Annotated in this window: 58 protein-coding genes and 1 other RNA gene (2 of these 59 only partly in view); 22 read left to right on the plus strand and 37 right to left on the minus strand. The window is 65.2% G+C overall.

The genetic code is table 11. The features are described from left to right. From A5678_RS11250 to A5678_RS11305, 12 genes are all read right to left on the minus strand, one after another. Positions 1-233, minus strand: partial view of a YceI family protein gene (locus A5678_RS11250; RefSeq protein ID WP_068042524.1) — the 5' end (the start) only. It extends 304 nt beyond the left edge of the window; only the first 233 of its 537 coding nucleotides appear in the window; it begins with the start codon at positions 231-233; its stop codon lies beyond the left edge, outside the window. A gap of 33 nt (positions 234-266) precedes the next feature. Further along, positions 267-656 carry a nuclear transport factor 2 family protein gene (locus tag A5678_RS11255; RefSeq protein ID WP_068042148.1) on the minus strand — a complete coding sequence of 130 codons (390 nt, stop codon included), beginning with the start codon at positions 654-656 and terminating at the stop codon, positions 267-269. Positions 657-664: 8 nt separating this feature from the next. After that, the gene (locus A5678_RS27040; RefSeq protein WP_068042151.1) at positions 665-1,012 is read right to left on the minus strand and encodes a DUF6285 domain-containing protein; all 348 of its coding nucleotides are present in this window, start codon (positions 1,010-1,012) and stop codon (positions 665-667) included. Then, positions 1,012-2,010 carry a phosphotransferase family protein gene (locus A5678_RS11265; RefSeq protein WP_197502105.1) on the minus strand — a complete coding sequence of 333 codons (999 nt, stop codon included), beginning with the start codon at positions 2,008-2,010 and terminating at the stop codon, positions 1,012-1,014. The genes A5678_RS27040 and A5678_RS11265 overlap by 1 nt, the downstream gene beginning before the upstream one ends. Beyond that, positions 2,007-3,251 (minus strand): acyl-CoA dehydrogenase family protein, encoded by a 1,245-nt coding sequence (locus A5678_RS11270; protein WP_068042154.1) that lies wholly within the window; start codon positions 3,249-3,251, stop codon positions 2,007-2,009. Before A5678_RS11270 ends, A5678_RS11265 begins: the two co-directional genes overlap by 4 nt. A gap of 17 nt (positions 3,252-3,268) precedes the next feature. Next, entirely contained in the window at positions 3,269-3,883 is a 615-nt protein-coding gene (locus A5678_RS11275; protein WP_082945508.1) for a TetR/AcrR family transcriptional regulator, read from the minus strand. Beyond that, entirely contained in the window at positions 3,883-4,788 is a 906-nt protein-coding gene (locus tag A5678_RS11280; protein ID WP_068042160.1) for a hydroxymethylglutaryl-CoA lyase, read from the minus strand. The genes A5678_RS11275 and A5678_RS11280 overlap by 1 nt, the downstream gene beginning before the upstream one ends. Beyond that, the gene (locus A5678_RS11285; protein ID WP_068042164.1) at positions 4,785-5,999 is read right to left on the minus strand and encodes a CaiB/BaiF CoA-transferase family protein; all 1,215 of its coding nucleotides are present in this window, start codon (positions 5,997-5,999) and stop codon (positions 4,785-4,787) included. Before A5678_RS11285 ends, A5678_RS11280 begins: the two co-directional genes overlap by 4 nt. Then, positions 5,996-7,177, minus strand: coding sequence for an alpha/beta fold hydrolase (locus tag A5678_RS11290; protein WP_068042167.1), 1,182 nt, complete (start codon positions 7,175-7,177; stop codon positions 5,996-5,998). Before A5678_RS11290 ends, A5678_RS11285 begins: the two co-directional genes overlap by 4 nt. A 2-nt stretch (positions 7,178-7,179) precedes the next feature. Next, positions 7,180-8,283 carry a homogentisate 1,2-dioxygenase gene (locus tag A5678_RS11295; RefSeq protein ID WP_068042170.1) on the minus strand — a complete coding sequence of 368 codons (1,104 nt, stop codon included), beginning with the start codon at positions 8,281-8,283 and terminating at the stop codon, positions 7,180-7,182. Between the two features lie 255 nt (positions 8,284-8,538). Then, positions 8,539-9,510, minus strand: a complete 972-nt coding sequence (locus A5678_RS11300; RefSeq protein ID WP_068042173.1) for an NADPH:quinone oxidoreductase family protein — start codon at positions 9,508-9,510, stop codon at positions 8,539-8,541. Between the two features lie 22 nt (positions 9,511-9,532). Continuing rightward, a complete protein-coding gene (locus A5678_RS11305) occupies positions 9,533-10,531 on the minus strand; it encodes an acryloyl-CoA reductase (protein WP_068042175.1) in 999 nt (332 codons plus the stop codon). Between the two features lie 22 nt (positions 10,532-10,553). Between A5678_RS11305 and A5678_RS11310 the strand changes: the two genes are divergently transcribed. Further along, the gene (locus A5678_RS11310; RefSeq protein WP_068042178.1) at positions 10,554-11,411 is read left to right on the plus strand and encodes an oxidoreductase; all 858 of its coding nucleotides are present in this window, start codon (positions 10,554-10,556) and stop codon (positions 11,409-11,411) included. Here the strand turns inward: A5678_RS11310 and A5678_RS11315 are convergent. The 3 genes from A5678_RS11315 to hisN all read right to left on the minus strand — a co-directional run bounded on the left by A5678_RS11315 (position 11,404) and on the right by hisN (position 14,927). Next, complete coding sequence (locus A5678_RS11315; RefSeq protein WP_068042180.1) at positions 11,404-12,609, minus strand: acyl-CoA dehydrogenase family protein; 1,206 nt, start codon at positions 12,607-12,609, stop codon at positions 11,404-11,406. The two genes, A5678_RS11310 and A5678_RS11315, sit on opposite strands and share 8 nt — an antisense overlap. 35 nt (positions 12,610-12,644) lie before the next feature. Continuing rightward, positions 12,645-14,054, minus strand: a complete 1,410-nt coding sequence (locus A5678_RS11320) for an acyl-CoA dehydrogenase family protein (protein ID WP_068042183.1) — start codon at positions 14,052-14,054, stop codon at positions 12,645-12,647. Positions 14,055-14,138: 84 nt separating this feature from the next. After that, a complete protein-coding gene (hisN, locus tag A5678_RS11325; RefSeq protein ID WP_068042185.1) occupies positions 14,139-14,927 on the minus strand; it encodes a histidinol-phosphatase in 789 nt (262 codons plus the stop codon). A 33-nt stretch (positions 14,928-14,960) separates the two neighbouring features. Between hisN and A5678_RS11330 the strand changes: the two genes are divergently transcribed. Then, entirely contained in the window at positions 14,961-15,290 is a 330-nt protein-coding gene (locus A5678_RS11330; protein WP_068042188.1) for a hypothetical protein, read from the plus strand. Positions 15,291-15,340: 50 nt separating this feature from the next. Here the strand turns inward: A5678_RS11330 and A5678_RS11335 are convergent, their stop codons facing one another. From A5678_RS11335 to A5678_RS11345, 3 genes are read right to left on the minus strand one after another with little or no spacing between them, the layout of a single operon-like run. Further along, complete coding sequence (locus A5678_RS11335) at positions 15,341-16,135, minus strand: slipin family protein (protein ID WP_068042190.1); 795 nt, start codon at positions 16,133-16,135, stop codon at positions 15,341-15,343. After that, the gene (locus A5678_RS11340) at positions 16,132-16,758 is read right to left on the minus strand and encodes a hypothetical protein (protein ID WP_068042192.1); all 627 of its coding nucleotides are present in this window, start codon (positions 16,756-16,758) and stop codon (positions 16,132-16,134) included. Before A5678_RS11340 ends, A5678_RS11335 begins: the two co-directional genes overlap by 4 nt. 3 nt (positions 16,759-16,761) lie before the next feature. Beyond that, positions 16,762-19,086, minus strand: coding sequence for a nitric-oxide reductase large subunit (locus A5678_RS11345; protein WP_068042195.1), 2,325 nt, complete (start codon positions 19,084-19,086; stop codon positions 16,762-16,764). Between the two features lie 196 nt (positions 19,087-19,282). On the opposite strand from A5678_RS11345, the gene A5678_RS11350 reads away from it, so the two are divergent. Continuing rightward, positions 19,283-20,080, plus strand: a complete 798-nt coding sequence (locus A5678_RS11350) for a universal stress protein (RefSeq protein ID WP_068042528.1) — start codon at positions 19,283-19,285, stop codon at positions 20,078-20,080. 15 nt (positions 20,081-20,095) lie between these two features. Here A5678_RS11350 and A5678_RS11355 read toward each other — a convergent pair whose 3' ends face one another. Beyond that, the gene (locus A5678_RS11355; RefSeq protein ID WP_068042198.1) at positions 20,096-21,463 is read right to left on the minus strand and encodes an FAD-dependent oxidoreductase; all 1,368 of its coding nucleotides are present in this window, start codon (positions 21,461-21,463) and stop codon (positions 20,096-20,098) included. 163 nt (positions 21,464-21,626) lie between these two features. On the opposite strand from A5678_RS11355, the gene prfB reads away from it, so the two are divergent. The 9 genes from prfB to ssrA all read left to right on the plus strand — a co-directional run bounded on the left by prfB (position 21,627) and on the right by ssrA (position 28,539). Further along, the gene (gene prfB / locus A5678_RS11360) at positions 21,627-22,733 is read left to right on the plus strand and encodes a peptide chain release factor 2 (protein WP_068042201.1); all 1,107 of its coding nucleotides are present in this window, start codon (positions 21,627-21,629) and stop codon (positions 22,731-22,733) included. After that, positions 22,723-23,718: a mechanosensitive ion channel family protein gene (locus tag A5678_RS11365; protein WP_068042204.1), complete on the plus strand. Its 996-nt coding sequence runs from the start codon at positions 22,723-22,725 to the stop codon at positions 23,716-23,718. Before prfB ends, A5678_RS11365 begins: the two co-directional genes overlap by 11 nt. After that, positions 23,715-24,194 carry a hypothetical protein gene (locus A5678_RS11370; protein ID WP_068042206.1) on the plus strand — a complete coding sequence of 160 codons (480 nt, stop codon included), beginning with the start codon at positions 23,715-23,717 and terminating at the stop codon, positions 24,192-24,194. The genes A5678_RS11365 and A5678_RS11370 overlap by 4 nt, the downstream gene beginning before the upstream one ends. A gap of 43 nt (positions 24,195-24,237) precedes the next feature. Then, positions 24,238-24,927, plus strand: coding sequence for a cell division ATP-binding protein FtsE (gene ftsE / locus A5678_RS11375; protein WP_068042530.1), 690 nt, complete (start codon positions 24,238-24,240; stop codon positions 24,925-24,927). Then, positions 24,928-25,821 (plus strand): permease-like cell division protein FtsX, encoded by an 894-nt coding sequence (gene ftsX, locus A5678_RS11380; RefSeq protein WP_068042209.1) that lies wholly within the window; start codon positions 24,928-24,930, stop codon positions 25,819-25,821. It begins immediately after the preceding gene. Positions 25,822-25,823: 2 nt separating this feature from the next. After that, positions 25,824-26,333, plus strand: a complete 510-nt coding sequence (gene smpB / locus A5678_RS11385; protein WP_068042213.1) for an SsrA-binding protein SmpB — start codon at positions 25,824-25,826, stop codon at positions 26,331-26,333. Then, on the plus strand, positions 26,330-27,175 hold the full coding sequence (locus A5678_RS11390; protein ID WP_368664892.1) for an EamA family transporter: 846 nt from the start codon (positions 26,330-26,332) through the stop codon (positions 27,173-27,175). Before smpB ends, A5678_RS11390 begins: the two co-directional genes overlap by 4 nt. A 46-nt stretch (positions 27,176-27,221) precedes the next feature. Then, positions 27,222-28,067, plus strand: a complete 846-nt coding sequence (locus tag A5678_RS11395; protein ID WP_068042218.1) for a maleylpyruvate isomerase family mycothiol-dependent enzyme — start codon at positions 27,222-27,224, stop codon at positions 28,065-28,067. Between the two features lie 104 nt (positions 28,068-28,171). Further along, positions 28,172-28,539, plus strand: a transfer-messenger RNA (tmRNA) gene (gene ssrA, locus A5678_RS11400). A gap of 92 nt (positions 28,540-28,631) precedes the next feature. Here the strand turns inward: ssrA and A5678_RS11405 are convergent. The 5 genes from A5678_RS11405 to A5678_RS11425 form a co-directional block, all read right to left on the minus strand. Further along, the gene (locus A5678_RS11405) at positions 28,632-29,531 is read right to left on the minus strand and encodes a universal stress protein (protein ID WP_068042221.1); all 900 of its coding nucleotides are present in this window, start codon (positions 29,529-29,531) and stop codon (positions 28,632-28,634) included. Between the two features lie 543 nt (positions 29,532-30,074). Then, the gene (locus A5678_RS11410; protein WP_068042224.1) at positions 30,075-31,235 is read right to left on the minus strand and encodes an NDMA-dependent alcohol dehydrogenase; all 1,161 of its coding nucleotides are present in this window, start codon (positions 31,233-31,235) and stop codon (positions 30,075-30,077) included. A 22-nt stretch (positions 31,236-31,257) separates the two neighbouring features. Further along, complete coding sequence (locus tag A5678_RS11415) at positions 31,258-32,046, minus strand: SDR family oxidoreductase (RefSeq protein ID WP_068042228.1); 789 nt, start codon at positions 32,044-32,046, stop codon at positions 31,258-31,260. Positions 32,047-32,164: 118 nt separating this feature from the next. After that, positions 32,165-32,797, minus strand: coding sequence for a TetR/AcrR family transcriptional regulator (locus A5678_RS11420; RefSeq protein ID WP_068042230.1), 633 nt, complete (start codon positions 32,795-32,797; stop codon positions 32,165-32,167). Positions 32,798-32,837: 40 nt separating this feature from the next. Continuing rightward, positions 32,838-33,941 (minus strand): dihydrodipicolinate reductase, encoded by a 1,104-nt coding sequence (locus A5678_RS11425; RefSeq protein WP_068042234.1) that lies wholly within the window; start codon positions 33,939-33,941, stop codon positions 32,838-32,840. Between the two features lie 99 nt (positions 33,942-34,040). Here A5678_RS11425 and A5678_RS11430 point away from each other — a divergent pair, with 99 nt between their 5' ends. After that, a complete protein-coding gene (locus A5678_RS11430) occupies positions 34,041-35,186 on the plus strand; it encodes an ABC transporter substrate-binding protein (protein WP_068042236.1) in 1,146 nt (381 codons plus the stop codon). On the opposite strand, the gene A5678_RS11435 is transcribed toward A5678_RS11430, so the two are convergent. Next, positions 35,157-36,236 (minus strand): dihydrodipicolinate synthase, encoded by a 1,080-nt coding sequence (locus tag A5678_RS11435; protein ID WP_068042240.1) that lies wholly within the window; start codon positions 36,234-36,236, stop codon positions 35,157-35,159. The two genes, A5678_RS11430 and A5678_RS11435, sit on opposite strands and share 30 nt — an antisense overlap. 139 nt (positions 36,237-36,375) lie before the next feature. On the opposite strand from A5678_RS11435, the gene A5678_RS11440 reads away from it, so the two are divergent. Together A5678_RS11440 and A5678_RS11445 are read left to right on the plus strand one after the other, a co-directional pair. Next, positions 36,376-37,614 (plus strand): cytochrome P450, encoded by a 1,239-nt coding sequence (locus A5678_RS11440; protein ID WP_068042244.1) that lies wholly within the window; start codon positions 36,376-36,378, stop codon positions 37,612-37,614. Between the two features lie 12 nt (positions 37,615-37,626). Beyond that, positions 37,627-38,673: a dihydrodipicolinate reductase gene (locus tag A5678_RS11445; protein ID WP_068042247.1), complete on the plus strand. Its 1,047-nt coding sequence runs from the start codon at positions 37,627-37,629 to the stop codon at positions 38,671-38,673. On the opposite strand, the gene A5678_RS11450 is transcribed toward A5678_RS11445, so the two are convergent. Further along, a complete protein-coding gene (locus A5678_RS11450) occupies positions 38,670-39,704 on the minus strand; it encodes a dihydrodipicolinate reductase (protein ID WP_068042532.1) in 1,035 nt (344 codons plus the stop codon). The two genes, A5678_RS11445 and A5678_RS11450, sit on opposite strands and share 4 nt — an antisense overlap. Before the next feature lie 169 nt (positions 39,705-39,873). On the opposite strand from A5678_RS11450, the gene A5678_RS11455 reads away from it, so the two are divergent. From A5678_RS11455 to A5678_RS11465, 3 genes are all read left to right on the plus strand, one after another. Beyond that, a complete protein-coding gene (locus tag A5678_RS11455) occupies positions 39,874-41,070 on the plus strand; it encodes a cytochrome P450 (protein WP_068042250.1) in 1,197 nt (398 codons plus the stop codon). Between the two features lie 262 nt (positions 41,071-41,332). After that, on the plus strand, positions 41,333-42,148 hold the full coding sequence (locus tag A5678_RS11460) for a spirocyclase AveC family protein (protein ID WP_231983635.1): 816 nt from the start codon (positions 41,333-41,335) through the stop codon (positions 42,146-42,148). 7 nt (positions 42,149-42,155) lie between these two features. Continuing rightward, complete coding sequence (locus A5678_RS11465) at positions 42,156-43,253, plus strand: dihydrodipicolinate reductase (RefSeq protein WP_231983636.1); 1,098 nt, start codon at positions 42,156-42,158, stop codon at positions 43,251-43,253. Here the strand turns inward: A5678_RS11465 and A5678_RS11470 are convergent. Both A5678_RS11470 and A5678_RS11475 read right to left on the minus strand, forming a co-directional pair. Beyond that, positions 43,250-44,335, minus strand: coding sequence for a dihydrodipicolinate reductase (locus tag A5678_RS11470; protein ID WP_068042256.1), 1,086 nt, complete (start codon positions 44,333-44,335; stop codon positions 43,250-43,252). The two genes, A5678_RS11465 and A5678_RS11470, sit on opposite strands and share 4 nt — an antisense overlap. Before the next feature lie 19 nt (positions 44,336-44,354). Further along, positions 44,355-45,143: an SDR family NAD(P)-dependent oxidoreductase gene (locus A5678_RS11475; protein WP_068042258.1), complete on the minus strand. Its 789-nt coding sequence runs from the start codon at positions 45,141-45,143 to the stop codon at positions 44,355-44,357. Positions 45,144-45,222: 79 nt separating this feature from the next. On the opposite strand from A5678_RS11475, the gene A5678_RS11480 reads away from it, so the two are divergent. Next, positions 45,223-45,540, plus strand: a complete 318-nt coding sequence (locus tag A5678_RS11480; protein WP_231983637.1) for a nuclear cap-binding protein subunit 2 — start codon at positions 45,223-45,225, stop codon at positions 45,538-45,540. Positions 45,541-45,691: 151 nt separating this feature from the next. On the opposite strand, the gene A5678_RS11485 is transcribed toward A5678_RS11480, so the two are convergent. From A5678_RS11485 to A5678_RS11495, 3 genes are all read right to left on the minus strand, one after another. After that, entirely contained in the window at positions 45,692-46,495 is an 804-nt protein-coding gene (locus tag A5678_RS11485; protein WP_068042262.1) for an SDR family NAD(P)-dependent oxidoreductase, read from the minus strand. A gap of 17 nt (positions 46,496-46,512) precedes the next feature. Further along, positions 46,513-47,289 carry an SDR family oxidoreductase gene (locus A5678_RS11490; RefSeq protein WP_068042265.1) on the minus strand — a complete coding sequence of 259 codons (777 nt, stop codon included), beginning with the start codon at positions 47,287-47,289 and terminating at the stop codon, positions 46,513-46,515. Positions 47,290-47,374: 85 nt separating this feature from the next. Then, positions 47,375-48,985, minus strand: coding sequence for a class I adenylate-forming enzyme family protein (locus tag A5678_RS11495; RefSeq protein WP_068042535.1), 1,611 nt, complete (start codon positions 48,983-48,985; stop codon positions 47,375-47,377). 120 nt (positions 48,986-49,105) lie between these two features. Here A5678_RS11495 and A5678_RS11500 point away from each other — a divergent pair, with 120 nt between their 5' ends. The 3 genes from A5678_RS11500 to A5678_RS11510 all read left to right on the plus strand — a co-directional run bounded on the left by A5678_RS11500 (position 49,106) and on the right by A5678_RS11510 (position 52,140). Continuing rightward, positions 49,106-49,636 (plus strand): nuclear transport factor 2 family protein, encoded by a 531-nt coding sequence (locus A5678_RS11500; protein ID WP_068042537.1) that lies wholly within the window; start codon positions 49,106-49,108, stop codon positions 49,634-49,636. A 75-nt stretch (positions 49,637-49,711) separates the two neighbouring features. Continuing rightward, positions 49,712-50,932: a CaiB/BaiF CoA-transferase family protein gene (locus A5678_RS11505; protein WP_068042268.1), complete on the plus strand. Its 1,221-nt coding sequence runs from the start codon at positions 49,712-49,714 to the stop codon at positions 50,930-50,932. Further along, on the plus strand, positions 50,929-52,140 hold the full coding sequence (locus tag A5678_RS11510; RefSeq protein WP_068042272.1) for a cytochrome P450: 1,212 nt from the start codon (positions 50,929-50,931) through the stop codon (positions 52,138-52,140). Before A5678_RS11505 ends, A5678_RS11510 begins: the two co-directional genes overlap by 4 nt. A 10-nt stretch (positions 52,141-52,150) precedes the next feature. Here A5678_RS11510 and A5678_RS11515 read toward each other — a convergent pair whose 3' ends face one another. The 6 genes in view from A5678_RS11515 to A5678_RS11540 are tightly spaced (at most 45 nt apart) and all read right to left on the minus strand, a layout consistent with a single transcriptional unit that may run on beyond the window. Next, positions 52,151-52,753, minus strand: coding sequence for a TetR/AcrR family transcriptional regulator (locus A5678_RS11515; protein WP_068042275.1), 603 nt, complete (start codon positions 52,751-52,753; stop codon positions 52,151-52,153). A gap of 45 nt (positions 52,754-52,798) precedes the next feature. After that, positions 52,799-53,968 carry a lipid-transfer protein gene (locus A5678_RS11520; protein ID WP_068042277.1) on the minus strand — a complete coding sequence of 390 codons (1,170 nt, stop codon included), beginning with the start codon at positions 53,966-53,968 and terminating at the stop codon, positions 52,799-52,801. Further along, positions 53,965-54,417 carry a MaoC family dehydratase gene (locus A5678_RS11525; protein WP_068042282.1) on the minus strand — a complete coding sequence of 151 codons (453 nt, stop codon included), beginning with the start codon at positions 54,415-54,417 and terminating at the stop codon, positions 53,965-53,967. The genes A5678_RS11520 and A5678_RS11525 overlap by 4 nt, the downstream gene beginning before the upstream one ends. Further along, positions 54,414-55,526: an acyl-CoA dehydrogenase family protein gene (locus A5678_RS11530; protein ID WP_068042285.1), complete on the minus strand. Its 1,113-nt coding sequence runs from the start codon at positions 55,524-55,526 to the stop codon at positions 54,414-54,416. Before A5678_RS11530 ends, A5678_RS11525 begins: the two co-directional genes overlap by 4 nt. A gap of 21 nt (positions 55,527-55,547) precedes the next feature. Then, complete coding sequence (locus A5678_RS11535; protein WP_068042287.1) at positions 55,548-55,961, minus strand: Zn-ribbon domain-containing OB-fold protein; 414 nt, start codon at positions 55,959-55,961, stop codon at positions 55,548-55,550. Then, on the minus strand, positions 55,961-56,460 hold the 3' portion of the coding sequence (locus A5678_RS11540) for a MaoC family dehydratase N-terminal domain-containing protein (RefSeq protein WP_068042290.1). The gene runs 52 nt beyond the window's last position; 500 of the gene's 552 nt are visible here — the last part of the coding sequence; its start codon lies off the right edge, out of view — the gene reads right to left on this strand; its stop codon occupies positions 55,961-55,963. Before A5678_RS11540 ends, A5678_RS11535 begins: the two co-directional genes overlap by 1 nt.

The following is a 56,460-nucleotide window of genomic DNA, read 5'->3' on the forward strand; positions in this document are numbered from 1 at the left end:
TTGTCGCGACGGCCGATGCCGGTGTCCAGGGAGGCCGCGCGGATGTCGAGGCGGCCGAAAACCGCCCCCTTGCCCGTCAGTTGGCCGTCGCCGCTGAACTCGGTGAAGCGGCCCTTCACGTTCAGCAGGCCCCACATGTTTCGGATCTTGAAGGTGATGGCGGAGCGGTCGGGGACGAGGTTCCACACGCCGGCCAGGTCGGGATCGTTCAGAAGTGTTTCCAAAGTCGTCATCGTCACCCCCATCTGTCGTGGCGAATCTAACGCCTAGTCGATCAACGGCGCGATCTCGGCGGGGTCGAAGTATTCGTCGATCCGGTCGAGCAGCCCGTCGCTGCCCACCCTGATCACGATGCACACCCGCATCGAGATCGATTGGCCGGCATGGCCGGTCGCGTGCAGGATGTGCTGCTGGACGAAGCCGCCCTCGAAGAATCGCCGGTCCAGGATTTCGTAGCGGCGCTCGGTGGTCGCGGTGATGAACCAGTCGATGACCCGCAGCGCGCGGGCCTTGCCGTCATCGCGGCGCGCGCCGACTCGCCACACCGCGATGTCGTCGCTCCACATCCGGTCAACCGCGGCGAAGTCACCCTTTTCGATCGCCGCGAACAGGCGGTCCGCCGCGTCGGCAATGATTTCCGCGCTCGCACCGGCCATGCTGGCTCCTATCCGCTGTCGTCGCTGTCGTATCCGGGATGGGCGGCCGCCAGCCGGCGCCGCACCAATGTGCGCAGGCAGGCGGTGACTTCCATGGCCCGGCCGTCCATCTCGCCGGCCCGTATCGAGGCGGCCAGCTCCTCCTCGTCGGCGAAACCGAGGTCGGTCAGCGCTTCGCGGGATTCGCTCTCGCTCTCGTCGAGCAGTTCCCGCTCGACGATGCGCAACGCGTTGGCGGCCACCCTCGCGTGGAAGTTGACCTGCCCGCTGGTCGCCGCCCGCACGTCGCTCTCCAAAAATTCGGCCACCGCGGCCACCAGCTCGGCGGCGAGCGGGCGCCCGTACGCGCCGATCATCAGGCGACCCCTTCGAGCAGGTCGAGCAGGTCCCATTCGGTTTCGCACACGCGGCGACCGATCGTGGCCAACTCCACCGAGCGGAATTGACCGGTCAAATGCCGCTCCGCCTGGTAGCGGCAGATCACTCCCCAGCGCAGCGTGGCCAGCACCAGCCACCAGTGAAACGCCACGCGGTCAACGCTAGTCCCGCCGGCCTGCTCGTAGGCGTGCAGGAAGCTCTCGATGCTGCCCAGGCCGCCGGCGCCGAGGCCGGCCGGGGCGCCGAAACGCCAGGCGCGGATGCAGAACCAGGCCAGGTCGTCGTACGGGTCGCCGCGGTGTACCAGCTCCCAGTCGAGGACGGCGGCGAGGCGGGATCCGTCGACGATGAGGTTGCCCATCCGGTAGTCCCCGTGCACGAGAACGTCCGCCGACGCCCCAGGCCGGTTGGCCTCCAGCCAGCGAAACGCCCATTCGAAGGTGGCCGTGGTGTCACCCATGGCGTCGAGCCGCTCCCGCCACTGTGCCAGGGGATCCTCGGGGGCCAGACCGGGGATGCGCGGGTCGGCGCGGTGGATGGCCGCCAGGGCCTGCGCGCATTGCCGCAGCAGCTCCCCGCGGGCCGCTTGTCCGCCCGCGGCGTCGAGCTGACGCTGAATGCGCCGGACGATGGTCTCGCCCGCGATCTCGTCGCAGATCAGAAACGGATTCCCCAGTGCGGCAGGTGAATCGTTGGCGATGAGGATGTGGGGGACCGGTGCGCCCGCCGCAGCGGCGGCGGCCTGGGCGCGCGCCTCCAGCTCCATGCCGGCGTGCACGTCGTCGGGTGCGCCGGTGCGCAGGATCAGCGCGTGGCGTCGCTCGCCGGCCACCGCGTTGAACGCCCAGGTGGAGCGGCTGGCGCCCCCGGTCAGCGCGCGCAGGTTCTCAACCGCGACGTCGGCGCCGAGGACCGGCGCGAGCACGCTGGCCAGTTTCGCGGCGATCTGCGGGGCCAGATCCTCGGTCGACGTCACTTGCCGAACTTAAACAGCCGCTGCGCCACCCGGCGAATCTGGATCTCCTCCGCTCCCTCGGTGATCCGGTAGCGACGGTGGTGGCGATAGATGTGCTCGAACGGCTCGTGCCGGCTGTAGCCGAGGCCACCGAAGATCTGCATGGCCCGGTCGGCGGCGTCGCAGACGAGCCGGTTGGCGCGATAGTTGGCCATCGACACTTTGTCGGAGACCTCCATGTGGTGGTCCCGGTCCAGATGCCAGGCGGCATAGGCCACCAGCAGCCGTACCATTTGGGCTTCGGTCTGCAATTCGGCCAGCGGCCATTGCACGGCCTGATTGACCGACAGCGGCTTGCCGAAGACGTTCCGTTTGCCGGCGTATTCGGCGGCCCGGTCGATGCAGTACTGGGCCGCGCCCAGGCTGCTGGCCGCCTGCCGAATCCTGTTCTCGTGCAGGAACGTCTGCGCGACCTCCAGCCCGCGGTCCACCTCACCCAGCACCGCATCGGCGGGCACCCTGACGTCGGTCAACCGGACTTCGCCGTGATCGGTCGGCATGTTGAACGTCCACCAGTAGTAGGGGACGGTGAACCCGGGCGCATCCGTCGGCACCAGGAACGCCGTGATGCCCCACGCCTGGCCGGGCTCGCCGGAGGTGCGCGCGAACACCAGGTCGTGGGTGGCCCGGTGGACTCCGGTGTTGAACCGCTTGGCGCCGTTGATCACCCACCCCTGCGAGCCTGAGCCGTCGGCCTGCGCGCGCGTCTCGAGCCATGTCGCGTCCGAGCCGTGCTGAGGCTCGGTCAGTCCGAACGCCATGGAACGTTCCCCGGTGATCAGCGCCTCGGACCAGAGCCGTCGCTGCTCCTCGGTGCCGAAGCGCTCCATCATGATCACCTGCGGGAAATTCCCGACGATCGAGGACTCGTTCTGCAGGTCGTTGTGCAAGCCGAGGCCCTTGTGCGCCAGGTGCTCCCGGATGACGGCCATGTCGACGTTGGTGCCGTCCCGGCCGCCCAGCGACGCCGGTAGCCCGTACCGCAGCCAGCCGGCTTTGTCGGCGCGCCTGCGCATCTCGGCGAGCAGGTCCTCCCACTCGCGCGTCGGGATGCCGTCGTTGTCCCAGTCGGTGCGGGCATGCTCGCGGCGCTTGTCGAAGTACTGGATGTGTTCGCGTTCCAGCGGTTTGATCTCGGCCTCGATGAACTCGTCCATCTCCGCGAGCAGACGCGGAAGGTGTTCGGGGAGTGTGAAATCCACAGTTGTCTCCTAAAGGCTCAAGCGCCGTAGAGGGTTTTCTTCCAGATCGTGGACAGGGTGGTGATGGCATCCTTGTCGCTGATCTTGATGCCCAGGTTAGAGGGACCGACGAAGACGGTGGTGAAGTTCTCGAACAGCAGGGCGATGGCCGCCGCGGTGTGTTGCGGGTCGAGCTCGGTTCCGTAGCCCTGCTCCTGGGCGCGATGGACCGAGGCGGCGACGATGTCCATGCCGAAGCGGCGGAATTCGTTCTGGACGGCCGCGAAGCGTCGCTGGGTGGCGGCCAGCTGGGCCACCGCGATCATGATGCCGATGTTCTGCTTGAACATGTTCCAATACCCGGTGACCACCGAGGTGAAGAACGCGTCGTCCTCCGGCGAGTCCGGTAGCTCGACGCTCAACCCGGACGGTGTCACCACGTCATGCAGGAAGGACTCCGCCAGTGCGGCGAGCAGGTCTTCCTTGTCGGCGAAGTAACGGTAGAACACGGCGGGCGACTTGCCGGCCGCCGACGTGATGTCGGCCAGCGTGGTGCCGTGAAAACCACGCTCGGCGAACAGCTTTCGGGCGGCCATCTCGAGGGCCTGCCGGGTCTGGCGGCCCTTGGCAGTGAGCGCCTCCGGAGCGGGCATCAGGTCCGCATCCGGTCGCCGGCCCGCAGCAGGGCGCTCGGCAGGTCATGGCCGACAACGGATCTGGCGACGCCGGCCGCGGCGATGGCGGCCTGCAGGTCGACGTCGACATCGACGCCGCTGTCGCGCAGCAGGTACACCAGGTCTTCGGTAGCGATGTTGCCGGTGGCGCCGGGCGCGAACGGGCAGCCGCCCAACCCGCCGACCGAGGCGTCCAGCCGGGTCACCCCGGAGCTGACCGCGGCGTAGGCGCTGGCCAGCCCGGAGCCGCGGGTGTTGTGGAAATGGCCACCCAGCGGCAGGTCGCCGATCACCGGACGCAGTTGCGCGATCAGCGAACTGACGCGTCCCGGGGTGGTGGTGCCGATCGTGTCGGCGATGGACAGGCGGTCGGCGCCGCGGTCGCGGGCGGCCGCGGCGATCTCGAGCACCCGCTCGGGCGGGGTGGGGCCTTCGAACGGGGAGTCCCACGCGGTGGCGATCACCACCTCGACGGTGGCAGGAACGCCGGAGGGGCCGTCGTGCGCGATCGCGACGATCTCACCGATCTGGTCGGCGGCCTCGGCGCTGGTTCGCCCGACGTTCGCCTGGCTGAAGGTGTCATCGGCGGCAACCACATACTCGATCGAGCGCAGCCCCGCCGCGACGGCTCGCTTGGCTCCGTTCGGGCTGGCGACCAGGGCGGAGAACTCGATGTCGGGGTAGTCGTGCAAGTGGGCGGCGAGCTCGGCGGCATCGGCCATCGACGGCACCTTCGACGGCGAGACGAACGCCGTGGCCTCGACCTCGCGGACCCCGGTCGCGGCGATCGCGGCCAGCAGTTCGAGCTTGGCCGACAAGGGAATCGGCGTTTCGATCTGCAGACCGTCGCGCAGTGCCACCTCGCGGATGTCGACGTGCGTCACAGCACCTCCTCGGCCCGTAACTCCTCGAGTTCCTCGGCGGTCTTGCCCAGCAGCCCGATGTAGACGTCGGCGTTGTGCTGGCCGGGACGGGCGGGCCCGGCGTTGCGCACGCGGCCCGGCGATTCCGTGAGCACCGGCACGACGCCCGGTCCCAGAACATCCCGCCCGATCCTTTCGTCGAAGTGCTCGACCAGCATGCCGCGGGCCCGCAGCTGCGGGTCGTTGACCACCTCGGCGACGGTGTTGATCGGCCCGGCGATCACCCCTGCGGCGCTGAGGGTTTCGATGATGTCGGCGGGCCGGCGTTCCGCGGCCCACGCGCCGATGATCTCGTCGAGTTCGTCCTGATTGCGGCCGCGGGCGACGTGTGTGGCGAACTGGTCGTCGGTGGCCAGCTCCGGGCGGCCCATCGCCTTGCACAGCCGGGCGAAGACGGTGTCCTGATTGGCGGCGATCACCACCCACGAGCCGTCGGCGCTGCGATAGATGTTGGACGGCGCGATGCCCTCCAGCCGCGTGCCCGACGGTCCGCGCACCACGCCGCCGACGTCGTAGTCGGGGATGGTGGATTCCTGCACGGCCAAACATGATTCGGTCAGCGCGACGTCCACCACCTGGCCGCGCCCGGTGATGCTGCGGCGGTACAGCGCCGCCATGGCTCCCTGTGCGCCGAACATGCCGGCCAGCGTGTCGCCGAGCGAGAGCGCCAGCCTGGGCGGCGGGCCGCCGGGGAAGCCGTTGAGATAGCGCAGCCCGCTAACCGCCTCGGCCACCGAGGCATAGCCGGCCTTGTGCGCGTCGGGCCCGGTCTGGCCGTAGCCGGACACCCGAACCAGGATGATGCCCGGGTTGCGGGCGCTGAGCACGTCGTAACCCAGGTCCCATTTCTCCAGCGTCCCCGGGCGGAAGTTCTCGACGATGATGTCCGACTTCTGGACGAGGTCGCAGAACAACTCGCGGCCACGCGGCCGACGGAGGTCGAGGGTGATCGCTCTCTTGTTGCGCGCGTGCACCGTCCAGAAGACGTGTTGCCCGTCGAGCTCGGCCTGACCCCAGGTGCGCAACGGGTCCTGGGCGCCGGGGGGCTCCACCTTGATGACGTCGGCGCCCATGTCGCCCAGCAGCCGACCGGCGAAAGGGCCCGCGATGAGCGTGCCCAACTCGAGCACCCGGACGCCGTCCAGCGGTCCCGCTGGGGCTGGACCGGTCATTCTTTGTCCGCGAAGTCGTGGCGGACCAGCCAGCCGGTCACGATGTCGACGGCCGCGCGCAGCTTGTCGCGCTGGTCGGGGCCGGCGTAATAGTGGGTGGCGCCGGGGATTTCGTGCATCTCCTTGTCATGATGCCCGATCGCGTCGAAGAGCCGCCGGGTGTGGCTGGGCGTGCAGGCGTCGTCGGCCAGGTTGCCGATGACCAGCGCCGGGACCGCGATGTCGGCGCCGCAGGCCACCCCGTCACCGCGGGCTTCGTCGTAACTCCATTGCGAGAGCCAGCCGCGCAGCGTGGAGAAGCGGGCCAACCCGACCGGGCTCATGTTCACCACTTGAGGATCCCCCAGGTAACAGGTTCCCGGGCTGCGTTCGTTGGGATCGACGGTCGGGTCCAGCCAGCGCGGGTCGGCCATGGTGCCGTGCACGACGAAGCAGAATTCGTCTTGCGCGCGCCCGGCCGCCTTCAGTTCGGCGAGTTTGTGCTTGACCCACGCGGTGATGCGCCGGTTGCGTTCGATCTGTGCGTTGCGGTAGCGGGCCAGGAATTCTTGGCTGTAGGGCGGCTGGTTCGGGTTGTCCGGGTTGTACAGGTCCAGCTCGGGATCGCGCTTGGTGGGGTCGGACTCGTCGAGGATGGACGCGTCGAGCCATTCGGTCAGCGTGCCGTGCCGGCTGATGTGCGCCGCCAGCAGCATGATCCCGTCGGCGGCGGGCAGGTCCAGGGCGGTCAGGTCGGGGCCGTCACCGGACGGGCTCGACGTGATCGTCGGGTGCTGGGCCTGCTGCTGGTAGAAAATCGACAACGAGCCGCCACCGCTCCACCCGGCCAACACCACTTTCTGGTAGCCCAGCCGCTTCTTGGCGTCCTTGATGCACTCGCCGAGATCCTCGACCACCTTCTCCATCAGCAGCGCCGAGTCGGTGCCGCGGAACCGGCTGTTGCAGTAGATGACGTGATGGCCGGCCCGGGCCAGCGCGCCCGTCATCGGCAGGTAGGCCCCGCCGCCGATCGGGTGCATGAACACCAGCACGGTGTCCGACGGCTTGTCTTTGGGCCTGAGCAGGTAGCTCTCCAGCACGGTGATCTCGGCCAGACCGCCGTAGACGTCGCGGACGCCGGAATTGTTCTGGAAGGCAACGAGATAGGGGATTCGTTCGTATTCGTGGCGGGTCGTCATGTTCAGTGTTGTCCTAGGTCGTGTGCCAGCACCTCGGGCGAGGGGGTCAGGCGCCGGCGGGTGTCGACGGCGATCACCTGCCAGTCGACGCGGGAATACTCGTCGAACTTGCGGCGCGCCCGTTCTCGTGCCTTCTCCGGTGCGCCGTGGTGAACGCCTTGCGGCGCATGGGAAATCAGCCCGGGGGGCATCGGGATGCCATAGAGCGAGCCGCCGTGGAAGAAGGCGATCTCGTCGTAGTCGACATTGCGGTGATACCACGGTGTGCGCTCGGTGCCGGCGACGCCTTCGGCGGGCTTCGGCAGGAAGTTCATCACGTAGACGCCGGTGGCCTGCATGAACAGGTGGACCGTCGGCGGCAGGTGGACGCTGTCGGAGGTGACCACGTTGTAGTCGGCGATGTTGAACGTGAACGGGAAGTTGTCGCCGCGCCAGCCCTCGATGTCGAGGGGATTATGTTGGTAGAACAGCGTTGTGGGGCCGCCCTCGTGGACGAGCCGGACCTCGTACTCGTCCCTGCCGTCTTGGAAAGGGTCCGGATCGATGGGCGCCGGGTCGGGGATGGTCATCTGCGACGGGTCGAACGGGAAGTGGCGGCCCAGGGGACCGGGCGGCGGCACCCGGAACTCGTCGGTCGCCTCGACCATGAGCAGCGTCGTCTCGCCATCGGGGACCTGACGCCAGGTGCACGCCTTGGGAAGGTAGACCCAGTCGCCTTCGGAGTAGCGCAGCGGCCCGAACTCGGTTTCGACCAGGCCGGCGCCCTGGTGGACGAAGCACAGCAGGTCGCCGTCGACATGGCGGGTGTAGAACGGCATCGGTTCGTGGCGGCGGCTCAACAGGATTCGGCAGTCGGCGTTGCTGAACATCAGCAGGGGCGTGCCGTCGGCGTCGGTGGCGTCACTGGGCTTGAGCTCGCCGGCCAACACGTCGACCGGGCGCAGGGGGCCGACCGACCGGTAGGCGGTGGGGTCGTGGCGGCGGTAAAGGATCGCCGTGCGGCCGGTGAATCCGCCGCGGCCCAGCTCGTCGTCCTTGAGCCCGTCCAGATCGGCATGGAGCCGGCGTGGCGTTTTCCCTTTTCGCAAGTGAACGAAGGATTCCATGGCTGACTCCCGGCTCGGGTGGCGGCTAAAACTGAAAGTGACATTACTTTTTGTTCCTGGCGTGCACAAGGCCGGGCGGCAGTTCGTCAGCAGTCACACAGGCCACGCCCGTCCCTGGCCGGGAATGGCATCCGATGTGCCCGCCTCACAGCGAAAAACCCGCCGGACGCCATGCCGGGGCCTGGTTGTCGCTCGGAGGCGGGCAAAGAGCCGATACCTTTCGGACCGGGGCTGGTGGGGCGGGTGTGCATCGCTTCAGTCGCGGACGCGCACCACAACCTTGCCCTTGGCGGTGCGGTGCTCCAGGGAAGCGACCGCGGCGGCGGCCTCGTCCAAGGGGTAGACCTCCGGGGTGGGGGGAGCGAGCCGGCCCGAGGCGAGAAGCTTTTCGAGTCCGGCCCACTGCTCGGCCAGCGCGTTGGGATGGGTCGCCGTCCAGGCGCCCCAGCCCACGCCGACCACGTCAATGTTGTTGAGCAGCAACCGGTTAACCTTCACCGTCGGAATGTCGCCCCCGGTGAAGCCGACGACCAGCAGCCGTCCGCCCGGGGCGAGCGAGCGCAGCGAGTCGGTGAACCGGTCGCCGCCGACCGGGTCGAGTACGACGTCGACGCCGCGGCCCCCGGTGAGCTCCTTGACGGCGTCCTTGAACCCGGCGGCCAGCACCACGTCGGTGGCCCCGGCGGCGGTCGCGACGTCCGCCTTCTTCTCGGTGCTGACGACCGCGATGGTGCGCGACGCGCCGAGCAACGACGCCAGGCGCAGGGTCGACGTCCCGATGCCGCCGGCGGCGCCGTGCACCAGCACCGTCTCGCCCTGGGCCAGTCGGCCGCGCACCGTCAGGGCGAAATACACCGTGAGGTCGTTGAACAGCAGCCCGGCGCCGGCCTCGAAACTCACGTTGTCGGGGAGCTTGAACACCCGGTCGGGCTGCAGGATCGCCACCTCGGCCATGCCGCCGGACAGCATCGTCAACCCGACGACCCGGTCACCGGCCTTCACGTGTGCGTCGTCCGGCGCCGAACGCACCACGCCGGCGATCTCGGCCCCCAGCACGAACGGCGGCTCGGGGCGGTACTGGTAGAGGCCCCGGGTCAGTAGGGCGTCCGGGAAGGCGGCGCCGGCGGCGTACACATCGACGACCACGCCGTCACCCGACGGTTCGTCGACCTCCGCCACCTCGATCGCGTCCGGACCGTCCAGCCGAATCACCCGTGCAGCTCGCATGGTCGGTCAGCCTACTGCCGACTCAGAATCCGCCGGTGACCCGCACCACCGCCCGCCCGGTGAACTTGCCGGCGCGCACCTGATCCAGCACATCGACCACGTCTTTGACGTCGACGTCGCTGGTGAGTGCGTCGAGATGACGCGGCCGCAACGAATCGCCCAGCAGCGCCCACAGTTTGCGGCGCGGGCCGATCGGCATCTGCACCGAATCCATCCCCAGCAGCGCGATGCCGCGCAGGATGAACGGCATCACCGTGGTCTTCAATGCCGGACCACCGGTGAGGCCGCTACAGGCCACCGCACCGCCGTAGTCGACGGCGCTGAGCACGTCGGCCAGCGTCGCGCCGCCGACGCAGTCCACCGCGGCCGCCCAGCGCGCCTTGGCCAGCGGCCGCGGTTTGGCGTCGGGGTCTTCCGGCAGCCGCCCGATAACCTCCGCGGCGCCAAGCTCTTTCAGCAGCCCCGCCGCCCCCTCTTTGCCGGTCGAGGCGACCACTCGATACCCCTTGGCGGCCAACAGGTCCACGCTGACCGAGCCGACGCCGCCGGATGCGCCGGTCACTACCACCGACCCGGCGCCCGGTTCGACTCCCCAATTGATCAGCGCCTGCACGCTCATCGCGCCGGTGAAGCCGGCGGTGCCGATCGCGGCGCCCTCGTGCGGGCTCAACGAGCCGAGGGCGACGACCTGGTCCGCCGGCAGCCGCGCGTATTCGGCGTAGCCGCCGTGGTGGCCGGTGCCGATCTGATATCCGTGGGCCAGCACCTCCTCGCCGACGGTGAAGTCGGGTGACCCAGACTCGACAACCTCGCCGGTCAGGTCGATGCCCGGCACCACCGGGTAACTGCGCACCACGCCGCCGCCGGGCGTCAGCGCCAGCGCATCCTTGTAGTTGACGCTCGAATAGAGCACCCGGATCGTCACCTCACCGGGCGGCAGGTCCGACTGGCTCATAGTCTCGACCGACGCGGTTATCCGGTCACCATCTTCGCGAGCGACGAGCGCTTGAAACGTGTCCATCCCTCGACGCTAACCTCACCGTATGGATTCCTTTCCACTCGGTCGCTTTTCGGTCTCCCGGGTGGGCTTCGGCGCCATGCAGTTGCCGGGCCCGAACGCGTTCGGCCCGCCGGGGGACCGCGACGAAGCGCTGGCCGTGCTGCGGAGGGCGGTCGAACTCGGCGTCGACCACATCGACACCGCCCAGTTCTACGGTCCCGACATCGCCAACGAGCTCATCCGCGAGGCGCTGCACCCGTATCCGGAGAACCTGGCGCTGGTGAGCAAGGTGGGCGGGCGTCGCGACGACGCCGGCGGCTGGCTGCCGGTCAACGCGCCGGCCGACCTGCGCCGCGACATCGAGACGAATCTGCGGGCCCTCGGCGTCGAGCAGTTGGCCGCGGTCAACCTGCGCGTGTTCGAAAGCGACGCGCCGGATCAGCTGTTCGACGACCAGCTGTCGGTCATGATCGAAGCCCGTGACGAGGGGCTGATCGGCGGCATCGGGCTGAGCAACGTCAACCACGAACACCTACTGCATGCCTGCGAGCGCACCGAAATCGCCTGCGTGCAAAACGCGTTCAATGTGGTTCAGCGCGAGTCGGAGCCGGTGCTTGCCGAGTGCACAGCGCGCGGGATCGCGTTCGTTCCGTTCTTCCCCCTGGGGGCGGCCTTCATGCGGCCGAACCCGGTCCTCACTCATCAAGTCGTGGTCGACGCCGCCGAGCGGCTCGGGCGTACGCCGGCGCAGGTCGCGCTGGCGTGGACGCTGAGCCTGGCGCCCAACGTGCTGCTGATCCCGGGAACGTCGTCGGTGCGACACCTCGAGGAGAACCTCGACGTCGCGTCCATCGAACTCGACGACGACGTGCGCGAACGGCTGAACGCGGTCGCTACTTGAGCTCGGCCGACGACAGCCCCAGCAGGCGGCGGGCGACCACCAACTGCTGGATCTGCTGCGTGCCCTCGAAGATGTCCAGGATCTTGGAGTCGCGTGCCCACTTCTCCAGCATCGATTGCTCGGAATAGCCTGTGGTGCCAGCCAATTCGACGGTCTTGAGAGTGACGTCGCTGGCCATGCGGCCGGCCTTCGCCTTACTCATCGACGCCTCTTTGGAGTTGGGGATCTTGTTGTCGGCCTGCCAGGCCGCCCGCAGCGCCAGCAGGTAGGCGGCCTCCCAGTCGGCCTCCATCCGCAGGAACTCGGCCGCCGCGGCGCTCTGGGCATGCGACGGTTTGTCGTAGGAGATCTCCACGCCGGCCTCGGTGAGGATCTTGCGGATCTCCTCCAGGGCGGCGCGACCGACCCCGATGGCCATGGCGGCCACGATGGGCCGGGTGTTGTCGAACGTCTCCATCACACCGGAAAAGCCCTTGCCGACTTCGATTTCCGGGTTCCCCAGCAGGTTCTCCCTGGGGATACGGACGTTGTCGAACCGGATAGCCGCGGTGTCGGAGCCCTTGATGCCGAGCTTGCGTTCGAGCCGCTCGACCGTGACACCGGGGTGCTCGCGCGGCACGATGAACGACTTGATCGCCGCACGCCCCTGCGACTTGTCCAGCGTGGCCCACACCACGATGTGAGTGGCGCGCGAACCGGCGGTGACGTAGATCTTTTCGCCGTTGATCACGTACTCATCGCCGTCCAGCCTGGCGGTGGTCGACACCGCCGCCGAGTCCGAACCGAAGCCCGGCTCGGTGATGGCCATCGCCGCCCACACCTTGCCCAACCGTTCCAGCTGTTCTTCGGTGGCCACGGCGGAGATGGCCGCGTTGCCCAAGCCCTGATAGGGGACCGACAGCATCATCGCGACGTCGCCCCAGCAGGCCTCCAGGGTCTGCAGCAGCGCAGCCATGTTGGCGCCGTTGTGGTTCTGGTCCCTGTCCTGGTTTTCATCGCCCAGGTTGTCGGCCCCGGCGAATTCGATCGATTCCGATGCTCCGGCGAACAGGTTGTACAGCGTGTCGAGTTCGACCGGGTAGGCGTGTTCGGAGAGGTCGTACTTGCGCGCGATCGGCCGCATCAGCTCCGCGGCGCCCTGATGGGTCTTGACGACGACCGCTTGCAGCTTGCGGGGCAGTTCCAGATTGATTGCCATGATTGGTCTTTCGGTAGTCCGGGTCTGATAACGGCCTAGATGACCACGACGCCCTCGGCCACGCCGATGGCCCGCAGGTCGCGATACCAACGCTCGACCGGGTGTTCTTTCGTAAAGCCGTGGCCGCCGAGCAACTGCACACCGTCCAGGCCGATCTGCATGCCCTTGTCGGCCCCCAGCCGCTTGGCCAGCGCCGCCTCGCGAACGAAGGGGAGGCCCTGTTCGGCCCGGGCCGCGCCGCGCCAGGTGATCAACCGCAGCCCGTCCAGTTCGATCGCGATGTTGGCGCACATGAACGCGACGGCCTGACGGTGCGCGATCGGCTCCCCGAAGGCCTCGCGCTCCTTCACGTAGGGCACGACGTAGTCGAGCACCGCGTGCGAGGTGCCCACCGCCAGCGCCGCCCAGCCCAGCCGGGACAGCGCGATGGCCTCCGAGTAGTCGTCATCGGTCGCCTCGTCCTCGCCAAGCCGCGCACTCAGCGGAACGGTGACGCCGGACAGCTCGACGTGGCCCAGGGCCGCCGCGCGGATGCCCATGCTCGGATCGGCCTTGACGGTAAGGCCTTTCGTCGACGACTCGACGATGAACAGGGCGGGCCTGCCGTCCAGCTGCGCGCCGACGATGAACAGCTCCGCTTCGGCCGCCGCCGGGACCAGCGACTTGACGCCGTCGAGGCGGTAGCCGCTCGGTGTGCGCACCGCGGTGGTATTCAGGCGGGTGGGGTCGAACAGCGGTTGCGGCTCGGCGATGGCGACGCAGGCCTGGGGAACGTTCTCGCCGGCGAACTCGTGCAGATAGGTGGCCTGCTGGTCCGCGCTGCCCCAGTGGGTCAGTGCTGCGGCCACGCCCCCGGGGGCCAGGATCGGCAACGCGAGACCCATGTCGCCGTAGGCGAGCGCCTCGGCCACCAGCACGTTGGTCACGTTGGAGCGGTGGGCGGCGATGCCGTCGAAGTCCTCCGGGATGTTGATCGCGGTGATGCCCAACTCGGCGGCCTTGGCGATCAGGTCGGGCGGGTAGGTCGCCGCCTCGTCGGCATCGTGCGCCGCGGGCCGCAGCACCTCCTCGGCGAATTCGTTGAGCGTCTCGACGATCATCTTCTGGTCGTCGTCGGGCGTCAGGTCGAAGTAGTCCTTGCCGCTCGACTTCAGCCGCGTCGGTCCGCCGCGCAGATTCTGCAGCCGTTTGAACTGGCGGGAGGCGGCCGCGGCCGTGGAGAAGACGGTCTTGGTGCCGTACTGCAGCCCCCGATTGACCGGGTCACGCAGGCGGTACTTGTCCAGGAATTCCTGGCCCATCAGCGGGGTGAGCAGCGCGATGGCGATGTCGACGCCGGTGCGCTTGTGGGGTTGCAGCCCGACCGCGCTCTGCTGGTCTTTCCGTTTGCGGCGCGAGCGGGCGGATTTCGAACTCTGTGTTGAACCGGAACCAGTGTCGGTCATGTCGGCAGCCTGTAGTAGTCGGGGCAGTGCGGATAAGCCTATCTTACTCCGGAGTAAGATCACAGAGAACAGTTGTTAACTAATTCACAGACCGCCGGCGTCGAGGCTGCGAAGCACGGGTTCATGCAGCGGCCCGTTGGTCGCCACCGCGCTGCCGCGATGCGGCCCCGCGACGCCGTCCAGGCCGGTGAACGTCCCGCCCGCCTCGCGCACCAGGACATCGAGGGCCGCGAGGTCCCAGACGGACACCTCGGGTTCGGTGGCGATGTCGACCGCCCCCTCGGCCACCAAACAGTAGGAGAGGAAGTCGCCGAAGGCGCGCACCCGCCAAACGGCGTCGGTCAGCGAGATGAAGCGTTCCCGTAGGCCGCGTTGCGCCCAGCCGGACAGGCTGGAGAATGACAGGCTGGCCGAATCCAACTGTCCCACCGAGGAAACCGAGAGCCGCCGCGGCGGCGCACCGTCGACCGCGACGAAGGCGCCCTCACCGCGGGCCGCCCACCACCGACGCTGCAGAGCGGGTGCGCTGACGACGCCGACCGTGGGCACGCCGTCTTCGAGGAGCGCGATCAGACTGGCCCAGACCGGCACGCCGCGCACGAAGTTCTTGGTGCCGTCGATGGGGTCGATGATCCACTGGCGTCCGCTGAAAGTGGTGGTTCCGCCAAACTCCTCGCCGACGACGCTGTCGTGCGGCCGCTCGCGACCGAGCGCCTCCCGCAGGCCGGTCTCCACCGCGCGATCGGCGTCGGTGACCGGCGTCAGGTCCGGCTTGGTGTCGACGCGCAGGTCGAGCGCACCGAATCGGGCCGACGTCAGCGCGTCGGCGCGGTCGGCCAGCGTCAGCGCCAACGTCACATCGTCCCGACTCATGACGCAGTCCTATCACGGCCCTACCATGGCGGCGTGTGGGAATTCGGTGTGCTGATCCTGTTGGTGGCCGTCTTGGCGGTTGCCCTCGCCCAGCGATTCCTCCCACGCGGCCCCCGCGGCGAGGTGCTGAACGGCACGCTGCTGGTCACCGGGGTGAGCCCGCGCCCGGATGCCACCGGTGAACAGTTCGTCACCATCGCCGGTGTGATCAACGGGCCCACAATCAGCGAACACGCGGTGTATCAGCGCATGGCGGTCGATGTCGACCAATGGCCGACCATGGGCCAGTTGCTTCCGGTGGTGTACTCGCCGAAAAACCCCGACAACTGGAGATTCGCACCGCCCGAGCCACCCCCGGTCTAGCTCCCCTCAGCCGGCCGCGGGCGGGCGCGTGATGACCGTCGCGCTCGCGATCACCCGCGGTTGTTGAAGTTGTCGACCACGCTCCGTAGTACCTCCGGGTGCCGCAAAAACGGCGTGATGATGTCCACCGGCAGCGGGAAGACGACGGTCGAATTCTGGTCCGCGCCCAACTCCAACAGCGTCTGCAGATAACGCAATTGCAGCGAGGCGGGGCTCTTCGAGAGGGTCTCTGCCGCTTCCCGCAGCTCTTCGGAAGCCTGCAATTCTCCGCGCGCGTTGATGACCTTGGCGCGGCGTTCCCGTTCGGCCTCGGCTTCGCGGGCCATCGCCCGCTGCATCGACTCGGGAATCTCGACGTCTTTGATCTCCACGACGCGGACCTGCACGCCCCAGGGTTCGGTCTGCTTTTCGATGATCGTGCGCAGGTCGCTGTTGAGGTCCTCCCGGTGTGCCAGCAGGGTGTCCAGGTCGGCCCGGCCGAGTAGCGAACGCAGCGTCGTCTGGGCGATCTGGGAGGTGGCCACCGCGTAGTTCTCCACCGCCAGAATCGCTTTCAGCGGCTCCATCACCTGGAACATGACGACGGCGTTGACCCGGGCCGGCACGTTGTCGCGGGTGATCACCTCCTGCGGGGGAATGGTCAACGTCACCAGTCGCTGGTCCACCCGGATCATCGTGTCCAAAAACGGGATGAGGAAACGAAGTCCGGGACCGTACAGCGGGCGCACATGCCCCATCCGGAAGACGACTCCGCGTTCGTACTCGCGCAGCACGGCCAGCGACCACCTCGCGAGCACGGCGAGCGTGACAATCCCGGCGACGACGACGATCACGACGGCGGTCATGTTGTCTTGCCCTCCTTGCTTTCCCAGCCGCCCCAGCGAGTGGAATATTTGTCTATCGCCGCGGCCGCCTGGTCCTCGAGCGCGGTGCGGTGCGGGAGGTGGTCCGGTGCGTTGGCCGGGGTGTTCCACAAGTGGCGGACCAGCGGCAGGCCGAGCAGCGCGACGACTCCGACGGTTCCGGTCAAGACCAACACGTCGGCGCCCGAGTGGTTGGCGACCAACGTGGCCAGCGGCAGCACGATTCCGAAGCCGGCCACGCAGCAGGCGATCCCGCGGTGGAACCGCCCCGCATCCGAATGCGGCCACGGGTCCACCTCGCGGCTGACCTCCCGGCCGTGATCGGACGTCGTGCAACTGGACTTGACGGGACAGCTGTTGCACACCACCGGTTGGGCGCGATAGCGCATGACCCGGTGCCGCGGATCGAACGAAGTCGGCCACAGCCAATGATCCTGTGGACACACCCAGGCGTCATGGTCGGGCCGGTAGGTGAATTGGCCTGTGCGCCAACAGGCCGCGCGCGCCGAGGCCCGTCGGGCCATCGAGTCGAAACTCCAGCCGATGGCCAGTAGGGCAAGGGAATAGCCGGCGATCAGCCATACGGTGGCAGCCGGTTGAGTCACAGCTCAGTCCTTCGCCGACACCGCGGCACCGGCCTCCGGCTCGGTTGGGGCTTCGACGTACAGGGGGTGTTCGGGCAATTCCTGAACCGTTGAACCCGTGCGGAAATTGCGCAAGGCGGTCAACGCGATCCAGACGAACGGCAGCACGCCGCCGACGATCAGGATGATGTCGCCCGGCATCCGCAGCCATTCGATCACCGCATTGCCGGGTCTGGTGATGTAGCCCAGCGAACGAGCCTCGAAGTAGCCGTCGTTGACCGAGTGGTAGAGCTGCAGGACGCCCAGCGGCAACAGGGTGACGAACACCATCCACGCGAGACCAATGTTCATGCACCAGAACGAAGTTCGAGCCAACTTCTCCGGCCATTTGTCGGCCGGGATCACGTAGCGGAAAGCGAACATGGCCAGGCCGACGGCAAGCATGCCGTAGACCCCCATCATCGCGCCGTGGGCGTGGTTGGCGGTCAGCGCGGTGCCGATTTGGTAGTAGGACACGATCGGCAGATTGATCAGGAAGCCGAAGATGCCGGCCCCCAAGAAGTTCCAGAATCCGACCGCCACCAGGAACATCACCGCCCAGCGATGCGGGAAGGGGTTGGAGTCGCCCGACTGCTGCCGCGAACCCAGCTGCAGGAACGCCCACGCCTCGACGGTGAGGAAGGTCAACGGAATGACCTCGGCCGCCGAGAAGAACGCGCCCAGCGCCATGTGTTCCACCGGGGTGCCCGAGAAGTACAGGTGGTGCATGGTCCCGATGACGCCGCCCGCGGAGTACAGGATGACGTCAAGGAAGATCACGCCCAGCGCGATCCGTTCGCGCACCACGCCTAGCAACACGAACATGTAGGCCACCATCACGGTGGTGAACAGCTCGAGGAAGTCCTCCACCCACAGGTGCACCACCCAGAAACGCCAGAATTCGGCGACGGTGTAATGCGTGCCGCTGCTGGCCAATAGCCCGACGGTGTAGAACGCCGGGATCGCCAGTCCGGAGAAGAAGAACAACCACGGCATGTTCATCTTCGATTCGCCTTTGAGCCGGGCACGCATGCCCCGGAAGATGATCGCAATCCACACGAACATGCCGACGATCAGCAGGATCTGAAACAGCCGCGGCAGGTCGAGGTACTCCCACTGCTGGGAGAGGAACCCATGCGGGATCACTCCGTAGATCGAGAGCGCCTCGCAGATCAGCGAACCGAACACCACCACAGCGACCGCGCCCAGCAGCACGTAGGCCAGCAGGCCCTGACGGCGCGGCTCGCGGCGCGCGATGAACGGCACCAGGAAGATGCCACCGGCAAGAAATGCCGCCGCGGTCCAGAACAGCGCCAGTTGCACATGCCACGTGCGGGCCAGGTTGTACGGCAGGATCCGGGCAAGGTCCAATCCGAAGAAGTTCGACAAGTCGGCCCGGTAATGCTCGGCCGCCGCACCCAGCAGCGTCTGTGCCAGAAACAACACCGACACGATGGCGAAGAACCAGATGGTGGCCCGCTGCGCCGGCGTCAGGCTCACCTGGCCCGGTTGACGGAACGACAGCGTGGATCCCTCGGCGCCGTGCCAGCCGACTTTCTGGCTCCACCGCCCGTAGACCGCGAACATGATGCCGATGCCACCGAGCAACGCGATGAGCGACAGCGCCGACCACACGATCACCGGCGCGGTGGGCCCGTTGTCGACGCGTGATTCGGCCGGCCAGTTGTTGGTGTAGCTGTACTTGTGGCCGGGGCGTTCTGCCGCGCCCGCCCAAGCAGTCCAGGCGAAGAACGCCGTCAGGTCGTGGATCTGCGTCTTGTCGGTGATCATCTGGGGCAGCAGTCCGTATTTGGTCGAGTTCTCGCCGAAGAAACCGGCGTAGTGGCGCTGAATGCGGTCGAACGCCGCGGCCTGCCGGTCGGTGAAGACCAACGTCTTGGTGTTGGCGTTGTAGCGATTGGTGCGGAACTCCGTGACCACCCGGTCATGCGGGTCGGCCACCCCTTGCGCGCGCAGCTGATCGCCGACGTCCTGCGTCGCCATCCGCAGGTATTCCGCGGTGTAGTCAGGTCCCAGGTATGCGCCGTGCCCCAGCACCGAGCCGTATTCCATGAGGCCGCGAGTCTGGTAGAGCTCCTGCCCGCGGGTGATGTCGTCGCCGGTGAACAGCGGCTGGCCCGACTCGTTGACGACCTTGTCCGGCATTGGCATCGACGCCGAGTACGTGCGGTAGGCCAGGATGCCCATGACCAGGAAGCCGAAGATCATCACCAGGGCGACGCCCTGAATCCAGCCTTTGCCTACCAGGGGCTGCGAGGATGCCTGTTGAACGGTCGGTTGAGCGGCCATATGCGAGTTCTCCCGTCTACAAGCATGAATTCGGTTGTCGTGCCGGTGGGAACGCCAACCTCGCCGCCGCCGGTCCGTAGTGGCCAAGGGCCTCAATTTCGGGACCAATGCCCCTGGGACAGAGGCATTCCCGGTCGTACCGTCATGGCTCAGCGACGTGAAGTTGCCCGCGTACAGCTCAGCAGAGGAGACCGCGATGAGCAATAGCTATCCCGGTCCGGCAGTCGTCGTAGGGGTGGACGGATCGAGGGCGGCGACGCAGGCGGCTCTGTGGGCGGTTGACGAGGCGGCCAGCCGGGACATCCCGATGCGGTTGATCTACGTGGTCGATCCGCAGGACGCCTCCACCGCGCAGGCCTGCGAGACGCGCCTGGCCGCCGCACGGACGGCGCTGGCCGACGCCCATCGGTCCGTCGACGCCACCAGCGTTCCCGTCAAGATCGAGACCGAGATCGTTTCCGGGAGGCCGCTGACCAAGCTGACGGAGGAGTCGAGGTCGGCGGCAATGATGTGTATCGGTTCGATCGGACTCAACCATGCCTGCCATGGCGAAACCTCCGTCGCATCGTCCTTGGCCCGCTCCGCCCGGTGCCCGGTGGCCGTGATCCGCCAGCCGGCGAGACGGTCGGCAACGCCAAAGGTCGGCAGCGTCGTGGTCGACGTCGACAACGGCATGGTGCTGCGGCACGCGTTCGAGGAGGCGAGGCTGCGGAAAGCCACACTGCGCGCACTCTGGGTGTGCCGGGGTGACGACGCGCACGATGCCGGTGCCGGAACGCGTTCGGCGCAGGCGCAATTGACTCGACGACTGGCGCGGTGGAAGCGGCTCTATCCCGACGTGCGGGTGGAGCCCACGATTGTGCGGGGCAGCGCGGAGCAGTACCTCCGGGCCAACCCAGAAGCGGGCCAGTTGCTGGTCACCGACTGTCATACCGCCGACCAGTGCTGCAACGCGGCGCATTCCGTGCTGGCGATCCGGTGCAGCAACTTGTGACAGCGGGAATGGAAATCAGCCGTGGCTGACCCGCAACAGCTCGGTCAGGTTGGGCAGCTTGACGCGGGGGCGCCCATGCGGCTCCCCGGCCGCACGCTCATGGCGGTCGATGATCTCCCAGTGCGCCGAGGTCACCAGCTTGGGCTGGCGTGAGGCGAGCCACTCGGCCAGCTTGTCGGCGTGGTCGTCGGGGAACTCGGCCAGACCGCCTTCTTTCGCGCGCTCCAGGTCGGCGAGCAGGGTGTCGACGGTGTCCTGGGAGTCCTTTTTATTGGTGCCGATGACACCGGTCGGCCCGCGCTTGATCCATCCGACGACGTATTCGTTGCGGCTGCCCGCCACGCGGCCCGCGGTGTTGGGGATCGTCGCGGTCTTCTCGTCGAACGGCAGCCCCGGGGTCGGCACCCCGCGGTAGCCGACCGACCGCACCACCAGCTGAACCGGCAGTTCCTCGCGCTCACCGGTGTCCTTGGCGGACACCCGCCCGTTCTCGTCGGTCACCAGTTCGTTGCGGCCCAGCACGATCCGCTCCACCCGGTCCTGGCCCTTGATCTCGATGGGAGAGGTCATGAATCGCAGCACGATCCGACGGTGACCGGGACGCGCTTCGCGCTGTGCATAGCCACGGAGCACGTTGATGTTCTGCTTGGCCGTTTTGCCTGCCGCGGCCGCGTCCTCGTCGGTCACGCCCTCCAGCTGGGCGGGGTCGACGATTACGTCGACCCCTTCGAGGTCTCCCAGCTCACGCAGCTCGAGCGTGGTGAAGGCGGTCTGCAGGGGGCCGCGCCGGCCCAGCACCACCACTTCCTCGACGCCGCACGGCCGCAGCGAATCGAGCGCGTGATCGGCGATATCGGTGAGCCCCAGCGCGTCGGGATCCGTGACCAGGATGCGTGCCACGTCGAGTGCCACGTTGCCATTGCCGACGACGACGGCGCGGGCGCCCGAGAGATCGGGCGTCGCCTCCTCGAAATTGGGATGCGCGTTGTACCAGCCGACGAAGTCGACGGCGGCGACACTGCCCGGCAGGTCCTCACCGGGAATGTTGAGCGCACGATCGGACTGCGCCCCGACGGCGTAGACGACGGCGTCATAGCGTTCGGCCAGCTCGCTGGCCTGCACGTGCTCACCGACCACCACGTTGCCGAAGAATCGGAAGCGGGGATCTTCGGCGGTCTTCTCGAACTGCTTGCTGATCGACTTGATCTTCGGGTGGTCGGGCGCGACCCCGGAACGCACCAGCCCCCAGGGGGTCGGCAGCATTTCGAGCATGTCGACGGCCACATCGATGTCCTCGGACCCGTCGGCCGCCTTCAGCAGGGATGACGCGGCGAAGAACCCCGACGGTCCGGAGCCGACGATTGCAACGTGGTATGGGCGCATACTCGACCTTCTATTCGTGCCCGGTTAGCGCGCGGGGGCTGTCGGCGCGCGGGCGCGGGGTGCACATGATCGTGACTCGATGCTAAACGCATGACCGCTGGTCGTGACCTGAGCACTCGCCGGGAGCGGAGGCGCTTGGCGGGCCCCGGTAACGTTGTCCGCTGTGGAACCCGACCGTCAAGCCGACATCGCCGCCCTTGACTCCACCCTGACCACGGTGGAGCGGGTGCTCGATGTGGACGGTCTGCGCAGCCGCATCGAGAAGCTCGAACACGAGGCGTCCGATCCCCAATTGTGGGATGACCAGGCCCGCGCGCAGCGGGTGACCAGTGAGTTGTCACACGCCCAGGGGGAGCTGCGCAGGATCGAGGAGCTACGCGGGCGCCTCGACGACCTGCCGGTGCTCTACGAGCTGGCGACCGAGGAGGGCGCGGCGGATACGCTCGCCGAGGCGGACGCCGAGCTGAAGGCGCTGCGCGCCGATATAGAGGCCACTGAGGTGCGCACCCTGCTCTCCGGGGAGTACGACGAGCGTGAGGCGCTGGTCACCATCCGATCCGGCGCCGGCGGGGTGGACGCCGCCGACTGGGCCGAGATGCTGATGCGGATGTATATCCGGTGGGCGGAGCAGCACAAATACCCCGTCGAAGTGTTCGACACCTCCTACGCCGAGGAGGCGGGCATCAAGAGCGCGACGTTCGCGGTGCACGCTCCGTTCGCGTACGGCACGTTGGCAAGCGAGCAAGGCACCCACCGGTTGGTGCGGATCAGTCCGTTTGACAACCAAAGTCGACGTCAGACGTCGTTCGCCGAAGTCGAGGTTCTTCCCGTGGTGGAAACCACCGATCACATCGACATTCCGGAAGGCGATGTGCGCGTTGATGTTTACCGCTCCAGCGGTCCCGGCGGCCAGTCGGTGAACACCACCGACTCGGCGGTTCGTTTAACCCACATTCCAACGGGTATCGTCGTGACTTGCCAGAACGAAAAATCCCAACTGCAGAACAAGATCTCGGCGATGCGCGTGCTGCAAGCTAAGTTGTTGGAGCGCAAGCGTTCCGAAGAGCGCGCTGAGCTGGACGCGTTGAAAGGCGAAGGCGGCAGTTCGTGGGGCAACCAGATGCGCTCCTACGTCCTGCACCCGTATCAGATGGTCAAGGATCTGCGGACCGAGTACGAGGTCGGCAATCCGGCGGCCGTCCTGGACGGAGACATCGACGGATTCCTGGAAGCGGGAATCCGGTGGCGCAACCGAAAAGATGACGACTAACACAACTCTTCAAGCCTCGACCGCCTCGATAAAGGCGCTGGGCTGGCACGAATTCTGGCGCGGCGACGTCGGGCAATGGATCATCACCCGCGGTCTGCGGATCGTCATGGTGCTGATCGTGGCGGTGCTCGCGGCCCGCTTCGTCAACTGGATCGCGCAGCAGGTCACCCGTCAGCTCAACCTCGGCTTCGCCGAAAGTGACGCGCTGGTGCGCTCGGAAGCGTCCAAGCACCGCCAGGCCCTGGCCTCGGTGATCTCCTGGGTGTCGGTGGTCATCATCGGCATCTGGGTCATCATGCAGATCGCCAACGTGCTGCAGTTCTCGGTCGGGGGACTGGTCGCCCCAGCGACCGTGGTCGGTGCCGCGCTGGGTTTCGGCGCCCAACAGCTGGTGAGGGACCTGCTGTCCGGGTTCTTCATCCTGGCGGAGCGGCAGTACGGCTTCGGAGACCTGGTCACCCTCACGGTCGTCTCCGCGACGGAAGCCAGCGGCACCGTCGAGAACGTGACCTTACGGGTGACCCGGCTGCGCTCACCCGATGGTGAGGTGTTGACCATCCCCAACGGGCAGATCGTCAAGGTGGTCAACCTGTCCAAGGACTGGGCGCGTGCGGTGGTGGACATCCCGGTGTCGACCAACGCCGACCTGAACCGGGTCAACGAGGTGTTGCACCAGGAATGCGACCGTGCGATGGACAACCCGGTGCTGGGTGACCTGCTGCTGGATGCGCCCACCGTGATGGGCGTGGAAACCATCGAGCTCGACACCGTCACCCTGCGTCTGGTGGCCCGGACCCTGCCCGGCAAGCAGTTCGAGGCCGGCCGGCAGCTGCGAGTCCTGGTGATTCGAGCGCTGGCCCGCGTCGGCATCGTGACCGCGGCGGACGCGACGGTGGGCCTGGTGGAAGACCCGGCCGTGCCGGCCGCTCAGGCCGCCGAGGAGCGAGCCGGCGATGACGTCCAAGGTGCGGTGCAGCAGCGTTGAAGTTCACCCTGAGCATCCTCGAGAGGCGCAGCGAAGAGTCGGATGCGGACCATCGCTGGCCGCAATACATGTTCGGCGGGCGGGTCCGCACGTCGACCCTCGTGTTGATCGTCGCCTTTTTCGTCGTGTGGTGGGTCTACGACACCTACCGCCCGGAGCCGACGCCCAAGCCGCCGGCGCAGCAAGTGGTGCCGCCGGGCTTCGTGCCAGACCCCAACTACACCTGGGTGCCGCGCAGCCGCGTGCAGCAGCCGCCGCCCACCACCACCTCCACGCCGACCCCGACGAGCACGCCGCCGCCGCCCCCACCACCGGTGACGACGACCACGACCACGCCGCCGGTGCAGCTGCCGCAGCTGCCTTGCCTGCTGCCGCCGCCCTTCTGCCCACCCAGCACGAGCGCCACCACACCGCCACCTCAGCTACCGCAGCCGGGCCCCGGGCCGGCGCCCAGTTCGCCGGTGCCGGCCAGTTGACTTCGCTTGCCAGCGAAATTCACGGCTACACTGGCGTGCCGTGATGATCACCCTCGACCATGTCAGTAAGAAGTACAAAGCGTCGGCGCGTCCGGCGCTGGACGACGTCAACGTCAAAATCGACAAGGGTGAGTTCGTCTTCCTGATCGGCCCTTCGGGCTCCGGCAAGTCAACGTTCATGCGGCTGCTGCTGGGCGAGGAGAACCCGACCACCGGCGACATCCGGGTGTCGAAGTTCCACGTCAACAAGCTGCGCGGTCGTCACGTGCCGAAGCTGCGGCAGGTGATCGGAACCGTCTTCCAAGACTTTCGCCTGTTGCAGCAGAAGACCGTGTACGAGAACGTCGCTTTCGCGCTGGAAGTGATCGGCAGACGGACCGACGCGATCAATCGGGTGGTACCAGAGGTTCTCGAAACGGTCGGCTTGTCGGGCAAGGCGAATCGACTGCCGCATGAGCTGTCGGGTGGTGAGCAGCAGCGGGTGGCGATAGCCCGCGCGTTCGTCAACCGGCCCCTGGTGCTGCTGGCCGACGAGCCGACCGGCAATCTCGACCCGGATACCAGTAAGGACATCATGGATTTGTTGGAGCGGATCAACCGCACGGGGACGACGGTGCTGATGGCGACCCACGACCACCACATCGTCGACTCGATGCGTCAGCGCGTCGTGGAGCTGTCTCTGGGGCGCCTGGTCCGCGACGAACAGCGCGGCATCTATGGGATGGACCGCTAAGTGCGCTTTGGCTTCCTGTTCAACGAGGTCCTGACCGGGCTGCGTCGCAACGTCACGATGACGGCCGCGATGATTCTCACGACGGCCATTTCCATCGGCCTTTTCGGCGGCGGTTTGCTGGTGGTCCGGTTGGCCGACAACTCGCGGGAGATCTATCTCGATCGGGTCGAGACACAGGTGTTCCTCACCGACGACATCTCCGCCAACGACGCGACGTGCGCGTCCGGCCCGTGTAAAGCGCTGCGGGACAAGATCGATGCTCGACAAGACGTCAAATCGGTGCGCTTCGTCAACCGGCCGGACGCCTACAACGACGCGATCAAGAAATTCCCGGAGTTCAAAGACGTGGCGGGCAAGGAGTCGTTTCCCGCGTCGTTCATCGTCAAGCTGAACAACCCCGAACAACACGCGGAGTTCGACGCCGCTATGCAGGGCCAGCCCGGGGTGCGCAGCATCCTCAACGAAAAGGATTTGATCGACCGGCTATTCGCCGTTCTGGACGGTTTGCGGAACGCCGCGTTTGCCGTCGCCCTGGTGCAGGCCATCGGGGCCATCTTGCTGATTGCCAACATGGTCCAAGTCGCGGCGTACACGCGACGCACCGAAATCGGGATCATGCGGCTGGTCGGCGCCAGCCGCTGGTATACCCAGCTGCCGTTCTTGGTGGAGGCGATGCTGGCCGCGGCGATCGGTGTGGCCATCGCGGTCGTCGGCTTGATCTTGGTGCGGGCGTGGTTCCTGGACAACGCGCTAAGCCAGTTCTACCAAGCCCATTTGATCGCGAAGGTCGACTATGCCGACATCCTCTACATCTCGCCGTGGTTGTTCCTGCTCGGCGTGTCTATGGCCGGCCTGACCGCCTACGCGACGCTGCGCCTCTACATCCGGCGGTAGCTGTGGCCAGGGATCCCGGCCGGGCCAAGGCGGCGGGCGGCAAGCGCGGCAGCAAACAGATCATCGCTACCAATCGCAAAGCGCGGCATAACTATTCGATCCTCGAGGAGTTCGAGGCCGGAGTGTCTTTGCAGGGCACGGAGGTGAAAAGCCTGCGCGAGGGCCATGCTTCGCTGGCCGACGCGTTCGCAACGGTCGACGACGGCGAAGTGTGGTTGCGCAACTTGTACATTCCGGAATATCAGCACGGTAGCTGGACCAACCATGAGCCCCGTCGCAATCGAAAGTTGTTGTTACATAGGGCACAAATTGACCGCCTGGTCGGCAAGATTCGAGATGGTAACCTCGCCCTCGTGCCGATGTCTTTGTATTTCTCCGAAGGAAAGGTCAAGGTCGAGCTCGCGTTGGCGCGCGGCAAGCGAGCGCACGACAAACGCCAGGACATGGCCCGCCGCGACGCCCAGCGCGAAGTGGTCCGTGAATTGGGTCGCCGAGCCAAGGGCATGAACTGATCGGGGCCGCTTACGCCCAGCTGTCGGCCGTTACGTACGGCGTCAGCGACTTCGTGGGCGGTGTAGCCGCTCGACGGGTAGCCGCGCTGCGCGTGATGCTGGTGGTCTACCCGATCGAGACGTTCTTGCTGGGCGCCTTGGCGCTGGCCACCGGCGGGCCGATTTCGGGCGGCGCCGTCTTCTGGGGCTGCCTCTACGGCGTCGGAATGGCGGTCGGCATGTGGGCGTTCTTCGCCGCGCTGGGCGCCGGCCCGATCTCCGTGGTGTCGCCGTTGGCGGCAGTCCTCAACGCCGCCGTGCCGGTGGCGGTCGGTGTTGCGCTGGGGGAGCGGCCGGGCCCGGGGGCTTCGGTGGGCGTCGTGCTGGCTCTCATCGCGGTGATGCTGGTGAGCCGGGAGGCCACCGCCCAAGGTGTGACGCCGTATCGGTTCACCCCCAAGGTGGCGTGGCTCACGCTGTTGGCCGGATCGGCCATGGGGCTGAACCTGGTCTTCCTGCACCAGGCGCCGCACGCCTGCAAACTGTGGCCGTTGGTGTTCGCCCGGCTCTCGGCCACCGTGGTGATCTTCGTGATGGCCGCGGCCAGCAAGAACCTGCGGGCGCCGCGCGGGAAGCCGCTGAAGTTGGCCTGGGCGGTGGCGCTGCTGGACATCTGCGCCAACGTGACCATGCTGTTGGCGTTGCACACCTGGTTGCTGTCGCTGGCCAGCATCATGATCTCGCTCTATCCCGCCGCCACGGTCGTGCTGGCGATGGTCGTGCTGCGCGAGCGGCTGACCCGCTGGCAGGGGTTCGGCATGGTGATGGCCATGGGGTCCGTGGCCATGATCGCCGCCAGTTGACGGCCGCGCCTGTCGATTGGGTAACTCATCGGCCTACTATCCGAGCATGGCCGATCGCCCTGTCACCAAGCTTGACAAGTCCGAGGTGCTCGCTGGTTTGTTCGCGGTGTGGGACGACATCACCGCATTGCTGGACCGGTTGCCGGAACCGGAATGGCAGGCGGCCAGCCCGCTGCCCGGCTGGGATGTCAAGGCGCTGGTGGCGCACATGATCGGCACCGAATCGTTCCTCGCCGGCGTCCCCGCGCCCCAGCCCGATATTGACGTCTCGGCGCTCGAGCACGTCCGCAACGACATCGGCGTGATGAACGAGTGCTGGGTGCGCCACCTCAGCGCGGAATCCGGTGCCGATGTGCTCAAACGGTTCAAGGACATCACGGACGACCGGCGCAAAGCGCTGACGGACATGTCCGCCGAGGAGTGGGACGCCGTGACGCTGACGCCGGTTGGGCCGGAGAGCTATGGGCGGTTCATGCGGGTCCGGGTGTTCGACTGCTGGATGCATGAGCAGGACATTCGCGAGGCGCTGCGGCGGCCACCGTCCGACGACCAGCTTGTCGGGGCCGCGTCGGAACTCTCCCTCGACGAGATCGCCGGCACGATGGGCTACGTGGTGGGCAAGCGGGCCAAAGCACCAGAGGGTTCGCGGGTCTTGTTCGAGCTGACCGGCCCGCTTTCCCGCACCATCCGCGTCAGCGTCGACGGCCGGGCCCAGCTTGTCGACGACTTCGGCGGCCAGGAGCCGACGGTGACGATCCGGCTGGACGGGCTGCAGTTCACCCGGCTCGCCGGCGGGCGGCCGATGTGCGACGGGCGGTCGCACGACATCGACCTCGGCGGCGACAAGGACGTGGCGGTCCATGTCGTCGAGCGGCTGAACTTCGTGATCTGATCGCAGCGCCGACCGGAACATAACTTCGTTGCCGCGCGTTGATAGCGGCGTACCATTGATTGTCCTGCCGAAAATCGGCGGGGATGCTCGAAGAAAATAGACAAGGGGCTGAACGGTTTCGACTTCGCGCATCGAATCAAGGGAAGCGTGCCGGTGCAGGCAAGAGACCACCGTAAGCGTCGTTGCAACCATATAAGCGCCGATTCACATCAGCGCGACTACGCTCTCGCTGCCTAAGCGACAGCTAGTCCGTCAGACCGGGAAAGCCCTCGACCCGGAGCCTGGCGTCAGCTAGAGGGATCCACCGATGAGTTCGGTCGCGGGACTCATCGGGACACCAACAGCGACTGGGATCGTCATCCTGGCTGGTTCGCGTGACCGGGAGATCCGAGTAGAGGCATAGCGAACTGCGCACGGAGAAGTCTTGAGGGAATGCCGTAGGACCCGGGTTCGATTCCCGGCAGCTCCACTGAGAAATGACTGGTCAGGGCCACAAACCCTGGCCATTTCTCTTTTGCCGTCAACTCATCAAGATTGTTGGTCAAGCCAACCGATAAAGCGCCGTCAGGACTGACGCGCCACGATCACCGGGATCTTGGCCCTGTTGACCACAGCCGCTGCGACAGAGCCCAACAACATGCCAGCGAACCCGCCGCGACCGTGGCTGCCGACCACAATCAGTTGCGCCCATTCGGACGCCTCGATCAACGGACTAGCGGGGTCACCAATTTCAATTCTGCGACGGATCCCCACCTCGGGATAACGTTCCTGCCAACCCGCTAGCCGTTCAGCAAGCGTCTCCTCCTGTTCGGATAGCTCAGCCTCCAAATTGAAGTTGGGGAACATTTCTTTGAAGTCGGAAACCCGCAGATCAGTCCAGGCGTGCAGGGCGATTAGGCGGACACCTCGTCGTGACGCTTCGTCGAACGCAATCGCAGTCGCTGCTTCCGATGCCGGCGAGCCGTCGATGCCCACCAGGACCGGCGCCCGTGTGACATCACCAACCATCGGTTCGTCGTCGTGGATCACGGCGACTGGGCAATGCGCGTGGTAGACCAATCCCGAACTCACCGAGCCGAGGAAGTTGCGGACCACCGTGCCGCCATACCCCCGGTAGCCCACCACGACCATCTCCACCTCTTTGGAAAGGCCGACGAGCGTCCGGACGGCGTTCGAATGAAACACCTTGCCATCGATTTGCACCGGGCCATGCTCGCCGGTGGCCTCTTCGGCGATTTTGATCGCGGAGTTGATGAATTCGTGTGCGCGCTGTTCGGACCGTCGCCTGAAGCCGGTCAGCGCGGGGACCCGGGACCACCCCGGTACGGGCGTATCGACGACATGAACCAGAGTCAGCGGCGCAATCCGCAGCGCGGCTCGATGGGCCGCCCATCGGACGGCAGCCTGTCCCGCTGTCGAGCCATCAACGCCTACCACGATCCCGCGACGCGGTGGTCGCAACATTTCAGCTCGCTTCTGATCGGCTATCTACCACCGGCAGGATCACTCAGGGCGCCCCTCATTGTCAGGGTCAAACAGATGCAAGCCGAAGGACCAAGGGCACCGATTGAAGCGCTTAACACCCTCTGGCCGACCGATGGACAGCGACGACCGTGACCTGCGACCACGCCGCCGGGGGGTCTTTATCTACGCGACTTGGTGATGGGCGTTCGTCTCGGCACACCCGCGCCCGGCGACTCACTCACCCCATTGACCAGTCTTGACGCCGTCAAGACTCGAAAACGAACGGCAGGTAACGAGCAGGACTGAAGGGACCGAAATGGACCGAATCGAGAGTTCACGCGCCAAAGGACTGGTAGAGCGTCGTTTGTCGTAACCCATGTCCCCCGGATCCTTCAAAGTGTCCCTGGTTGAAGTTCACCGCCTCGCACATGTGGAGGTGGTCGGTTTTGGCAACGATGCGGGGTCTGGCCAGAACGAGCAGATGTGCTGCATAGCCGGGGTGGTTTCCGGCCCGCGAAATTTCGGATGGGCCAGGTGACTACGTCAGAAGGTGATGATGCCGCGGATATTCCGTCCGGCGCGAAGGTCTTTCATCGCTTCATTGATGTCATCGAGCTTGTACCTCTGCGTGATCAGCTCGTCGAGTTTGATCAGGCCCGCCTCGTACATCGACAGCAGCTTGGGCATGGCCTCACGCGGGTTCATCTCGCCGTAGAGCACGCCTTTGACTGTCTTACACGAGCTGACCATGTCACCGAGGCTTAGCGGCACCATCATGTCACTCACTTTTGCCATGCCCGTCAGCACGCAGGTTCCGCCCTTGCGCAACAGCATCATTGCTAACAACACCAGATCAACGGGGACGACACCCGGGGTCAGGACCACCCGGTCCGCCATTACTCCCCAGGTGATCTCTTTGACCAATTCGATCGCGGCCGTGGTATCGACGGCGGTATGCGTGGCACCAAACGACGGCGCGACCTCGCGCTTGAACTCATTTGGGTCGACCGCGACAATATGTTGTGCTCCAGCAACCTTGGCGCCTTGAACGGCGTTCATGCCGATTCCGCCGACACCGATCACCACGACGGTGTCACCCAACTCGGTGCCCGCCGCGACCGAGCCGGAGCCGAAGCCGGTTGTGACCCCGCAGGAGACCAATGACGCTGCATCCAGTGGGATCCACTCGTGGATCTTGACCAACGACCGTTCCGACGCGACGACGTATTCCGAGAAGGTGCCGACCTGCATCATGGCCATCAGGTCCTCGTCGCCCAAGTGACGACGTCGCGTTGCGTCGGTCGTCATGGCCTTGCTGTAGATGTCGGCGCCGACATCGCAGAGGTAGGTACGACCGGTGACACACCAGCGGCAGTTTCCACAAGCGGGCAGGAACGAAATCGCCACGTGGTCACCGGGTTTGAGTGTCTTGACTTCTGCACCGACCGATTCCACAACACCGGAACCCTCGTGTCCGCCGAGCATCGGAAACCACTCGGGCACCGGGAGCCCAGACGCCCGCATCAACTCCTCCATTTCCTTACTAGGCACGCTGTCGCCGGTGTAGAAGTGCTCGTCGGAGTGACAGATGCCGGCGTACGCCATCTTGACCAGGACCTCGCCGGCATGCGGCGGATCGAGTTCGACCTCGGTGACTTCCCAGTCCACACCTATACCGCGCAACACGGCCGCTTTTGATTTCATTGCGGTTTCCTTCAGACGTACTTCACCATTGTCGGAGTTCGGCCACGGCGCCGGATGGCCGAGGCGCCAAGGTTAGATAGGGGATGAAACTGCTGTTACCGCAACGGAGTACGGAATGGACGACGTCGACAAGGTGTTCGGCCTCGACAAGGCCGCCCTGCATGTAGCCGTGATCCATCCAGTAGTGGATGGCAGCCTCCAGCGCCTGGGGGTCCCAGGCCTTGTTGAACTCGGTCTGAGAGTCGCCCTCACCGCCGAAGCAGTCTCCGACCGCAAGTCGGGTGAAGCCGATATTCGGATGTTCGATGCGCCACGCCTCGACGAGCTTGTCAAGGGCGGCCTTGGATACCGCATACGCGCCAAGCAGCGGCCACGGCGCGGAATAGGAGGCGCTCAAGGACGATAGGTACACCGCGGATCCGGCCGAGGCGGCCAGGTGCGGTGCCGCGGCAGCGGTGACGAGCGACGCGCCGGTCACGTTGGTAGCGAACAGCTTCCCCCACTGCTCGGCGCTGACATCGGTAAGCGGTGCGAGCACGCCGACGCCTGTGGTGTACACGAGCGCGTCCAGGCCGCCGAAAGTATCGACGACTTCGGCGATCGCCTGCCCGCACGCCGCACCATCGGTGACATCGCAGGCGACCGCGACCGCGCCGTGGCCCGCCTCTTTGGCCGCGTTCTCCAGGCGGTCACGACGCCGGGCGAGGAATGCGACCTGGGTGCCCCTGTCGGCCAGGCCCATACCGATGCACCGGCCCAGGCCCGCAGATGCTCCGACCACGGCAACTCGCAGCGGTGGTGTCTCAGGCATCGGCTCTCCTAGAAGAAGTCGAGAGGAACATTATCAGTTCGGTAGAGGCATCATATTCAACTATCGAAAACAATCATTTCCGCAGGAGCCGCAAGTGTTCCGCCTTTCGGGCAGAAGACTATCGTCGCAGGACTTTTCGAGGCTCTAGGGCGAAGCTCAGCAGGAGCCGGTCGAGAACCTTGGCCGCCCTGGCCCGCGCCTTGGCCGGGCGGTCTGCGTGCGCTACGAGGAGGGCTGCCTCCTCGACTGCCGCTACGAGTAGATGGGTCAGCTCGCCGACCGGGTGGTCGTCGATAATGCCCTCCGCGATCGCTTCGTCCACCATCTCGTTGATCAGGGCAATGCTGTTGCTCTCCTGGATGGACCGCAGCGTCCGCCAACCCAGCACCACCGGCCCGTCGATGAGCATGACGCGCTGCACTTCGGGTTCGAGAGCAGACTCGAGGAATCCGCGCATCCCGACGGACAACTTTTCCCATGCATCCGCGCCCGGCGGGGGTGAGGCCAGCGAGCGTAGCGTCAGGTCGCGTTCGACTTCTTCGAAGACCGCGCGAAAGAGTTCGGCCTTGTCCTTGAAGTGGTGGTAAAAAGCACCCCGAGTGCCTACACCGGACCTCGTCACCAGGTCCGAAATGCTGGTCTCGAAATATCCTTTCTCGACAAACAGCGCGCGACCGGCGTCGACTAAATCGCGCCGAGTCCGATCCCCCCTCGCCCGGCGCTCGACGTCGGTGCCACCACGCTTGGCCATTCCAGCATCCTAGCAACATTCATCTTGTATGTTGAGCTGCTCAGCGCACGATGCCGATCACCGGCATCAGCCCGAGGTCGCTGTGGGACTTGAACCCCGGCGGTGCGTCACAGATGGCGGGAATGGTGTTCACCGGCTCCATCGCCGTCCACGCATAGCCGACGTAGCCGGGTTTGGCAGTGTCGCGAGCTTTCTGGTCACCGCGCAGAACTAATTCGGTGCCCGGGTCGCCCTCAATCACGATCCTGTAGTGGTAGTAGGGCTCCCAGTCAGGTTTGGGTTTTATGGCGTCGTGTTCGACGAACGAGTACAGCTCGTGCAGCGTGATGAACGGCCTGCCGTCTACCCATGCCGTCCAGAGATGATGCTGGGCGGCGACGGTTCCCTTTTTGATCACGCCCTTTAGGCCGGGCATGTCCATATCTGCGGTGCCCTCGTACGGGATGTCGCGGGTTGCGATGCCGAGCTTGACCTCCGTCGTAAACTTCTCCACGGTTTTGCCCAGTCCTTCCACGACCATGGTCAGCGACTGTGCGAACAGCGACCAGGCGTCGGCGAAGAGATTGCCCTTGGCGAACTCGTCCGGCGTCTTCCCAAAGCCCATCTCGTCTAGATACTTCAAGGTGTCTTTGTTGAAGTTGACCGCCTCGTAGATGTGGATGTGGTCGGTCCTGCCGACGATCCGGGCCAAGGTGAGCACTAGCAGGTCCGCGGCGTAGCCGGGATGGATTCCGCCGCCGTGGAACGACGTCGCACCCTCGGCGCATGCGGCCTCGATCTTTTCGATGTCAACCGCGTTGGCCTCGGTTCGATGCCACCACGCGCCACCCGAGGCGACGACGTTCTTGCCGCCGCGCAGCAGTCGGCAGATCTCGTCGACGTCTGACCACAGCGGCGCATAGAACACGCAGTCCGCGTCTAACGCCTCGAGCGCGTCCTTGTCGGTGGTGGCCAAAACGCCGATGGCTGGAACCCCGACGAGCTCGCCGGCGTCTTTGCCCACCTTCTCCGGGCGATTGCACAGCACCCCCACGACTTCGAAGACGGGGTTGTGCGCCATGTGGCGCAGCGCGAGCGTCCCGACATTGCCCATGCCCCACTGGATGACGCGGTACTTCTTGCCGGTGGTCGATTCGACGGACATGGCGGCGACGCTACCAATACCCGGTAATCCGTATATGCGGTTTCGTAAACGCGCATTTCCGTTGGCCGGCGGACAACCTTCGTATTGTATGTTGCCCTAATGGCAGACGAAGAGGTTCGCGCGTACGGATCGGTTGCGCCGTTGAAAGTGGGCTTGCTCAACGATTATCCGACCCGAGCTGGCACCGAGAATGACACTCTCGACACACTGCGGTTGGTCTTCGACGAGGCGGTCGCCGCCGGCCTGGTCGACCGGCCGATAGAACTGGTGGAACGCCATGTGATCGGCCTGCCCAACGGCACGTACCACGCCGTGGAGACCGCCTACGACGAGCTGGTCGCCGAGGGGTGCCTCGCGATCTACGGTCCGTATGTCTCCGACAATGCGGTGCCATTGGCCGCGCACGCCGATCGGGTGGCCAAGGTTCCCAACATCATCCTGTCGGGCTCCGAGGGGGCGCTCGGCGAGTGGACGTTTGCGCTCAACAACGGATCGATGCCCGAAGAGCCGGTGATGCTGGCCGCCGTGATGCTCGGGGACGGCCGGTCGCGGATAGCCATCGCCTACGAAGTATCTCTGATCGGCAAGGAGTACCTGGCATTCGCCGAAAAGGCCTATTCGGCTGCCGGATTGAAGGTCGTCACCACAGTGGCGATACCGCAGGTGGAAGCCGACAAGTCCAAGGTCGTCAACGAGCTGCGGGATGCCGAGCCGGACGCTCTGGTGCATGTCGGGTTCGGCCATGGGCTGTGGGGCTTCACCGACGCCCTGCTGGCGGTGGGATGGGATCCACCGCGGTACACCACCACCGCATTTGAGATGGCTCACATCAACGCCGAGTGGATGCGACAGTTGTCGGGCTGGGTCGGGCTGGATAGCTACGACGAGCGCAATCTCGTTGGGCAGGCGTTCCTGGATCGTTTCGAGGTCCGGTTCGGCCGCAGGCCGGCACATTCGATGCCCGGCCTGACGCACGACGTGGCGACGGTGATCGTGCGCGGGCTCGCTGCGGCGCGCCCGTTGACCGGGGCCGGCGTCAAGCAGGGCATCGAGCAGGTCAAACTGGTCCCGTCGGCCAGCGGCGCGCCGGGGACTTTCTTGCGGTTCGGACGCTACATCCGGCAGGGCTGGATGGGGACGGACTACCTGATCGCCCGCCGTGTGCTGCCCGACGGCTCGGCTCATGTATTTCATGCGACGCCCAGTGACCACATCTCACGCGCGGTTGGTGTCGGCCCCTGCTAGCTGGATCGCCCCGAACACCGGCGCGGTGACAATGCCCGGCGGCTGAGCCAGCACATAGGGAATCGCGCGAACCGCGCCCATCGCGATCATCAGGTGGCCAGGCTGGGCGTGCTGACCCGTCGGCGCCTGCTCGTCCCACCCGACGTCGAGCTGCAATTCGAAGCTCGGCACGCCCTTGATGACGGCGCGGATCAGCGGCGCCTTCTCCCCGCGGGTCAGCGGTTTCAACCCCCACTGCGGGAGATCGCGGGTGAGCAACCATTCCTCGTGAATCGCGAGCAGTGGCCGGCCCGCCCAATGACCGACCCATGAGAACCGCTGTCCCACTACCGTTCCCGCCTCGATCGTGCCGGCGAGCACCTCGATGTCGTGGGGGAGCGTGGTTGCGTCCACTGACACCTCGACATGCGAGAGCGTGACCCCAAGGACGTCGGCCGTCGCGTTGAGCGCCTGCCGGTAGGCCATGTCCAGCTTCTTGATGATCGGCGAGTCGATGCTGACGTCCTCGGGTGGCCGTCCCATGCCCATGAGGTCGACGAGCATGGGCCGGCTGTCGACGGCGGACACGTCGGTCGCCTCGTACAGATCGATCCGGTCGATCGTCTTGCTCAATCCGGTCACCGTGGCGACCAGGCGCTCGAACATGAAGCCCGGATTCTCACCCGCCGCGTGGAAGCGGGACCCGCCGACGCGACAGGCTTCGACAAAGGCCCCCTCGGTCTCCGCGCCGTAGGTGGGGAGATGGTTGTACGACGTGGTGGAGATGACGTTGGTGCCGGCGGCAAGCAGCCGGCAGATGTCCTCGGCATTGGTCTCTACGGCATGGGCCTTGCTGGCGGCGTGGACGACGACGTCGGCGCCCAATGCGACGATCTCGTCCTTGTTTGCGGTGGCCACCACTCCGGTGGTGGGCGGCAACCCGCACAACGCGCCCGCGTCCTGACCGGCCTTGGCGGGGTTGTACACCAGCACACCGACCAACTGGTAATCAGGATTCTCAATCAGTTCCTGCAGCGCGGCACGGCCCACGGCGCCTGTAGCCCATTGCACGACTCGAGTTGCCAATCGAACGCTCCTGATTGCTCTTTCGGCGATCCACGGTTATTGATGCCCTCAACCTACATCATGTAGGTTTTCAACCAGTAAGGCGTATGTTGTGCGAGCCTATGCACGAGTGAGGAGTCGTCACATGGCCGAGCCGGCGACTATCGAGGAGCTTGAACAAAGCATTCGAGACGCACAGGACAGATTCAACCAAGGCATGGGCGCCGACGGCGACGCGTCGCCATATCCGATGCTGAAGGAACTTCGCGCGCAGAGCCCGGTGCACGCCGGCTGGCCGGAGATGGGGATTGTCGGCAATTCGGGAGACGGTCCGCCGACCTTCACCGCCTATACGTTCGATACCGTCAAGGCCATCTTCACCGACAACAGGACCTTCAGCACCCGCTGCTACGAAGATGTCGTTCGGCCGCTCCAGGGCCCGACGATCCTGGAGATGCAGGAACCCGAACACGCGGTCTACCGCAAACTGCATGAGTTCGCGTTCGCCCGCTCGTCGATGAAGCGCTGGGATGCTGAACTTGTCGGTCCCTTGGTGGAAAGAACCATTGCAAAATTCAAGGACGCCAAGCGTGCCGATCTCGTCGATGCGGTGTTCATGCCGATCCCGGTGCGGGTGATTGCGGCACTGCTGGGGCTTCCGAATGCCGACGTGCTGCAGTTTCATCGGCTCGCGATCGACCTGCTGGGCTTCCGCGGGGACATGGAAACTGCGTTGCGCGCATCGGCCGAGATGAGGGAGTACTTCGTCGGGATACTTGCCGACAAACGCAAAGCCCCCAAGGACGACATGGTTTCGATTCTGGCCGGTGCCGAAGTCAACGGCGTAAAGATGTCCGACGAACAGATCTACGGTTTCATGCGCAACCTGCTGCCGGCCGGCGCGGAGACGACCTCGCGGTCGACGGCCAGTCTTGCCCTCGCGCTCTTGACGCATCCCGACCAACTCGACGCCGTTCGCGACGATCGCACCTTGCTGCCTCAGGCCATCGAGGAAGGGATCCGCTGGGAAACCCCGCTGCTCAACTTCATGCGCGAGGTCACCTGCAATACCGAGATCGGTGGAGTGCAGATTTCCAAGGGGGCAACCATGATGCTCAGTTTGGGAAGCGCGAATCACGACGAGACGCGTTGGGACGAACCAGAAAAGTTCGACATCTTTCGGGAGCGTAAGCCGCACATCGGGTTTGCTCACGGCGCACACGTGTGCCTTGGTATGCACTTGGCCCGGCTTGAGACCACCAAAATTTTCAATGCGCTCTTCGACGAACTCCCCGGTCTTCGGCTTGACCCCGACGCACCCCCGCCGTACATCACCGGCACGATGTTCCGTTCCCCGCCCCGCCTCGACGTCGTGTGGGATTGAGAGAGGTATGCGATGACACGGGTGATCCAGTGGGCCACTGGCGTTACCGGGATGATGTCGCTTCGTCACGTCATCGAACGAGCGGATCTGGAACTGGTCGGGGTGCGCGTCTACGACCCCGCGAAGACGGGAGTGGACGCCGGCACGCTGTGCGGTCGCGGCAAAGTCGGACTTCACACCACCGCCGATCGCGACGAGATCATCAGCACCGACGCGGACGTGGTGCTCTACATGGGCAAGGTCGAGACAGACACACCGGCCTGTTTTGCCGACGTCTGCGAGCTGCTCGCGTCAGGCAAGAACGTCGTAGCCACCGGAAGCCGGTTCATCCACCCCCGGTCGCTGCATGCCTCGTTGGCAGATGGCATCGAGAATGCCTGTCGCACAGGGCAATCCTCATTCCTCGGACTCGGGTTATATCCGGGATTCGTCGGCGAATCACTGGCGCCCATCCTGTCGCGACTCACCTCCCGCGCCGGGCGGATCAGCGTCCGTGAGGTGCTGAACTACTCGACCTACGCCAGCCACGATCTGATCTTCAATGCCATGGGTTTCGGGCACACGCCCGACGACACGACGCCGCTGCTGACGAACACCGAGTACGCGGCGAGCGCCTGGATCGGCAGTGCCACCGTGCTGGCGCAGTCGTTGGGGCTGAAGATCAGGTCCGTGCAGGGGTTCCGCGACGTCCGGACCACCTCGCGGGCGTTGACGGTGGCCGCCGGCGAGGTTCCCGCGGGCACGGTCGCTGCCATACGATTCGGTGTCGAGGCAGATTGCGGTGCAACCATATTGGCTGTCGAGCACCTCACCCGCATGGCCGATGACCTCGCGCCGGACTGGCCGACGGAGATCGGATACGAGGTGAGCTTCGACGGCGAGCCGAACCTGAGGTGCCGCCTCGTGATCGGCTCGCACGACGAGGATCACGCCAAACAAGGCTGCTTGGCCACCGCCATGCATGCGATCAATGCGATACCGAAGGTGATGGCGGCCGATCCGGGCCTCTACGACATCTCCACGATCGCCCCATTTGTCGCGCACTGGACAAACGGCTAAAGCGCACCCGCACTTCGATTGCCAAAACCGGTATAGCTGTGGATCAGTGGGAGATCGGCCATTGTCGCGAACCCTGCCGGTGCGGCGCACACGGCCGGAATGGCGTTGACGATTTGCATGGCGACGGTGATCAGTCCGGCTCTGACGTGCTCCTCGATGGAGGCCTCGCGCGAAAAGCTGGCCAGGGGGAAAAAATGCGTGCGCATGGATGGATCGCCCTCGATGGTCAGCGTCCAACCGTCGAGAGGTTTAGGCCAGTGCTCCGGGTACTCGCCGCCGACCGTCCACAGTGTCTCGAACTCGACCAGCGTCTCGCCGTTGCGTTGACCAACGAAATTCCACCGCTGCCCGGCTGTCGTACCGGCTTTGACAACGTGGTTAAAAATGTACAAGTCCTTTGGCGCGGGGACGGTTTCGAGCGTGACCGAGACATCATCGATGTCGCCATTCAACGCGTCAGAGATGAACCATGTCTGCTCGACGAACAGTCGCGTCAAGAAGCTGAGGTACTCGTTGGCCGTCGGCGTGACTTCGTCGGGCGGTCGACCGAACCACATCCCGTCGAAGGTGATCCCGGTGCTCTCCCACAGCGTCCAGTCGGCCCGCTCCTGCAGCGTGATCTGATCGATGGTGCGGCTCATCCCAGACAGCGCCAGCGGCAGCACCCCGGACAGGTTTCCCGGATTCAGGCCGCTGCCGTGGATGGTGCTGTTGCCCTTGTCACATGCGGCCTGCAGGCGCACGCGGTCGGCTTCGGGAATGCGTCGCGGGTGGAACAGGAACGCCGGCGTTGCCACGTTCTTTCCGCTCGCCAATAGAGCGCACACGTCGTCAACATTGGTGAAGGACGGCGCGTACAACACCAAGTCGGCGTCGAGCGCGAGGATCTGCGCGACGTCGGTGGTTGCGGTGACGCCGATCGGCTCTCTGCCGACCAGCGTTCCGATGTCCACGCCGTTCTTCCCGTCGGAATAAACCCGCGCGCCCACCAATTGGAGGTCTGGCCGGTGATCGATGATGGCCCTGACCATCTCGCTGCCCACGGCGCCGGTGGCCCACTGGATGACTCGCAGCGGACGGGTGCTGGCGGTCAAGATCGACTCCCTTCACGTCCCATCGCGGATCTCCAATGTATCGGCAGTGCTGATGTTCTTAAGGCAAACACTCGTTCCGGCAGCCGATAACGCCTATTCTCATCCTGTGACATACAGGGTGAAGGTTGACCCGTACTACGACCCATTCGACTTCGAGATCGATGACGACCCGTATCCCGTGTGGAAACAGCTGCGCGATGTCGCGCCGCTCTACCACAACGACAAGTACGGCTTTTACGCGTTGAGCAGATACGCAGATGTCGCGCGCGAGCTGGTGAATTGGAATGACTACCGGTCCGGTAAAGGCACGACCATCGAAATCATCCTCAGCGGGGTCGAGGTGCCACCCGGGATCATCCTGTTCGAGGACCCGCCGATTCACGATTCGCACCGGCGATTGCTGTCAGGGGTGTTCACGCCGCGGCGGATGGCGGCCATCGAACCGCTGGCCAGGGAGTTCTGCCGGCGCGCGCTGGAGCCCCTTGCCGACGCCGACACGTTCGACTTCATCGCCGACCTCGGCGCGTGGATGCCGATGCGCACGATCGGATACCTGCTGGGCATACCTGAGCACAGGCAGGTCGCGATCCGGCGAAACACCGACCGGCTCCTCGAATTGAAAGACGGCGGGTTCGCCCAGGTGGCCGATGACATGCTGACGCGTCAGGGTTCGATGCTGGAGGAGTTCATCGACTGGCGCTACGATCACCCCTCCGATGATCTGATGACCGAACTGGTCAACGCCGAGGTCGAGGAACCGGACGGTAGCCGCAGGCGGTTGACGCGTGCAGAGGTGCTGACCTACACGGGAACCGTCGTGGGCGCCGGCAACGAGACCACGACGCGGTTGATCGGCTTCGCAGGGCAGCTGTTGTCCGATCACCCCGACCAGCGCCGGGAGCTCGCAGCGGATTTCAGCCTCATTCCCGGGGCGGTCGAGGAAGTGCTGCGCTACGAGGCCCCGTCACCCGTGCAGGCGCGCCATGTGGCCCGTGACGTCGAACATCATGGGCAGACGGTTGCCGAAGGGTCGGTGATGTTACTAATCAACGGATCCGCGAACCGCGATGAACGCCAGTTCGCCGACGCCGATCGATTCGACATCCACCGACGGGCGGCGCATCTGTCCTTCGGGCACGGCATCCACTTCTGCCTAGGTGCTGCGCTGGCGCGCGTCCAGGCACGCATTGCGCTTGAGGAAGTGCTCACCAGATGGACCGACTGGGAAGTCGACTACGACAACGCCAAGCGCGCTCACACCACCAGCGTCCGCGGCTGGGCGAGCCTGCCGGTGCACGTCTGACATGACGAATACCGTAGACAGCAAACCTGATTCTCGTGCCACCGATGTGACCAGGCCTCGGTTCTCGCGATGGCCTGCGCGAGCGGGCTGGGGGCTGTTCATCGTCGCCTACCTGGCCTTTGCGGTCATCACCATCGCGACGATCGAATCCGGTCTGCACGGTGACCCGACCAGGACCAATCCGAATCCGAATCCTGCGCCCTATCCGCCGTTCCTCGGCTTCGACAACTGGCCGCTTGCCGTGTCCATCAGCTCGATTCCGATGGCGATCGGCCTGATCGCCGCTCTGGTATGGCTGTCCTACAGACAACGCAAGGTGCACTGGGCGGTGGTGATCGCCTTCGCCGGGTTGATCACCGGTGCGCTCGATCCTCTCGCCAACTGGGCAACGTTCGCGATCTTCGATCCGCGCATGCTGCATTTTCCCCTGACCTGGCCGTATGTGAACATTTCGCCGGATCTCGAACCCGCGCTGGCGTTCCTGGGCGGCTATGCCGCCTACTATCTGCTCACCGGGCTCGCCATTCTGCAACTGCACAATCGGTTCGTCGAACCGTTGATCCCGCGCACGAGTTGGCTTGCGCGCCATCGGCTTGTCTCGGTGTTCCTCGGCGCGGCCATCATCGCAATTCCCATCAACGGGCTGGTTCAATTCACGTGGATAAGGTGCGGCATCTTCTTCTACACGGAAGCCGTCGGCCCCGTGCTGCGCGTCGGGCATGTCTATTTCCCGCTGATCATGGCGGTGTACGACTCGTTCATCTTCGCGATGGTCGCGGTGATGTGCGTTCGCCAGGAGGACGGCGAACTGGCGCTAATCGGCCGCATCGCGCGGTGGCTGCCTGTGGGGCGGGGACGTCCGAAGCTGACGTTGAGCCGACAGTTGCTGATCTCGGTGACGGTGGGCCTGGTGTCGTTCGCAGTGCCGTTGGCGGTGCTCGCGGGCCTGCGGGCGGCGGGATTGTCCAAGCCCGCCTACGACCAGAACCCGTATCCGAGCGTGAAAGTTTACGATCCATATGGCCATTTGCAGAACGCGGGCAAGCCGGGGCCGTTCTACCGAACTAGCAAGGGGTAGTGAAACATTGGCGACTGAAGACAAGCGGCGCTACCGCGTGGTCCACGTCGGTACCGGACTGACCGGCCGCGAGGCGCTGCGGGCAATCATCGACGATCCGGCGCTGGAACTGGTGGGCGTCAAGGTGTCGACACCGGAGAAGGCCGGGGTAGACGCGGGGCGACTCTGCGGAACGACCGATGTCGGTGTAACGGCAACCGGCGACATATCAACGGTCTTGGCGCTGGATCCGGACTGTGTCGCATACTGCGCGACGGCGGTCCGGCGCGAAGAGGAAGCCATCGCGGACATAGCCACCTACCTCGAGGCGGGAATCAACGTGGTGACCTTCTCGACCATCCCGTTGGTCTATCCGACCGCGGCGCCCACCGAATGGAGCGAGGCTTTGGAAAGTGCGGCGCGGAAAGGGAATTCAACCTTCTACGCGACCGGCAGTGAGCCGGGTTTCATCAGCCTGAACATCCCCACAGCTCTACTCGCTGGGGCAGGTCGGGTCGACTCGTATCGGATGGACGAGTACGCGCTCGATCTGGACAAGGCGTATCCGATTTGGGACGTCTTGCACGAGTCGATGGGCTTCGGGAAGCCCGACGGTCACGTGCCGGTTCGCATCGCCTCGGGAAAGGTGAACAAGGACTGGGACACCGTGGTGCGCTACGTCGCTGACATCCTCGGATTCGAGCTCGACCGGATCGAACTGGATTGGGAGAGGCTCCTTGCGCCGACGGATCTGAACACCGCGCTAGGTGTCATCCCCGAGGGGACGATTTGTGCCCACCGCTGGCAACTTGCCGGCGTGGTCGGCGCGAGACCGGTTGTCGCCGTGCAATACTTCGCGACAGTCAGCAGCACACCGTGGCCGGATCGCTGGCCGAAGCCCGCACGCGAGGGCGAAGGCGGAATGGTGTTCCGCGTCCAGGGCAGTCCGAGTATGAGCTTGGAGTTGCATTTCGTGCAGTCCGCAACCGACCGGGCGAACCCAGGTGTCGCCGTCACGGCGATGGCCGCTGTCAACGCGATTCCAGCCGTCGTCGACGCCGCGCCCGGCGTGATTCCCAATCCGCTGTCGGGACCCTCGATCGTAAGCCGGCAGTCGCGCACCTAGCCGACGTCTATTGCGTTGAGCGGTGCGGTGATCGGCAGATCCAGCGACGTCGCAATCCCCGGCGCGGCGTCGACGACGTAGGGGATGGCGTTGACGACGCGCATGGCGGTCGCCTGCATCGCGTTGTCATTGGCGGACTCTGGAGTGTCCTCGGTGCCGAGCCGTAGGTCGCACTGCATATGAGGTTGGCCCTCGATGATGAGGCGGTATGTGCCGTTGGGTGCTGTTGCCCACTCCGGGGCCAGGTCGGCAGCCATGCGGTTGATGTGTTCGATGGTGATCACCGGCTGACCGTTGACCACGCCGGTGGTTTCGGCGCGGACGGCGCCAACTGTCCCGGCGGGAATGGTCCCGCACGCTACATGGAGATCGCGCGGGGTGATCACGCGTTCGTAAGACTCGGTGACCTCGTCGAGCTCAACGCCGAGCGCCTTGGCGACCAAGCCGATGGGTGGCCCCCAGGCGAACTGCTGGGCACCCTCGAGTTCAAGCAGCGGAGTGAAGTCCAGCGGCTTGCCGAATCCCATGGCGGTGACCATCAGGTCCTGATTCGGATAGGCCGAGTAGTCGAAGATCTCCTGCGCGCGAATAGACCGGATCGTGTTCGACAAGGTTGTCAGTAACACCGCGAACTGGTCACCGGCGAAGCCCGGCTCGATGCCCGACGTATAGATGGTCACCCCGCCCGACAAGGCCGCCTCGCGCACCTGGCTGGCGAGCTCGGGAATCCATCTGTCGGGGAACATCATTCCGGGCGTGTTGGTCGTGACCACATTGAGCCCGCCGCCGAGCAGACGCACGTAGTCGCGCACCGCGGCGGCATCCATCTCGGCGCTGGCTGCACCGTAGACGACGCAATCGGGCTTTAATGCGATGATGTCGTCTAGGTCGTTGGTCGTCGTCACTCCGATCGGACCCAGCCCGACAATCTCGCCGGCGTCACGACCGGTCTTCTCCGCGCTGTGCACCCACACGCCAACCAGCTCGAGGTGCGGACGACGCACGATCGCGCGTATCGCCAGGCTGCTGATCCAGCCGGTGGAGATGACCGCTACCCGTAACGGCTTGGCCTTCATTGTCATTGCTCCTCGTCGCAACCTCTTACAGATCGGGGATGGGCAGCTCTGAGTTGGGTCCCTGCAGGCCCCCATCGACGACGAACACCGAGTTGGTGGCGTAACAGTCGCGCGTCGACAAATACAGGGTCAGCCGGCCGAGGTCGGCGACATCGCCGATGCGGTGCAGCGGAGTGCGCTCTTTCAACTTCTCCTCCGACCCCGGAAGCAGGTCGAAACTCGATTGCAGCCCCGTTGTCATGAATGCGCCCAGAGCGATGGCGTTCACCCGGATCTTGGGTGCGAGTTCCTGTGCCATTGCTCTGGTGAGTGCCTCCAGGCCGCCTTTGGCGACGCAGTAGGGCAACAGTCCCCGAATGCCGAACCGCCCCGCCCCTGAGGAGATGTTGACGATGGACCCCTTGCCCACTGCGAGCATGTGCGGCACGACGAGTTGGCTCATGATGAACGCCGACGTGACGCAGTAGTCGAAGGTGTCGCGCAAATTCTCGTCGGTGAGATTGAGAAACGGGCCGAACGTCGCGAAGCCCACGTTATTCACCAGAATGTCGATGCGGCCGAATTCGTCGACCGTCGTTTGCACAACGCGCTCGCTGTCCTTGCGGACCAGCGCGTCCGCCGTCACGGCAAGTCCGTTGCCGCCCGCGGCCTTGATGTCCTCGATCGTCGACTCGACTTCGGAAGATGTGCGTGCCGTCCCGACCACTGTCGCGCCCGCCTCGGCGAGCACTTTGGCGATCCCTTCACCGACGCCGCGCCCCGCGCCGGTCACGATCGCCACCTGTCCGGTTAATTCGAACTGTTCCAACGCCACACCGGGAACCTACCGGAGCGAGAATTAATATTCCCAAAAAATGAGAATTTAGCTTTCGAAATCGGCTTAGAGTACGGGCATGACCCAGCCAACCGCGCTGCTGCACCACGTGGTGTTCGCAATCGGGCTCGAACGTCTCGACAAAGCTGCCGAGTACCTCACCGCCATCGGTTTCTGCTTCCACGCGTTCGACCACGAGGAGCTGCGTCTTGCCATCAGGCTCGACTGGGATCGCGGGTTCGAACTCATATCACCCCTGGCCGATGCACCGACCGACGCGGGCACCGCAGCCGACTTCCTCGCCCGCCACGGCGACGGTTCTGCTCTCCGTGGTAGTGCGAACCCCCGATTGTGGCGCGGCCGAGCACACAGCGACGCGATATGGCGTCAAGTCTGATTTTCGCCAGCATGTCGAGGGCGACGGTTTCGAGGTCACCGAAGTGAAATTGGAGCCTTTGTTCGGGATCCCATTGACGCTCCTTACAACCAACTTGCCGGACGGGCCTCAGCCCCAACGCGGCCGCCATCCGCAAACCGCTGGCTGGGGGTCAAATGAAGTCTGATCCGCCGTCGACGTTGACCGTGGCCCCCGTCACGTAGCCATTCCGCCGTGATGCCAGATACGCGGTAAGGGACGCGACCTCTTCGGGCAAGCCGGCGCGCCCGATGTCACAGGGATGGCCGTAGGTTTTCTCGACCCACGTCATGACATCCTTTGCATCTGACGAGTCCAGCCCCTCCGCAGCGAGCGCATCGCGTAGGACCTCCGTGAAACTGGCGGTCACGATGGTACCGGGGCAGACGCAGTTGACCAGGATGCCCTCCGAGCCAAGGCTTTTGGAGAGGTTCTTGGTGAAGCTCGACAAAGCAGATTTGCTGGCCGTGTAGGCGATTAGGCGGGCGCTCTGGCGCTGGATCGAGTGCGCCGACAGCGTGACGATGCGAGCCCAATCGGCCGCTCGCAACATCGGCAGTGCGGCGCGCACCGAGCGCACGGCGGACAGCGTGCCGAGATCGAATGCCGCGTGCCAGTCGTCGTCGTCAAGATCTTCGAAGGCACCCGCGCCGGGACCAACTGTGTGCACCAAGACATTCAGGTCGTCCCACGCATGACCAACGGAGGTGAACGCCGACGCGATTGACTTGGCATCGGACATGTCGACGCTGATCGTCAGCACTTCGGGAGCGCCTGCACTGCGAATCTTCTCCGCAGCCGAGTTCAAAGCGGCTTGGCCGCGTGCCATGATCGCCACCGAAGCGCCCTCTGCCCCGAGACTCTCGGCGATCGCCAGCCCCATTCCCTTGCTGCCCCCGGTGACCACCGCCGTTGCTCCGTTGAAACCTAGGTCCACTGGTGCTCCCTCTTAGATCAGCTGCCGGTCAGAGCCGGCCGGCGCTTGATGATTCGGGGCGCGAGGTGCACGATCTCGCTGATCACCGTCGGGTTGGCGCGTGAAATGGCGATGAGGGAAAGCATGGCATTGGCCACGTCTTCGACCGTAGACATCTCGTCCGGAATTTGGCCTTCGTGTGCCCAGGCCCGGTACAAATTCGCCAGCAGGTCGCGATCGGCTCCGCGGAGGATTTCGGTGTCACAGGTGGGGCCGACACTGACCCGGATCACGGCGAGATCGGGATGCTCGGCTCGCCAAGAACGCAGGATCTCGTCGAGCGCCGACTTGCTCGCGTGGTAGGCGGCCACACCCGCGCGAGGCCGACCGACGTCGTGGCTCGACGCGACGATGACCACGGCGTCGTCGGCCAAATGCGGCAGTGCCGCGCGCAGTACGTGGGAGGCGCCGACGGCATTGACGGCGTACGCATGCAGCCAAGTCTCCACTTCGGTATCTTCGATCAGCGCGAATGGCACCACGGCGCTGGTGAACACGACCGCATCGAGCTTGCCGAATTTGGCCACGACGTCACCGACGACGGATTCGACGCCGCGGGGGTCGGAAACGTCGAGCTCGTGCGACGATCCGTGCAGTTGATCGGCCAGCTTCGCGAGTAGGTCTAGCCGCCGCGCGGCGAGCGCCACGTTGGCTCCCCGGGAATGGGCGGCAACGGCCAATGCCTGTCCGATGCCCGAGGATGCCCCGATGATCAGCATCCGTGTCCCTGCGATGCTGAAGTGCCGGTCGCTCATGAATCGCTCCCTGTGCCGTGGTCGAGGCAATTCTCGCATATGAGAATGCAAATTCTCTGCGGGGGTGGCGGCAGTCAGCTGACCATCAGCACACCAGCAGTTCGCTGAGCTGCTGCGCCAGCTCCACCTTCTTGACCTTTCCCGTCGCGGTGAACGGAAGATCCTGCTTTGAGGTAACCCAGATGAACTTCGGCACCTTGTATGCCGAAAGTCGGCTCCGCAGTTGCACCCGCAATGACTCGCCGTCGAGCGTCGAATCGCCGCGCGGCACCACCGCCGCCGCGACCACCGTTCCGTTCTCGGGGCTCTCTGCACCGACCACATACGCTTCGAGCACGCCGTCGCAATCGGCAAGTGCCAGTTCTACTTCGCTCGGTGTGACGTTGGTGCCGCCGCCCGTCTTGATCAGATCGCCCAACCGGCCGGTGAATTTGATCCAGCCATCGTCGTACTCGACGCCGCAATCACCGGTCCGGTAGTACCCGTTCGCGGTGAACACATCCTCGCGCTCACGCTTGTAGAGGCGCTGCATCAATGAGTAACCGCGAACCCAGATCTCACCGCTCGTCCCGACCGGGACCGGTACACCGGTCTCGGGATCGACGAGGATGTGGCTGAGACCCTCGACCGAAAACCCTCCGGTTTCAGCTCGATCAGGCGGCTGTGGCGGATAAGGGTCCACGCCGATGTGGTTGCCGCACAGTTCTGTCATGCCAAGGGCGCTCGGCCCCTGGGGTCGCCGGTCCGGGGGCACCATCGCGGGCATGCTGGTGCGCTGCACCGAACTCAGGTCGTGCCCGGCGAAATCCGGATGCTCCGACAAGGACTTGCCCTGCTGTGGCCATCCGAGCGCTATCGTCGCGCGGTACCGCTCCATCAATTCCAAGGCCTCTGCGGCATCAAACGCCGGCTGAGTGACAAGCGTTGCGCCGTGGTGAATCACGGCCTGCAGTCCGGTGATCAACCCGCCCACCCAGAAGAACGGCATTGCGGTGAACAAGACGCTATCGGCGGTGATGCCGTACTGGAAGGTGAGGTTATAGCTGTGGCGGACCAGGGTGCCCTGTGTGTGTACCGGTGCCTTCGGGTCACCGGTACTGCCCGAGGTGTAAATGATCATCGCCTCGTCCGCCGGGGTCACGCAGGACTCGACTTCGAGGAGGAAATCGGCGTCGATGCCTGCCGGTAGTTCTTTGTCCTCGAATGCCGTCGCCCAGGCCCGGTCGCACGGTCCCCACACCCCGATCGTGCGCAGAAAAGGCATCTTGTGCAGGATGATGCGGCCCGGTTGACGCTGTTCGGCGAGCCCGGACAATGCCTCCTCAAGTCGTTCGACGAAATCGTGGTTGCGGAAGGCAGACCATGCCAGGACCGCTTTCAGGTCAGCGTGACGGGCCGTCCAGGAGAGTTCGGACGCCTTGTAGAACGTGTTGAGTGGAACAGCGACGGCGCCGATGCGGGTGGCCGCGAACCAGGCGAGCGCCCATTCCACGCTGTTGGGCATCAGAATCCCGACGTGGTCTCCCTTTCCGATACCCTTGGCGAGCAGTGCCATCGCCAACTGCGATGAACGCAGGTCGAGATCGACGTAGGTCAGCACGTGTCCGTCGGCGATGAGGAATGGATTGTCACCGAAGCGCTCTGCAGACGATCTCACCAGGGCGGGGACCGTAGGCATGATCGTCGGGAAGGGCATGTGGTCGTCATCCTCCTGTTCATTGGGCCTCAACAGGATAGTTGCCTTTCCGTCAAACGAGAACACCGGTTCTCGGTACTACGGTGTCGAACTACACTGCAAACCATGGCGCCGGACCGTCTGGATCGGATCGAGTCCAGTTTGGCGATCAGTCAGCTGCCGAGTCGCTGTGCCATGGCGCTGGATGCCCGCGATGTGGACGCGTTAGTGGCGCTTTTCGTCGACGATGTCGACGCCGGCCCGCAGGGCCGCGGCCGGGAGGCGTTGCAGCGCTGGTATGACCGGGTTCTGCGGCGGTTCTACCGCAGCATCCACCTGATCTGCGGGCACGAGTTCGACTTCGTCGACGCCGATCATGCGACGGGATCGGTGTACTGCCGCGCGGAGCACGAGGACGGTGACGGGTGGTACGTCATAACAATGCGCTACGACGATGTGTACGAACGACGCGATGGCCGGTGGTACTTCGTCAAGCGGCGTGAGCACCCGTGGTACTCCGTAGACGTGACCGAACGGCCCGGGCCGGAATTCATCCGGTGGCCGACGGACGTACCGCTTCGCGCGGCCATGCCGCAGCGGATGCCGAGTTGGCGAGCGTTTTGGGAGAACGGCGATCCCGAGCAACCGGGGCGGCTCTCCCGGCGGCCGTAGTCCGTTTACAATGCAGAGCGAAAGTGACATTCTCATTTACGTAAATGCCAGTTATCGCAAGCTTGGGAGGGCGTCATTTCTGACGACAAGGTGCTCAGCGGAGTTCGTGTGCTGGAGGTCGCCGCGTGGACGTTCGTGCCCTCGGCCGGAGCGGTACTCGCGGAGTGGGGCGCAGAAGTCATCAAGGTCGAGCCGCGCATCGGCGGTGATCCCCAGCGCGGGCTGGTCACCATGGGAATCGTTGACGGTGGCGGCGGGTCGGTCAACTACATGATCGAAATCCCCAACCGGGGTAAGAAATCTATCGGGGTGGACCTGAGCACTCCCGGCGGTCAGGAAGTGGTGCGCGAGCTGGCCAAGACCTGCGACGTGTTCTTGACCAGTTACCTGCCGGAGCGCCGCAAGAAGTTTGGCATCGACGTCGAGGACATCAGAGCGGCCAACCCGAGCATCGTTTATGTGCGGGGGTCGGGGCACGGGCCGAAAGGGCCCGATGCCGACAAGCCCGGCTACGACGGTGTGTCCTACTGGGCGCGTGGGGGAATCGCCAACGTCCTCACCGAGGAGGCCGACGAGCTGGTGCGTTCGCGGCCCGCGTTCGGCGACCTGCTCGGCGGGATGACGATCGCGGGAGGGATCGCCGCCGCGCTCTACAAAAAGGCAACGACCGGAAAAGGCTCGGTGGTCGACGTTTCCCTCCTCGGATTGGCCGCGTGGAACCTCGGCCCCGACGTCGCGGTGAGCCAGATACACGGCGGCAGCGCCATTCCCAAGTACGGGCACGCCGATTCACCCAACCCGCTGGTGGCCACCTACCGCACGAAAGACGACCGCTACGTGCAGCTCATGATGCTGCAACTCGACAAGTTCTACGCCGAGGCGATGCGGGTGATCGGTCTGCCCGAGTTGGTCGACGATCCGCGATTCGCCGATCCCGCGTCGCGGTTCGAGAACCGAGTAAGTCTGGTCGCGTTGCTGGACGAGGCGTTTGCAAGGCGCACATTGGCCGAATGGCGCGAGACTCTGGCGGCACTCTCAGGGGCATGGGGAATCGTGCAGACACCGGCCGAGCTTTGTCAGGACCCCGCCGTCGTCGCGAACGGCTACGTCGCGCGCACCCAAACCGTCAGCGGAGTGCCGTTTTCGTTGCCCACCAACCCCGTTCAATTCGACGGGCGGTCGGTTATCCCGCCCGGAGCGCCCGAGCACGGCCAGCACACTGAGGAAGTCCTGATGGACGCCGGCATCGACTGGGACACGATCACGAAGTACAAGGAATCCGGGGCGATCCTATGAGCTCAGCGATCTCCATCGAATTCGACCCGTTCTCAACCGAGTTCTTCAACGGGGCCTACGACACCTACCGACGGCTGCGCGACGAGGCACCCATCTATTACAACGCGAAGTGGGATTTCTGGGCGCTCACCCGGTACGACGATGTAGCACCCGCGACCAAAGACCACGAAACCTTCTCGTCGGCCAAGGGCGCGACGCTGGACATGGTCAAGGCGCATGACGACGCCATCCCGGTACCCAAGGTGATCATCTCCATGGACCCGCCCGAGCATCAGAAGATGCGCAGGCTCGTTAGCAACGTATTCACCCCGCGGTCGATCGCCGCGTTGGAAGATATGGTGCGCGACAAGGTCTATGAGCGCATCGATGCGCTGGATCCGGCGTCCTTCGACGTCGTTGCCGACTTCTCGGCCCTGTTCCCCAACGAGGTCATCACCACGATGCTCGGCGTGCCGAAACAGGACCGCGACCAGATCCGCCTCTGGCTGGACTTGCTGCTTGAGCGGCATCCCGGCGAGATCGCGACCACCAAGCGGGGATACCAGGCGTCGGTGAACACCGGCCTGTATTACTACGACCTGGTGCAGCAGCGGCGAGCCCGACCGGAAGACGACATGATCAGCCGTTTGATCGAGACGGAGATCGAACGCGACGGCGTGGTGGAAAAGCTTACCGACGTCGACATCACCGGTTTCGCAACGATGCTCGGCGGGGCGGGCGCCGAAACGGTCACCAAGTTGGTGGGCAATGCGATCGTCGCCTTCGCCGATTTTCCCGACCAGTGGCGCAAGCTTCGCGGCGACCGAAGCAAAATTCCCGCCGCGGTGGAGGAGCTGCTGCGCTACGAGGCTCCCTCGCAGTATCAGGTCCGGACCGCCACGCGCGACGTGACGTATTACGGGACAACGATCCCGGCGGGCGGTGCGGTGCTACTGGTCACCGGTTCGGCGACACGTGACGAGCGCATGTTCGACGATCCCGACCGGTTGGACATCGATCGAGAGCGCAAGATGGGCTTCAACCTCGCGTTCGGCTACGGGATACACAGTTGCCTCGGTGCGGCATTGGCTCGCATGGAGAGCCGCGTTGCGCTTAACGCGCTGCTGGACCTACTTCCCGAGTACGAAGTCGACCGCGACCGGCTGCAGCGTGTGGCAATGGCGAATGTCTGTGGCTGGTCAAATGTGCCCGTGCGCAGGGTTGGCTAGGGCGGGACGTTCAGCGCCGTCGGCCGTGGCCGTCGACGAATCCGTTCACCACATAGGCCCTTACGAATTCGGCGACCGCGTCGTCGTCACGCATATCGATCGTTGGCGATGGAGTCGTGAACAGGGAGAATAGGATTCGCGCGAACCATTCGGTCGCAGTAGGGATGTCGAGATCACTTCGAACCTCGCCGGTGAGCCTGGCAGCGGAGACGTAGGGCGCCAGGAACTCGGTGCATTCCTTCAGGAGCATGGCCGCGTTCTTCGTCATCATCAGGCTGACTTCCGCCTCGTCGAAGTACGCCTCCGGCTCGACGACCCTGCGCGCCTGGGTGACGAAGACGGCGGCTTCCACGAGCCGGCCCTCGAGGGTGCTACCGCCGCGACGGTCGATCGCCTTGGCCATGTTGCGGTAGAACCGCTGCGATGCCGCCTCGGCGCAGGCTTCGACGATTGTCTCCTTGTCCCGGAAGTATTCGTAGAATGTGCTGCGGGACACGTCGGCCGCCCGCGCTATGTCGACGATGGTCGTCTTGGCCAGGCTCTGGGTCCGAAAGCAGGCGAAGGCCGCCGCGATGATGGCAGCGCGGGTGTCGGTCGCGGTTGCCTGCGTCATGGAGGACTCCTTTCTAGCTTCCGATGAGAGTAGCGGTGTTGCGACTCAGCGGTCGGGCGAGAGGATCAGCCCGCTGGTCGGGACGCCGGTGCCCGACGTGACCAGGACATGTTCGACGCGGTCGACCTGGTTGTGGGACGTGCCGCGCACCTGTCGCACTCCCTCGGTGATCCCGTTCATCCCGTGAATGTAGGCCTCGCCGAGCAGGCCGCCGTTGGTGTTGATCGGCATCCGTCCGCCCAACGACAGTTCGTCGATCGACACGAAATCCTTGGCCTCGCCCCGTCCGCAGAACCCGAGTTCTTCGAGTTGGGTGAATACGAACGGTGTGAAGTGGTCGTAGAGGAACGCCGTCGAGATGTCATCCGGTTTCAGTCCGGAGTCGCGCCACAGCTTGTTGCCGACCACGCCCATCTCTGGTAGCCCGGTGATCTCTTCGCGGTAGTAACTCGTCATCACCTCGCCGTCGTACGCCGCGCCCTGGGCGGCCGCGGTGATGACGGCGGGCGGCTTGGGCAGATCGCGCGCCCGCTCGACGCTGGTCACCACCATCGCGACGCCGCCATCACTTTCCTGGCAGCAATCCAGCAGGCGCAGCACCGGTTCGATGATCCAGCGTGACTCCTGGTGCTGCTCAAGGGATATCGGCTTGCCGTAAAACCAGGCGTCCGGATTGTTGGCGGCATGTTTGCGGTCGATGACCGAGATCTTGCCGAAGTCGGCGTTGGTGACGCCGTAGGTCGACATGTACCGCTGAGCGTGCAGGGCGACCCACGCGGCCGGGGTCATGAACCCGAACGGGGCATAGGGTGCCATCCACAACGGCGTCACACCGGGCTGGCGTCCAGCGCCGCCGAAACGAAAGCCGGAGCGCTCGTTGAATGCTCGGTAGCACACCACTGCCTCGGCGGCACCTGTCGCGACGGCCATCGCGGCCTGCATCACGGTGCCCGCCGCCGCTCCGCCCCCGTGCGGCACCCTGGTGAAGAACGATAAGTTCTCGATACCGACGTTGCGGGCGACCTCGATCTCCTCGTTCTCGTCGACGGTGAACGTCACCATGCCGTCAACATCGCGGGGCCGCAAACCCGCATCGTCGATGGCTGCCTTGACCGCCTCGCAGGCCAGCTGGATTTCGGTGCGGCCAGACTCCTTGGAGAATTCCGTCTGGCCGATGCCGGCCAGAGCGGTTCTACCGCCGATGCCGGTGCTCACGCATCGACCCCGTCGAGCAGGCTGAGCACCGCGGTGCCGGAGACATGCGCTCCGAGGCTGTTGGTGCCCTTGAAGGTGACCTCGACCAAGCCCTCGCCGTCCGCCGACGACTTGTCGGTGACGCTGCCTTCGAAGCGCAGCGGATCGTTCGGGTAGGCGGGAACACCCAGGCGAACGGAAAGCTTCTTGACCATCGCCTCGGGTCCGGCCCAGTCGTGCAGAAACTTCACACACAGCCCGTTGGTGGTCAGGATGTTGAGGAAGATGTCTTTGGAGCCTTGGGAATTGGCGAAGTCACGGTCGTGGTGTACCGGCATGTAGTCACGGGAGGCGATGGCGCCCGCGACGATCAGCGTGGTGGTCACTGGCACGTCCATCGGTGTGACCTCGTCACCCACGTTGATGGTGTTCCACGCCAGGGTCGTGGTGCGCTTGATGGTGGAGGTCATTTGCGGCTTCCTTCCAGGTATGCGTTGCCGAGCCGGGCCAACTGCTGTGATGCCGACCCGAGTGCGAGTTCGTTCTGCTTGGCCCACAGGAAATAACGGGACAGCGGGTAGGTGACGTCGATTCCCATGCCGCCGTGCACCTGCTGGGCCGAGGAGGCGACGCGGGCGCCTGCCTCGGCGGCCCAGAACTTGGCGATGTCGGCCTCTCGATCGGCCGGTCGCCCTTGGGCGATCAACCATGCCGCGTGCCACGTGGTCCACCGGATGGCTTCGACGTCGATGAACGCGTCGGCGAGGCGCTGCTGGACGGCCTGGAAGGAGCCGATGGGGCGGCCGAACTGTTCGCGCTCGCTGGTGTACTTGGCGGCTAGTTTCAAAGCCCTTTCCACAACACCGATTTGGATCGCACACAAGCCGACGAGGGCGCGGGTGTAGAGCGAGCCGACTATGTTCCCGGCGTCGTGCTCGGTGAGCCGACGGCCGATCGCGCCGGTCAATTCCACATCGGCGTGGGGTTCACCATTGGTGGTGGGCACGGGTGCGATACCTACGCCGTCGGTTCCGGTGTCGACGATGAATAATCCGGGACCGTCCTCGGTCTGCGCCGACACCACGACGGCCGCTGCGAGTTGCGCGGCGGGCACCAGCTCTTTGTTGCCTTCCAGTCGCCACGTGTCGCCGTCGGATCGCGCGTTGGTGCGCGGTGTTGTCGGGTCGGAGTTGCCAGGTTCGACGAGCGCCGCGGTGAGGATCGTGCTGCCGTCGACCACGCCGGGCAGATACCGTTGCCGCAAAACCGAATCACCGTGCCGGACAATCGTATCCGCGCCGAGCAGGAGCGTGGCATACACGGGTACAGGCGCGACACTGAATCCGACCTCGCTGAGCAGTACACCCAATTCGACGAACCCGCCGCCGCTGCCGCCCACGGATTCTGGTAGTGCGATGCCGAGTAGGTCGGCGGATGCGAGATCGTTCCACAGTCCGGCGTCGTAGCGCACGTCGCCGGACTCCAGTTCGGCCAGATGTTCGGGCGTGGCACGGTGCTCGAACAGCTGGCGCGCAACTTTTCCGACCGTCTCTTGTTCTTCCGTGAACGTGAAATCCATTGTTTTCGCTTTACCTTCTCCTCAGCCGGCGGGCCGGAATTGGTGCAGCACCAACTCGTCGCCGCTCGGCAGCGCTTCGAATGTCTCGAAGAAGACCTCGACGGGCATGCCGACCTCGATCGCGGCGGGATCGATGTCGCAGAGGTTCGAGACGATGCGGACGCCCTCGTCGAGTTCGATGAGCGCGACGACGTAGGGGTACTGGAGGAACGGCAGCGGCGGATACTGGGGCATCACGAAGCTGTACACCGTGCCGCGACCCGAGGCCACGACGTAGTCCCACTTCAGCGACTGGCACTTACCGCACATCGGCCGTGGCGGGACACGTAACGTCTGGCAGTCTGCGCAGCGCTGAATGCGAAGCTCGTTGTCTTTCAAGCCCGACCAGAAGAACTCGGTGTCTGGACTGATCGAAGGGGCAAGTCTGCTGGCCATCAGCTTCTCGTCTTGAATCGCAGGGTGCGGAACCACTGGCGGCCGATGACCTCGCCATTCTGATCGCGGTAGGTGGTCACCCAGGTGACGAAGAAGCCATCGCCCATCGCCGTCTTCTTTTCGTCGGAGATCGAGTCGAACACCGTCTCGGCGGTGATCTCGTCTCCGACCCGGGGATAGCGTTCGATCTCAAACTCGGAGTTCGTCGCGATGATGCCGGTATAGCCGGCGTCGGACAAGAACTGCAGCGGGTTGCTCTTGATTTCGATCGGCACGCCGCCGCGCTCGCGAATGCCCGCCAGCTTCGGCGGGGGCATCGTCCAGCTCTGCAGCATCACCGGCGGCGAGACCAAGCCGCCGTGGCGCGAGTTGCGGGCGAACTCCTCATCGAGGTAGGCCGGGTTCATGTCGTCTAACGCGTGCGCCCAGTGCCGGATCATCGCGGGGTTCACCGGATCCGGCGCGCGAGCGGGTCTGCCGACCCCGTCGGTGGGCGTGC

The sequence above is a fragment of the Mycobacterium sp. E2733 genome, assembly GCF_001667585.1.
GTDB lineage: Bacteria > Actinomycetota > Actinomycetes > Mycobacteriales > Mycobacteriaceae > Mycobacterium.

Excerpts from the sequence above, each read along its gene's own strand:
- A5678_RS11255 (WP_068042148.1), bottom strand. The coding sequence starts at position 656 with ATGGCCGGTGCGAGCGCGGAAATCATTGCCGACGCGGCGGACCGCCTG.
- A5678_RS27040 (WP_068042151.1), bottom strand. The coding sequence starts at position 1,012 with ATGATCGGCGCGTACGGGCGCCCGCTCGCCGCCGAGCTGGTGGCCGCG.
- A5678_RS11275 (WP_082945508.1), bottom strand. The coding sequence starts at position 3,883 with ATGCCCGCTCCGGAGGCGCTCACTGCCAAGGGCCGCCAGACCCGGCAG.
- A5678_RS11285 (WP_068042164.1), bottom strand. The coding sequence starts at position 5,999 with ATGACCGGTCCAGCCCCAGCGGGACCGCTGGACGGCGTCCGGGTGCTC.
- A5678_RS11290 (WP_068042167.1), bottom strand. The coding sequence starts at position 7,177 with ATGACGACCCGCCACGAATACGAACGAATCCCCTATCTCGTTGCCTTC.
- A5678_RS11295 (WP_068042170.1), bottom strand. The coding sequence starts at position 8,283 with ATGGAATCCTTCGTTCACTTGCGAAAAGGGAAAACGCCACGCCGGCTC.
- A5678_RS11300 (WP_068042173.1), bottom strand. The coding sequence starts at position 9,510 with ATGCGAGCTGCACGGGTGATTCGGCTGGACGGTCCGGACGCGATCGAG.
- A5678_RS11305 (WP_068042175.1), bottom strand. The coding sequence starts at position 10,531 with ATGGACACGTTTCAAGCGCTCGTCGCTCGCGAAGATGGTGACCGGATA.
- A5678_RS11310 (WP_068042178.1), top strand. The coding sequence starts at position 10,554 with ATGGATTCCTTTCCACTCGGTCGCTTTTCGGTCTCCCGGGTGGGCTTC.
- A5678_RS11315 (WP_068042180.1), bottom strand. The coding sequence starts at position 12,609 with ATGGCAATCAATCTGGAACTGCCCCGCAAGCTGCAAGCGGTCGTCGTC.
- A5678_RS11320 (WP_068042183.1), bottom strand. The coding sequence starts at position 14,054 with ATGACCGACACTGGTTCCGGTTCAACACAGAGTTCGAAATCCGCCCGC.
- hisN (WP_068042185.1), bottom strand. The coding sequence starts at position 14,927 with ATGAGTCGGGACGATGTGACGTTGGCGCTGACGCTGGCCGACCGCGCC.
- A5678_RS11335 (WP_068042190.1), bottom strand. The coding sequence starts at position 16,135 with ATGACCGCCGTCGTGATCGTCGTCGTCGCCGGGATTGTCACGCTCGCC.
- A5678_RS11345 (WP_068042195.1), bottom strand. The coding sequence starts at position 19,086 with ATGGCCGCTCAACCGACCGTTCAACAGGCATCCTCGCAGCCCCTGGTA.
- A5678_RS11350 (WP_068042528.1), top strand. The coding sequence starts at position 19,283 with ATGAGCAATAGCTATCCCGGTCCGGCAGTCGTCGTAGGGGTGGACGGA.
- A5678_RS11355 (WP_068042198.1), bottom strand. The coding sequence starts at position 21,463 with ATGCGCCCATACCACGTTGCAATCGTCGGCTCCGGACCGTCGGGGTTC.
- A5678_RS11365 (WP_068042204.1), top strand. The coding sequence starts at position 22,723 with ATGACGACTAACACAACTCTTCAAGCCTCGACCGCCTCGATAAAGGCG.
- ftsE (WP_068042530.1), top strand. The coding sequence starts at position 24,238 with ATGATCACCCTCGACCATGTCAGTAAGAAGTACAAAGCGTCGGCGCGT.
- A5678_RS11395 (WP_068042218.1), top strand. The coding sequence starts at position 27,222 with ATGGCCGATCGCCCTGTCACCAAGCTTGACAAGTCCGAGGTGCTCGCT.
- A5678_RS11405 (WP_068042221.1), bottom strand. The coding sequence starts at position 29,531 with ATGTTGCGACCACCGCGTCGCGGGATCGTGGTAGGCGTTGATGGCTCG.
- A5678_RS11410 (WP_068042224.1), bottom strand. The coding sequence starts at position 31,235 with ATGAAATCAAAAGCGGCCGTGTTGCGCGGTATAGGTGTGGACTGGGAA.
- A5678_RS11415 (WP_068042228.1), bottom strand. The coding sequence starts at position 32,046 with ATGCCTGAGACACCACCGCTGCGAGTTGCCGTGGTCGGAGCATCTGCG.
- A5678_RS11420 (WP_068042230.1), bottom strand. The coding sequence starts at position 32,797 with ATGGCCAAGCGTGGTGGCACCGACGTCGAGCGCCGGGCGAGGGGGGAT.
- A5678_RS11425 (WP_068042234.1), bottom strand. The coding sequence starts at position 33,941 with ATGTCCGTCGAATCGACCACCGGCAAGAAGTACCGCGTCATCCAGTGG.
- A5678_RS11430 (WP_068042236.1), top strand. The coding sequence starts at position 34,041 with ATGGCAGACGAAGAGGTTCGCGCGTACGGATCGGTTGCGCCGTTGAAA.
- A5678_RS11440 (WP_068042244.1), top strand. The coding sequence starts at position 36,376 with ATGGCCGAGCCGGCGACTATCGAGGAGCTTGAACAAAGCATTCGAGAC.
- A5678_RS11445 (WP_068042247.1), top strand. The coding sequence starts at position 37,627 with ATGACACGGGTGATCCAGTGGGCCACTGGCGTTACCGGGATGATGTCG.
- A5678_RS11450 (WP_068042532.1), bottom strand. The coding sequence starts at position 39,704 with ATGGTCAGGGCCATCATCGATCACCGGCCAGACCTCCAATTGGTGGGC.
- A5678_RS11460 (WP_231983635.1), top strand. The coding sequence starts at position 41,333 with ATGGCGATCGGCCTGATCGCCGCTCTGGTATGGCTGTCCTACAGACAA.
- A5678_RS11470 (WP_068042256.1), bottom strand. The coding sequence starts at position 44,335 with ATGACAATGAAGGCCAAGCCGTTACGGGTAGCGGTCATCTCCACCGGC.
- A5678_RS11480 (WP_231983637.1), top strand. The coding sequence starts at position 45,223 with ATGACCCAGCCAACCGCGCTGCTGCACCACGTGGTGTTCGCAATCGGG.
- A5678_RS11490 (WP_068042265.1), bottom strand. The coding sequence starts at position 47,289 with ATGAGCGACCGGCACTTCAGCATCGCAGGGACACGGATGCTGATCATC.
- A5678_RS11495 (WP_068042535.1), bottom strand. The coding sequence starts at position 48,985 with ATGCCCTTCCCGACGATCATGCCTACGGTCCCCGCCCTGGTGAGATCG.
- A5678_RS11510 (WP_068042272.1), top strand. The coding sequence starts at position 50,929 with ATGAGCTCAGCGATCTCCATCGAATTCGACCCGTTCTCAACCGAGTTC.
- A5678_RS11515 (WP_068042275.1), bottom strand. The coding sequence starts at position 52,753 with ATGACGCAGGCAACCGCGACCGACACCCGCGCTGCCATCATCGCGGCG.
- A5678_RS11525 (WP_068042282.1), bottom strand. The coding sequence starts at position 54,417 with ATGACCTCCACCATCAAGCGCACCACGACCCTGGCGTGGAACACCATC.
- A5678_RS11530 (WP_068042285.1), bottom strand. The coding sequence starts at position 55,526 with ATGGATTTCACGTTCACGGAAGAACAAGAGACGGTCGGAAAAGTTGCG.
- A5678_RS11535 (WP_068042287.1), bottom strand. The coding sequence starts at position 55,961 with ATGGCCAGCAGACTTGCCCCTTCGATCAGTCCAGACACCGAGTTCTTC.